The sequence below is a fragment of the Glaesserella sp. genome, from assembly GCF_041814905.1.
GTDB lineage: Bacteria > Pseudomonadota > Gammaproteobacteria > Enterobacterales > Pasteurellaceae > Glaesserella.
Window position 1 is genome coordinate 1 of sequence record NZ_JBGXYA010000010.1, and the last position, 45,231, is coordinate 45,231.

Below are 45,231 nucleotides of genomic sequence, written 5' to 3' on the forward strand. Positions count from 1 at the left end.
ACCACCACCGTTTTCGTAAGTCACATAAGGGAAACGCCAAATATTTCCCAAACCGACCGCCGAACCGATAGAGGCAATAATAAATGCACGACGACCGGAGAACGTTTCTCTTTTCGACGCAGAAGATTGAACATTAGACACGGTAAATATCCTCAAAAAAAACAACTCTCTTTTTGCATCCAACACAAAGTGTTGGGCAGGTTGGCGAATATGCCTAATAATCAGGGAAAAGTAAAGAACTTAAAACGGAGATAATTTGAGACTTTGACCGATTTAATAAATAAAAATGCTAGAAAAATACCAAAAAATCAGCATAATAATCTAGCATTTATTAAAAATCAGTATTTTATATAATTTCAATTTTATTAAAACAGCACAACAAGTTGTTTAAAAATTTTAACAATTATTCATATTGCTTCAAGCTATACAATATGATGCTCCGACTAGTCGCGCCAAATCACCTCACAATCAACACGAATGCCTTCAGTTTCTACCTGCTTACCTTGTAGTTTTTGGCGAATTAATAAAAAAATCTGCTTCGCAATTTGTTCATGATCCTGCTTAATCGAATGAATATGGAAAGGCAATGCATTTAATAAATCATGATCATCGAACGTTGATAAATGAAGCTCACGATTTAGGAGTTTATCCATTTGCTTATGTTTGGTTAAATAACGAAGGACACCTTCTAAAATCGTATAAGAAGCGGTAAAAACCGATTCCGGCAAACGCCCCAAACGATCAACTAATTCTTTCATCATTAAATATCCGGAATAAGATTGATAATCTCGGTGCATGATCCAACCTTTTTGCTCCGTCAAATTCGCTTGTCTTAGCCCTTGGCGAAAACCGTTTAAACGTGATTCGCTCGGAGAAAGGGAAAGTAATCCGCCAAAATAGTAATATTCTTTCAATTGATAAGTTCTGACCACTCGCTCAACCAATTCAGCAATCTTGGCTGAATCTTGGCTCACGACATAAGGAAGATCCAATTCCGGAACTCGACGGTCGAGTTGCAATAATGGGGTTTGTCTAAATACACCTCTATAATATTTAGGATCTTGATGCGTCGGCGCCGTAATCAAAAGATCGATTTGACGATCTAACAAACGCTCAACCGCGAGTTTTTCTTGTTGTGGATTATCATCCGAACAAGCAATAACTAACTGTAAACCGTTTTCACGGCAAAGCATCTCCAATGTTTTTGCTGTAGACGCAAAACCATAGTTAGTCAGATCCGGGATAACAAGCCCAATCACATTAGTACGTCGTAATTTTAACGCTTTAGCATGAGCATTAGCTCTATATCCGTATTGCTTCGCAATATCTTCTACTTTTTGGCGGGTTTCCGGTTTAATACGAAACAAATCTGCTTGTCCGTTCAGTACCATACTTGCAGTAGTTTTTGAAACACCACTGATTTCAGCAATATCATTTAGCGTAACCCGCTTTCTTTCTTGTTTGACGTTCATCATTGTCGTCACTCCTTTTAATATTTATTGTTATTCTTAAATAATTATCACGCTCCAACAGTAAAGCGCAAAAGTGGCTTATCATACATCCAATATCATGCGTGAGATGACAAGCGGTAAGTTCCTCTAAAAATCTTCCAAACCTCCTTATTCATAAGCGGCTGATTAGGTCATTGACAAACCAGCCTCTTATTTTGTCCTTATTCGTACGTAATCTCATTCATTTCTGCAACTTGAATATCAAGTGCGCGGGATGTTTCAATCACATTTTCACGATCTGCAATAAAGAAACGTGATGTGAGAACTTTTTCCCCATGATTTAAGAAAATCTCAACAACAGAACGATCAAAGAAAATATCAATATGCTCTAAACGCTCAACCTCACAATGGCGCTGCAAATCGAATTTTTTCATCTCTTTTGTCTGTTCCGAAGCAGAACGATCTAACGTCAACAAACCGTTTTCATAACGCAAGACAAGATGTTGTCCTTTTACATTATTAAAAAACTTCACAACAAGCGGTTGGTTTTGGACATTAATTTGTAAATATGATGTCTCTAAATTAGCAATTTCTTGTTTGCCATTTATACGAATCGTTTGCTTATTAGCAAGTTTAGCACATATTTCATTGACAGGAAACTGATAAAGTTTACTATTTTTTACATTCATTTGACGAGGCATCGTTAGCATAGAATGCCATTTATATTTATCGGTCGGATAAGTCAGGTCCGGCAAGCCAATCCAACCAAATAAAATACCTTTGGCACTTTGAATCGTTTGTGGTGCGTAAAAATCAAATCCATAGTCTAATTCTTCGATATGCTCGGCATTTAAAATATTCCCACTTAGCTGACCAAGCGCATAAGTTGCGTGATAATTATTTTGGAAAGAGCGGGCTTCACGTGATTTACCTTGTGGAGACCATACAAAAATGTCTTTACCATCCAAATGAAATAAATCCGGACATTCCCACATAAATACATGGCTATTATCAAAATCAGCAATCGCCAATTCAGACAATAAACGTGGCGTATCCTCCAAATTATCCATTTCATACAATAGCGCCGTACCACTTAAATTTTCACGTTGAGCGCCCAATACAAAGCGGATTTTGCCTTCCGCGGTAACAAAAGGTTTCGGGTCACGTACATGCTCGGTATAACCTGCCGGAGCTTGATCAATAATGCAACGCTTCTCAAGTAACTTTCCGGCTTTATCAAAGATTGCAATATTTTGGTGAGGAACACGTTGATTATCGCTTGCTCGGCGCGTATTTCCTGTATAGAACGCAACAATCTTATTGTCCCATAAAATAGCACCACCGGAATAACAACCGTGAGATTCAAACATCTCATCCGGAATCAGCGGATCGGCTTCTGAAAAATGCTGAAAATCCTTTGTAATATAATGTTTCCAATGCTTCATTCCGTGAATTGCATCATACGGAAACCATTGATAAAAAATATGATATTTTTCACCGTCAAAAATCAAGCCATTAGGATCATTGAGTAATCCTGTCGGAGGAACCAAATGATAAGTCGGACGAAAATCGTGATCTTGTTCTACGATTTTTCGAATTTCCGCCAATTCGCCTTCTTGTTGGGCATGAAGGCTTTTATATTTACCTTGATTAAAAATATGCATTGCTTTCCCCTCGTATTGAAATGAATTATCTCTTACTAAAAAGGACGCATTTTCATGCGTCCTTGTCGATTAACTTGCTAAAAATTCTTCCAGTTGAATTTTATTCGGCAATGCCGACATTGCTCCTTTTGCCGTTGTTGCCAACGCGCCGGATGCATTCGCTTTACGAATCACATCAATTAATACAGACTCCTGCTTCCAATTTTCCGCTTGAGATAAACCGGCTAATAAACCACTTACAAAAGCATCGCCCGCACCAGTTGTATCTACCGGTTTTAAAGCCTTACCGGCAACGATTTTACTTTCACCGTTTAAATGATATATCGCGCCGTCTTTTCCTAAAGTAATAATAATAAGTTTATTCGGGTACTGCGTTGTAATTGCTTTGGTTGCATCATCTAATGTTGTGGTATTTGTCAGTAAAGTTAATTCTTCTTCTGAAAATTTTAATACATCCGCCATGGCTACTACGCTATTAACAACCTGTTTCATCTCATCTAAGGATGCCCAAAGTGATTCACGTAAATTTGGATCAAAAGAGAAAAAGCCACCAGCCTCTTTAATACGGCGAATAGCTTCAATCGTGGTAGAACGAGAGGGATCATTAATTAATGCAATGGAACAACAGTGAAGCCATTCACCGGTGTGAAATGTCGGTAAATCCGATACTTCAAGAAATTGATCAGCACTTGGGTTAACCATAAAAGTGAAACTGCGTTCACCATCATCAAGCCCGACAATAACAGTTGAGGTCCGCTGCTTAGGATCGAGGATCATATGTTCTGTTGACACATTTTCTGCACGTAATGTTTGTTGCATGAATTTACCTAACGGATCATTTCCCACTCTTCCGATAAATCCGGACTCCACGCCTAAACGAGAAACACCAACCGCCACATTGGCCGGTGCACCACCGGCACAACGTAGATAGTGGCTTTCTCCATCAGGAATTAAATCGACAACAGCATCACCAAGTACCCAAATTTTACTCATACATTCCCCTCGTGATTAGTTAAATAATATGTGAAATAGTAGCTAAAACGGTTTAGTTTTGCAATTTAAGATCCCGCAGTTGACTAAAATTTACCCTAAAAAAATGCCAACCCGAAGGTTGGCATTTTAATTTTTTATTCTAAAGGTTTATTTCGTTTCTGTTGCAGCTTTCGCTTCTTCCGCCTTTTGCTCTACAGCTTCCGCCGCTTTCTCAGAACCGGCCTTTAAATCGGATGCGGCTTCTTGCATTGCTTTCCCAAAACTATCCATTTTATCTGCAATTGCACCTTGAGCTTCCTTCATTGTATTATCCAAACTGCTTTTCACGTCATCAAACGTTTCCGAGAGCTTACTTTTTTTCTCTTCAACTGCAGGTTGATCTAATTTTGCTTCCAGCGTCTTTTTCATCTCTTCCCATTTTTCTTCCGAGATTTTTTTCGCTTCTGCAATTTGATTAGCAACTGAATTTTGGATTTCAGCCACTTTTGCATCCGCTAATTTTTGTGTTTCTGCAATTTTATCATCTGCCTGTTTTTGAATCTCAGCAATTTTAATCTCTGCGGCTTTTTGAGCTTCTGCCACTCTTTCATCTGCAGATTTTTGTACTGCCGCAACTTTCTCATCCGACGCTTTTTGAACCTCAACCAATTTAGCCTCTAAGGCCTTTAAATCGGCTTCTAATTTTGCCTTACCGTTATCACAACCGCTTAAAGAAATAGTTGCACCTAAAACAAGAACCGCTAATAGTGATTTTTTCATTTAAAGTCCCTCTTAGATAAAATAATTACCGCTTTTTAGAAACCAATCCTAAAGGATATTTCCCCTAGGGCTAATACAATACCGCTAACTATTCGTTGAAGCAACCCGCGGAGCCGAATAAACATGACTAACTGCACTCGTATGCCCGCCAAACCCTTTACCGTAGAAATAATACTTAGAATGTTGCCATTCTGTGATCACTACAGGTTCCGCTTGTACTATCGGTGCTGCAGCGATGGCGGTATCAGACTGAGTATGTACTACGCGAGAGAAGGTACCTAATTTGCCCTCAAACTGATAGTTGCTTTGATAAACGGGCACCGCATCAACTACCGTTTTCGGTTCTATCACATCTTTGCTTTCCACTATATGCGACTCAGTTGCTTGAATATCCGCTTTGACGGATTTACGACGCGCTTGATTTTCTTTCACTAAATCACGTTCTGTAGCTTGTGCAACAACCATTCCAAAAGGTTGGCTCGACTTCACTGCCGGTTTTTCGGTTTTTATAACATTGTCTTCCGAAACTCCGCGACGTTCATGATTTTCTTTCACTAGATCACGATTTGTACTTTGTGCAACAAAATTACCAAACGGTACGGTAGATTCTTTTTCAGCTTCTACGGTTATTTTTTCATCCTGATCCTGCTGTTGCAATATTTCATCTACGGATAAGAAATGCGGTTTTTCTTCCGAAACAACTTTTGCCGATTCGTAAAATTTCACCCAAATCTTACCGCTTGCAAGTTCCGGCGAAGCCACTGCCGCCGTTAATGGCATAGCTGCAGGCATTACGTCTTCACGACGTTCGCGACGACGTTGGTTACCGACACGTAAATGGCGAGGTAAACGACGTTGACGAGAGCCTTCGCGGACTTCGCTACGTTCTTCGGTATTTAGATTATTTTCTACTGAGACTTCCGTTTCGAGCAGCGTTGATGCCATCACATTACTTGGTTTTGGTTGTTGCTCTTGTTTAATGACAACAGGAGTTTCAATCGGTTTTGGCTGAAGATTTTCTTCAACAATTTCATTACTTGTAATATCTACGACCGCATCTACACGCACTTTTTTACGCAATTCACGACGCTGACGACGCTCAGCCACTTTACTTTCACGTTGTGGTTGACGTTCGGCTTGCTTTGCCGGTGATCCAACGACTTCTTCAACCACTTCGCGACGTTTTTTCGACTCGCTTTGAATATTGTCTTTAACTACAGCAACTTCAGCTTGTGACTGCGAGATCTTTTTGTCTTGTTGACGTTCGTTACGGTTTGGTCGCTCACGTCGTTGTTGACGGCGTTCTCGCTGATTACGGGCTTTGCCTTTAATTGCTTGTTTTGCCTCCGGCTCTTTTTCTTCCGGTGCAAAGAAACTTTTTATTTTTGCAATTAAACGGCTAAGGAATGACGGTTTTACTTCCTCTCTTTTTACCGGTGTCGGAGCCGGTTGTAAATTAAGTTCTGAACTTTGCAATACCGATTCGACAGTAATGACCGGTTCGTTACGTGTCACTAAAGCTTCTTCATAGGAGGCTGAAGGAACTGCGGCTTCTTCCTCACGTTCTTGATAACGTTTTGCTAAATCATAACTTAAAGTCGGTACCACTTCATTTTCACGTAAACGATAGACACTAAAATGTGGTGTCTCCATATTTTCTGTCGGCACCACAATGACTTGAACTTCATGGCGTTTTTCGATATCACTGATCGCTTTACGCTTTTCGTTCAATAAATAAGTTGCAATTTGAACCGGTACAATCGTATGAACTTGTGCCGAATTTTCTTTAATCGCTTCTTCTTCCAGTAGACGTAAAATGGATAAAGCAATCGACTCGTTATCACGGATTTTGCCTGTGCCTTGACAGCGTGGGCAAACGTGTGATGACGCTTCACTTAACGATGGACTTAAACGCTGACGGCTCATTTCGAGCAAGCCGAAACGAGAAATACGTCCAAACTGGATTCTTGCACGGTCTTGGCGTGTTGCTTCACGGATACGGTTTTCCACTTCACGCTGATGACGAACTGGGGTCATATCAATAAAGTCGATCACGATTAAACCGCCCAAGTCACGCAAACGTAACTGACGAGCAATTTCGTCTGCCGCTTCCAAGTTGGTATTTAATGCGGTTTCTTCAATATCGCCACCACGAGTTGCGCGGGACGAGTTGATGTCGATAGCCGTCAGAGCTTCGGTCACATCAATCACAATAGAACCGCCTGATGGCAAACGCACTTCACGTTGGAATGCCGATTCAATTTGCGACTCGATTTGATAATGGCTGAACAACGGTACTTCGCCTTCATACAGACGCACACGGTTGATAAAATCAGGACGGACTAAACGAATGTGATTTTTCGCTTTTTCAAACACCTTTTTGTTATCGATCAGAATCTCACCGATATCACGACGGAGATAATCACGAATTGCACGCACGATTACGTCGCTTTCTTGGTGGATAAGGAATGGCGCAGGACGAGATCCTGCTGCTTTTTTAATTGCATCCCAATGGTGTAATAAGACTTTTAAGTCCCACTGTAACTCTTCGGGTGATTTACCGACACCGGCAGTACGTACGATTAAACCGACTTCATCCGGCACTTCTAAACTGTCTAACGCATCTTTAAGCTCTAAACGCTCATCACCTTCGATACGACGGGAAATACCGCCGGCACGAGGATTATTCGGCATTAACACGAGGTAACTGCCGGCAAGCGAAATAAATGTGGTTAACGCCGCACCTTTGTTACCGCGTTCTTCTTTGCTGACTTGAACGATGACTTCCGTCCCTTCTTGAATAATATCCTTAATATTCGGGCGACCTTGGAACACATAGCCTTCAGGGAAGTACTCACGAGAAATTTCTTTTAACGGAAGGAAACCGTGACGTTCAGCACCGTAATCGACAAATGCCGCTTCCAGACTCGGTTCGACACGGGTAATTTTACCTTTGTAGATATTCGCTTTCTTTTGTTCGTGTCCCGGACTTTCAATGTCCAAGTCGAACAGTCGTTGCCCGTCAACAAGGGCAACTCGCAACTCTTCTTTTTGAGTTGCATTGATTAACATTCTTTTCATTGTGTTTTCTCATTTTATTTTTCATATTGTTCTGCTCATACGGCTTGGGTTCGTGTTTTTGCTTGTGCGTCAATCTCCCGACTGTCTGAGGACAAACTGACTGAAGCCGTATGTTCTAATGTGATCTGTCTTATGTCTTACACTCAAATCTTGACTGCATAATCAATCACTTAGCTTGTATAACAAGCGGTGCGTTTTCTGCTATTTTTTGCAAAACCGCCGTGCGGTTATCATAGACGGAAAAAGCGAATCATTATGGCATTTTAAGAGAGAAATAGAAAGGCAAAAGTAGGGGAATTTAGGATAAAAAAATCAAGCGGTTAATTCGAATAGATTTGCAAAAAACGACTCGAATCAGACCGCTTGTAATGGTGCTTAAGATTTAGATAACGTCAATGACGTTTGAGGAGGTAAATGTAAATCCAATTGATTATATGGAATGGAAATACCTGCTTTATCAAAGCCAACTTTCACTTTCTCTAAAATCGCAAATTGTGTATCTGAATAATTTGCGGTTTGCACCCAAGGACGCACAAAAAGCTGCACGCTGCTCGCGGCTAAATTCCCCACCGCAATTGTCGGTTCAGGATAATTGAGTACATTTTCATCATCAAACAGGATTTGGTGGACAATTTCTTTCGCTTTCTCAATATCCGATTCATAACTAATATCAAAAATAAAATCGATTCGGCGCGTTTCATTACGAGAGTAATTAGTGATGCTGTCCGCAAAGACTTTTCCGTTCGGAACCAATACCGTCTTATTGTCTCCGGTACGTAGTTCTAACATTAAAATCCCCATCTGCTCAACTTTACCTGCACTACCACCCGCTTCAATAAAGTCACCTTTTTTGAACGGTTTGAAAATCAGCAACATCACACCCGCTGCAAAATTTTGTAACGAATTTTGTAATGCCAAACCAATGGCTAAGCCCGCCGCACCGATTAAGGCAACTAGTGAACTGGTATTAATCCCCAGTTGTGAAAGTGCCGCGATGATCGTAATTAATAAAAACAGGAAATAGGCGATAGAGCTGACAAAACTCTGTAACATTTCGTCTTTACTTGAGGCCAGTACGGCTCTGCCGATTAAATTACTAAATATGCGAGCGAGATAACGTCCGGCAATAAAAATCGCAATGGCAATTAATAATTTTGTACCGTAAGGAATAATCCAGTCTTGTAAAAGCTGTTGAAATTCAAGGTTTTTTACATCACTAAGAATTTCTTTTGCTTCAGGAGGGATAGTGATATCCGTAGCTTCTTTTGCTGTTTCAGCAGGGGCTGTCATTGTTTTCTCCGATTAATTAATAAAACCGGCGTATTCTAGCATGAGCGAACCCATTTTTAAGGGAATTTATGCTAGAATTCACTGAATTTTTCCTATTTTTTGAAATGAGAATGTCAACAGAAAAAATAATCAGTGCCGGCGTCCAATTTTTTACCATCAGTGATGATGAAGCCGGGCAACGTTTGGATAACTTCTTACTTGCCAAGCTTAAGGGTGTGCCGAAAAGCCTGATTTACCGCATTGTTCGTAAAGGCGAAGTGCGAGTGAACAAAGGGCGGATCAAACCCGAATATAAGTTGCAAACGGACGATATTGTGCGAGTACCGCCTGTGCGTGTGGCAGAAAAAAATGAAGCACCGATTTCGACCAAACTCAACAAAGTCGCAGAACTTGAACAACAAATTCTCTATGAAGATGATGTGATGTTAGTGATTAACAAACCGTCAGGCATTGCCGTTCACGGCGGTAGCGGTTTGAGTTTCGGCGTGATTGAAGCCTTGCGAGCATTACGCCCTGAAGCCCGTTTTTTAGAGCTAGTTCATCGTATTGACCGAGATACTTCGGGTTTACTGCTCGTGGCTAAAAAACGTTCCGCATTGCGTAGTTTGCACGAACAGTTGCGAGAAAAAGTGGTACAAAAAGATTACCTTGCACTCGTGCGTGGGCAGTGGCAATCGCACGTTAAAGTGATTAAAGCACCGCTATTGAAAAACGAATTAGCCAGCGGCGAACGCATTGTGCGAGTGAGCGAAGAAGGCAAACCGTCTGAAACCCGTTTTAGTATTGAAGAGCGTTATGCCACAGCAACTTTAGTCAAAGCTTCGCCCGTTACGGGCAGAACTCACCAAATCCGTGTGCACACTCAATACGCAGGGCATCCGATTGCACTTGATGACAAATACGGCGACCGTGAATTTGACCAAAAAATGCAACAAGCGGGTTTAAACCGCCTGTTTTTACACGCCTATTCAATTCGCTTTGAACATCCGAAAACCGGAGAGGAAATGGTAGTTACCGCGCCGTTGGATAAGTCGTTAAAATCGGTGTTATCCACGTTGAGAATGGAAAAATAAATCATGAAAATTTTTTACAAAAATCAGCTCGGTTCTGACCGCTTGTTAGATCTCTCATCCCCTAAAATTATGGGTATTCTCAACTTTACACCGGATTCTTTTTCCGATTCGGGTAAATTTTTTTCTCTTGATAAAGCCTTATTCCAAGTAGAAAAAATGCTCAATGAAGGGGCGGATATTATCGATATCGGCGGTGAATCAACCCGCCCGAATGCCGAAATTGTTACACTAGAACAAGAGCTTAAGCGAGTCGTTCCGTTAGTCGAAGCGGTACATAAACGTTTCGATTGCTTTATTTCGGTCGATAGTTCCAAGGCGGAGGTATTTAAACAAGCTGCTAAGGTCGGTATGGATATCATGAATGATGTCCGAGCATTAACCGAACCTAACGCCTTGGAGACGGCAGCCAGATTACAGCTCCCTGTGTGTATTATGCATATGCAAGGCACCCCACAAAATATGCAAGAAAATCCGATCTATGAAGATGTGGTAGAAGATGTCGCAGATTTTTTAAATCAACGAATTTTTGAATGTATTACTGCCGGAATTGCCAAAGAGCATCTCATTCTCGATCCGGGTTTCGGGTTTGGTAAAACCGTACAGCATAACTACCAACTACTCAGATATTTAAAAGTTTTCGCCGATTCCGGCTATCCGATACTTGCCGGACTCTCACGCAAATCGATGATCGGAGCCGTATTAAATAAACCGGTCGATCAACGTGTTGCAGGTTCTGTTGCCGGCGCATTACTTGCCGTACAAAACGGTGCCAAAATCGTACGTGTTCATGATGTTGCCGAAACGGCAGATGCGTTGAAAATTTATCAAGCAATGCTGGAATGTGAGTAATTCCTTTATTAATCAAAAAGGCGTATGAATTTACATTCATACGCCTTTTTGCTTAGTGTTTCGCATTAAAACGAATATTCATCGTGACTTGCCGGATCCCAACTGATTTTTGTGCGATCCCATTTTATTTCCGGTTCTTGAGATTGCTCCTGTTGTTGAGCCGCTTCTTGACGCGCTAATTCAGCACCTTGTTTATACGCTTCTTCACGAATTTTCTGCTCTTTTTTAGTCTGCTGCTTTTTCACCTCAAGTTCTTTGGCTTCTTGTTCGGACTGTTGTTTTTTAATTGTCGCTTTAGTCTGTTGAATGGCTTGTTTATATTCTGCTTTCAAGTTATCACACCAGGCTTTTTCAAATTGCACGCTTTTAGTATGATTGAACTGTTGGAGCTTTTTTGCCAAATATTGCTGAGAGGCGGGGTCGAGCATAATAATGTCATAATCACGCGTCCCAATCACATTGTTTAGCGTATGTTGATAAACCGCCATTTGATATAAAAAGAGCTGACCGTCAGACAGTGTTCCACGATTAGAACGAATATCTTTCGGATATAAACACTGTTCAGTTTTATTGCGCTCCACAATCCATTTTTTCACATCTTCATCAGCAATTTTATATCTCGGTCCATCAGTATGAGTATGGAAACCAAGTCCGGAAAAACTGCTACAAGCTGTTAAAAATGTAGTTAACGTGAATGTAATGAGTTTAAAAAACTGTTTTTTCATCTATAACGCTCTCGTTGAAATAATCGAGAAAATTGTACAGGAAAATACTTTCTCCCGTTAAAAGAATTTTCACTAAAAATCCATTAATCACACAAGTTTAAAATTATTGACAATCTAAGCGATTACTAAAACTGTTCAATCCTATTTGTCTTTAAAATTACCTAAGACAGGCTTGTTTAATCCATTAAAAAACACTAGAGTAACCCAGCTTTAATTCAGAAAAGGATAAAAAATGACCACTTTAGTTTATGGCATTAAAAACTGTGATACCGTGAAAAAAGCGATCAAATGGCTTGCGGATAACAACCTAAACCCACAACTGCACGACTATCGAGTCGATGGCTTAAATTCTGCATGGCTGGCTGAAATGGCAGAGAAATTTGGCTGGGAAAACTTAGTCAATAAACGTAGCACCACTTGGCGTGGGCTGGATGATGAGATTAAAAATAATCTCAATAAAGAACTGGCATTAAAGGTGTTAAACGAACAACCAACCTTAATCAAACGCCCGATTGTGATTGCTGATAATGTGGCGTTGATTGGGTTTGATGAGAAAGAGTACCAAAAGGCTTTTGGTAAATAGCTGTAGGGTGGGTCTTGACCCACCGTTTAAATATCTATTCGTGAGTGGTGGGTCAAGACCCACCCTACAATTTTGTAATAATAAACATATATGAAAAATCAAATTATTTCACTCGCCCAAGCCCTTATCCAACGTAAATCTATCAGCCCGAATGATGAAGGTTGCCAACAACTGATTGCCGAACGGCTACAAGCGGTCGGATTTAAGTTGGAATGGTTGCCTTTTGGCGATACCTTAAATCTATGGGCAACCCATGGAGAAGGCGAACCTTGCCTTGCCTTTGCAGGACATACTGACGTTGTCCCTGAAGGCGATGAAAGCCAATGGACTTATCCGCCGTTTTCCGCTGACATTGTCGATGATATGCTTTACGGGCGTGGAGCGGCGGATATGAAAGGTTCTTTAGCGGCAATGGTGATCGCTTGCGAAACCTTTGTGAAAAACAACCCAAATCATCAAGGCAAAATTGCTTTACTCATTACCTCTGACGAAGAAGCTGCGGCCAAAGACGGCACGGTGAAAGTGGTGGAAACCCTAATGCAACGCCAAGAGCCGATCCACTATTGCGTAGTGGGCGAGCCGTCCAGCACTAAACAGCTAGGCGATGTGGTGAAAAACGGTCGCCGTGGCTCGATTACTGCCAATCTTTATATTGAAGGCATTCAAGGACACGTTGCCTATCCCCATTTAGCCGAAAACCCCGTTCATACAGCTTTACCATTTTTGAGCGAACTGACCTCTTACCAATGGGATAACGGCAACGAATTTTTCCCACCAACCAGTTTGCAAATTGCCAACATCAAAGCCGGTACAGGCAGTAATAATGTGATCCCGGGCGAGCTTTATGTGCAGTTCAATTTACGTCATTGCACCGAAGTAAATGATGAAATCATCAAAGCTAAAGTTGCCGAAATGTTGCAAAAACACGGTTTAAAACATCGAATTGAATGGAGTTTGTCGGGAAAACCGTTTTTAGCAGGCAATGGAAAACTGGTTCAAGCCACGATACAAGCGGTCGAAAACGTGACACAAATTACGCCTAAACTAGACACTGGCGGTGGTACATCAGACGGGCGTTTTATCGCATTAATGGGCGCGGAAGTGGTTGAGTTCGGTCCAATCAACCAAACCATTCATAAAGTGAACGAATGTGTGAACGTGAATGATTTGGGCAAATGTGGCGAAGTGTATTACCAAATTGCTGAAAAATTACTATTACAAGCGGTCTGATTTATGCCAAATTTTGCAAATTTACCTGAAATCCTCACGGGCAAAAGCCGTGAACATTTAGTGCCATTGCCGAATGTCTTATCGGATAAACACGCATTACAAGCAGAAGTTGTAGAGGCTTTTTTGCAGCTACAACAAGCGGCAAAACAAGCAGGCTTTAACTTGCAGCCCGCCAGTACTTATCGTGATTTTGAACGGCAAAAATTGATTTGGAATGCGAAGTTTAACGGTGAACGCAAGGTTCACGATGATCACGGCTGTGCGTTAGATTTAAGCTGCGCGGATGATTGGCAAAAATGCCAAGCGATTTTACGCTGGTCTGCCGTACCGGGGGCAAGCCGCCATCATTGGGGAACCGAAATCGATATTTTCGATCCCGACTTACTGCCCGAAGGACAAAAGCTAATGTTAGAACCGTGGGAATATCTGACAGGCGGCTATTTCCAACGTTTAACCAATTGGCTTTTAGTGAATGCGGAACAATTCGGTTTCTACTTTCCGTTTATGCAAGATCACGGTAAACAAATCGGCATGGAGCCTTGGCATATCAGCTACTTCCCGATCGCCGAACACTACGAGCGGTCACTTTCGCCTGATATTTTGCAAACGGCGTGGGAAAATGAAGATGTGGCGGGAGTGAATTGTTTAAGTGAACACATCGTTGAATTGTTCAAACATTACATTTTATAACTATAGGGGCAAATGACATTTGCCCCATCAAAATGAAATGATAAATTGAAAATACTGGGGCGAATGTAATTCGCCCCTACACACAAATTTAATAACAATGAATATCCAATTAATTAACGAAAGCGATGTTGCCGATACATTCCAAATCCTCTGCGAAAAATGGCAGCTGCGTCATCAGCCCGATGCCGCATTAGCCTTAGTCCAAACCAACGAACGCTTGGAGTTGCGTAAACTCGACGAACCGAAATTAGGGGCGATTGCCGTGGACTTTGTCGACGGCACCATGGCTCATCGGCGTAAATTCGGCGGCGGGCGCGGTGAAGCGGTAGCCAAAGCCGTCGGTATTAAAGGTGACTATTTGCCGACCGTCATTGATGCCACGGCAGGGTTGGGACGTGATGCCTTTGTCTTGGCTTGTGTCGGTTGCAAGGTCAACTTGGTTGAGCGCAATCCGGTGGTCAGCGCATTATTGGAAGACGGTTTAAATCGCGCTTACCAAGATGCGGAAATCGGCAAATTTATGCAAGAACGCATGGTGTTGTTATCCGTACATTCCATTGCCGAACTCGATCCGATAAAAGATGCTGCCGATGTCGTTTATCTCGATCCGATGTATCCGCACAAGCAGAAAAGCGCCTTAGTCAAAAAAGAAATGCGGGTATTCCAACAATTGGTCGGTGCAGATTCAGACTCGGATGATTTTTTCTTTCCCGCCACACAATTGGCGCGTAAACGTGTTGTGGTAAAACGCCCCGATTACGCCCCGTTCCTTGCCGAACAAAAACCCGACTTCAGCCAAGAAACCAAAAATCACCGTTTTGATGTGTATTTATCACATAAATAATATAAAAAAACCGCCGGATATGATCCGACGGTTTCTCTCTCACTAAAGCACTTCAATCGCCTTATACTGCGCTTGCAATTTCTCAAGTCCGTCTTGGTACTCTTGCATTTTTTCACGCTCTTTGGCAATAACTGCTTCCGGGGCTTTTGCAACAAAGGCTTCGTTGCTGAGTTTGCCTTCGATACGTTTCACTTCGCCGTTCAATTTTTCGATCTCTTTGCTCAAACGAGCAAGCTCGGCATCTTTGTTGATAAAGCCAGCCATTGGCACTAGCACTTCTGCGTTACCGACTAGTTTCGCCACAGAAAGTGGAGCCTCTTCGCCTTGGGCAAGTACTTGTACGCTGTCTAACTTCGCCATTGCTTTTAACAAGCGGTCGTTTTCCGCTAACATTTTGCAATGTTCGTCAGACAGGTTACGCACTAAGAAATCCAAGCCTTTGCTTGGGGCGATGTTGCACTCTGCACGAATATTACGCACCGCAACAATCAACTCTTTCAACCAGTTGATTTGCATTTCCGCTGCCTCGTCAATTTGGCTTTCTTCCACTTTCGGGAAAGGTTGTAACATAATGGTGTCGCCTTCTACCCCTGCAAAGCCTTTCACTTTCTGCCAGATTTCTTCAGTAATGAATGGAATAATCGGGTGAGCTAAACGCAATAATTTTTCCAACACACGCACGAGGGTTTGGCTTGCACCACGTTTTTGAGCGTCTGTGCCGTTGGCAAACACAGGTTTGGTAAGCTCTAAATACCAGTCACAGAATTGGTTCCAAGTGAACTCGTAAATGGTATTTGCCGCTAAGTCGAAACGGTATTGGCTTAAGGCATCACGGAACTCGCCCACGGTGCGGTTGAATGTGGATTGGATCCAACGATCCGCCAAGCTGTATTCCACGTCACCTGCCGATAAATCTAATTTATCGTTGGTCAATACGAAGCGGCTCGCATTCCATAATTTGTTACAGAAATTGCGGTAGCCTTCCAAACGTTTCATATCCCAGTTGATGTCACGTCCGTTGCTTGCTAATGCCGCCAAGGTGAAACGCAGTGCGTCCGTACCGTGTGGGGCGATACCGTTCTCGAACTCCTTACGGGTCGCTTTGGCAATTTTTTCCGCCAACTGCGGTTGCATCATATTGCCCGTACGTTTTTCAAGCAGATCTTCAAGGCTGATACCGTCAATCATATCAATCGGGTCTAACACGTTCCCTTTTGATTTTGACATTTTTTGCCCTTGTTCATCACGGATCAAACCTGTTACATACACAGTTTTAAATGGCACTTGTGGTTTACCGTTTTCATCTTTGATGAAGTGCATCGTAAACATAATCATACGAGCCACCCAGAAGAAGATGATGTCAAAGCCTGTGATTAACACATCGGTCGGGTGATACATTTTGAGTTCTTTCGTTTGCTCCGGCCAACCTAACGTTGAGAATGTCCATAAGCCTGACGAGAACCAAGTATCCAACACGTCTTCATCTTGTTTTAAGGCTAAATCTGCCGGTAAGTTGTATTTTGTACGCACTTCCGCTTCATCGCGTGCCACATAAACGTTACCTTCCGCATCGTACCACGCAGGAATACGGTGTCCCCACCATAATTGGCGAGAAATACACCAGTCTTGAATATCACGCATCCAAGAGAAGTACAGGTTTTCATACTGTTTCGGCACGAATTGAATTTCACCGTCTTCCACCGCTTTGGTAGCTACCTCTGCTAATGGTTTTACCGACACATACCATTGGTCGGTCAGCATCGGCTCAATCGGCACGCCACCACGGTCGCCATAAGGCACTTTTAAGTCGTGCGGTTTGATTTCCTCTAACAAGCCAAGGGCTTCAAAGTCTGCTACGATTTTCTTACGCGCCGCAAAACGCTCTAAACCTTGATAATCCGCCGGAATAAGTGCGGTGTAATTTTCTAAAGGTTTACCGTCTGAGCCGATAATTTCCGCTTCATCACGAATATCCGCATTTAAGGTCATCACGTTCACCATTGGCAACTGATGGCGTTTGCCTACTTCGTAGTCGTTGAAGTCGTGAGCTGGGGTAATTTTCACCACGCCTGTACCGAACTCACGATCTACATAATCGTCCGCAATAATCGGGATTTCACGGTTTGCAAGCGGTAGGATCACGGTCTTACCGATCAAAGACTGGTAACGTTCATCTTCAGGGTGAACCGCTACCGCTGTATCGCCTAACATCGTTTCAGGACGAGTAGTAGCCACCACCAAATAATCTTTACCGTCCGCCGTTTTCGCTCCGTTGGCTAACGGATAACGGAAATGCCACAGCGAGCCTTTGCTCTCTTTGTTTTCCACTTCAAGATCAGAAATCGCCGTGTGTAATTTCGGATCCCAGTTTACCAAGCGTTTGCCACGATAAATCAAGCCTTCTTCGTGTAAACGTACGAACACTTCTTTTACCGCATTGGACAAACCTTCGTCCATCGTAAAACGCTCACGATCCCAGTCGATCGAGTTACCTAAACGACGCATTTGCTGTCCGATCGTGCCACCTGAATAGGCTTTCCAATCCCAGATTTTATTGATGAACGCTTCACGCCCGTAATCGTGGCGGGTTTTACCTTCTTCCGCCGCAATTTTGCGTTCCACCACCATTTGGGTTGCAATCCCTGCGTGGTCAGTCCCCGCTTGCCATAGGGTGTTATTGCCTTCCATACGGTTAAAACGGATTAAGGTATCCATTAAGGTTTGCTGGAAAGCGTGCCCCATATGCAAACTCCCCGTCACATTTGGCGGTGGAATTGCGATACAGTAACTTGGAACATTCGGGTTTTCATTCGGCTTAAAATAGCCTTGTTCTTCCCAGTGTTTATAAAGTGCTTGTTCGACTGCCGATGAGTCGAAACGATCTTCCATTTCGAATTTTTGGGTCATTTTGTTTCTCTTAAATTTAGCTACCTTTTAAATTTGTTTTTTAATGAAATCCACATATCTTTAATTCTGATTTTTATTCCAGTCCATAAAAAATTTATAACTAATAATGTGATAGATATTGTAGTTACCTTAATTGCCAACTCTTCTTGAATATTAATTCCAAAAAATTCTATCGGTGAAATAGTACTGTAAAAAGAAACAAATACACAACATAAACATAAAAATATGATTAATATCATCATAAATAGAAATTGATTCGAAACTATTATTTTTCGGCTAGCTAGCTCATATTGATCATTACTAATTTCTGTAATAACTGTTTTTATAGTTTTTGTGTTTTTATAAGAAATTTTAGCTGTACCATCTTTCTCTCCATCTTTGAGTGCTTTTGCTATAGTACTTATTATTGTTGTTTTATTACTTTCATTATCACCTAGTTTAGATAAGACATTTTCTAACGATATATAAAATTCCTGTTCATCTTTATGTTTGATATAAAGAACAATAGCAACAATTGCCAAAATTATCATTATCAATAGTAAATATGACATAAATCTTTCCATTATATATCCTTAAAATAAAATTAACTTGATAGTATTTACAGTATAATTTATCGTAATCGCTTATTTGCAAGATTTTACTAAAACCCAATTGCTTGCAATCCACATACAGCAAGCCGTACGTGGTTACGATCAGCCTTCGGCTGAATGAGCCACGCTGTGGCTCTTTTTCCAATCCCTAGCCCCAACGGGGCTGAATTATGCGTAACCTAGTACGGCTTTGCCGTGCTAGGGATAAAGCAAATTTTACTCACCGACTTCGTTTTTACCGCTGCCAAATCTCCCCTAACCCCTCTTTGCTAAAGAGGGGAACTGGCTCAAACGAAAATATAAAATCGAAGTACTTCAAAAAGAGGCTCAATTTTTTAGATGAGCGATTATTTTCTTCGATCTGATCCCCCTCTTTAGTAAAGAGGGGTTAGGGGAGATTTGTCAAACACAATAACTAAGTAAAAAAATCTCAATATTATTGCGCATATTCAATCACTCGAATAAAACCATTTGGATGATGCTCAATCAAATCCCCGTTTTCACGTCGATAAGTCACGACTTCACGCTTCTTCTTATCATCCATCCACGCTTTAAATTGAATCTGCAACTGGCGTTGTTGTTCTCTAATTTGTTCGATTTTGGTCATTTTATTTCTCCAAAATTCTCAAATACCGATCTAACTCTTGAATTTCATAATCCGCAATTAATTCCGTTAAAGTCACCGTACTTTGCTGATTCTTATGAAAATCATCAAAACATTGATAATATTTTGCTCGGTTCGTAAATTTAATATCAATCGGTAAATAACCTTGTTTAAGCAATTCAAAATTAATCAGCAATCGCCCAGTTCGTCCGTTACCATCAATAAAAGGATGAATACTCTCAAACGCCAAATGTAACCAGCTAATGGCTTCAATCGGGTGAAGTCCGGTCAATTTCTGCTGATATTTTTCAATTAAGCGTTGCATTTCTTCCGCAATTAAATAAGGTGCAGTCGGTTCGTTTTCAGCCCCTAAAATACGCACAGGAATTTTACGATAAACACCGCGATTTTCCGCACTCCCCATTAATACCAAAGAATGAATATCTTTAATCGTGCGTTCGGTTAATGGCTCATTATTTACCACTAATTCATAAATATAATTAAACGCGTCTTTAAAACCGATAATATCCAAATGTTCACGAATCGGTTTTTCCGCAATGGTGATACCTTCTTTTAAAATCAGCACGGTTTCTCGCAATGTGATTGTATTTCCTTCAATCGCATTAGAGTTATAACTACTCTCAATAATAAATTCTTCTCGCAAGCGTTGCACTTCCGCAGTGGAAAGCGGGCGATATTGAGTCAGCTGATTTTTTAAGTATTCAATTTGGTTTAGTTTATGATTGTGCATTTATCTACTTATTAAGGTTTATATAAATTATTTTTAACATATTGATAAATCTTCAAAGCGGCATTTTCAATTTTTTCTGCTTGCCTATTTAATTCTTCATTAGTAATTTCATCCGGCTGTTCAACTAAAGTAGAATAATACTTAATTAAATCTAATTCAGGTTGAATATCTTTTGGTAATTGCTGTATTCCTGCAAGTTCAATACCATACATATACGTTACGCACCAATCCTCAGAAATAAAAAATTCACCATCACCCAAATCACGAATTTCAAATTGAGCATAGTAAATACCTTTACCTCGATTTAAACGATCAATCAGCTCATTGTAATATCGAAAAATAAGATCTAAATAGCGTTCTAAAGCCTTCTTATTTTTCCATTGGGGTTCTTGATAACCCCATAATCTTGGCAGCCATTGGCTTGGTTGAATTAAGGTTGGTGAGGAAAGAATAGCAGTCAGGAAACCGTCTAACTCTACGAGAGAATAAATTCCCCTATCATCTTCTTCACTTGCGTACTCTAGAATAAGTTGATCTAATTCCTCTAATTCGTCTTCAGATAGCGGTTTAAAATCCATCATTTTCATCATATTACTCACGCTTTACCATATCCAAATGCGGTATCCCATCTTCCAAATAAACCTCGGAAATCGGTTTAAACCCAAGCGATTGGTAAAAATCTTGCAAAGATATTTGCAAATTTCCGCCTAAATCCTACCGCTCGTAGCAATCATACGCCACGGCATTTTTGACATATTCCTCATAACGATAATAGCTATTTTCTAGTTCTTGATAATTGACCCGTTTACATTTGGCTAACGCCGGATCGTTTTCCTCCAACACTTTAATCGTGACTTTATATGTTCTTTCAGCACGACCGTGGCTGGAAAACCCAAAAGGTCCGAAACTCGGAATGACGTGGTCCACCGGCACAAGTCCCCGTATGTAAAACGATACGCCTTTTAAATCTGTCGGGGAAAAATTACCGTCATGTGTCACACGACAGCCGGCATGTTCTATGGTGTATCCGTGCTCTTCCCCTTCTTTTAAAATAAGCAGGGCAGAGCAATTATACATATGATATTCGCTTGGATACCAATAATACGGCTTGCCTTTCACAGCGACGTAAGGCTCCGGTGGCGGATATGTCGCTGTTGAACACGCGTTGAGCACGCTCAATAATAGTGCCAAACAGATTATTTTCACAATACATTTCATAAAATGTCTCCTGCACGGGTGTTATCTGTGTCGGTTTGTTTGAATTTGCAAAATTTTGCCCGTTTTCGACCGCTTGTAACCACTTCGTAGTTTTCTAAATAGTCAACACCATATCCAAATGCGGTATCCCGTCTTCCAAATAAACCTCGGAAATCGGTTTAAACCCAAGTGATTGGTAAAAATTTTGCAAATAGGCTTGAGCTTGTACATATACCTTTTCACCTTGCCATTGTTGCTGACAAACAGTGAGAGCCTGCACCATCAATTTTTTCGCTAAACCTGTTCCCCTTGCTTCTTTGGTTACCAACACTCTGCCGATATGCACACCATCTTGTTCGGGAATAATCCGACAGTAAGCAGTCAGTTTTGCTGAATTTTTTGCAAAAAGGTGTAAGGCTTTCAGGTCTTTTTCATCGACTTCTTGATACGCACAATTTTGCTCTACCACAAAAACAGCAACACGCGCTTGGTAAATCTCAAACAATTCTTGAACTGAAAGTTCGCTAAATGCTTTTAGTTTCCACATACGCCTTGTTTCAATCCTTAAACTTGCTCTGTACTTAACTGTTCCCAACTGACGATACTATTTATAACGTTCCCTCGTTTGGGCTTTTTCGGTTTCATCCACAGTAAAAATGGCTAAATTATTTTGCATATTCAATGATTTCTTCATGTCCGTCAGGATAATGGCGAACAATATTCCCATTCGGCGTTGGAAGATTAGCACCTCGCGTTTTCTCTTATCGTCCATCCACGCTTTAAACTGAATTTGCAGTTGGCGCTGTTGTTCTTTAATCTGTTCGATTTTGGTTATTTTATCCTCCGACGGCGCAAGCGTTTACGCTTGTGCCAACTCATCTTTTTTCAGCACAAGTGTAAACGCTTCCGCTATCAATCTTTTTTTACAAGCGGTCTGTTTTTCGTGATTTTTGCAAAATTTTGCTTAAATCTGACCGCTTGTTGCCGGTTCTGCCGGTAACTTGAGTTTCAGCAAATTGCGATTTTGCTCCGCTTCATAGATTTGTTGATAGAACTGGTAGAAATCCAGAATCTGTTTGCTCAAGTCCATGCAGTTGATCACTTGCGCCGGCATATTATCGCGCTGTTTGCGGTTTACTTTTATATAGCAGACGGCGCTGATGGTATAAAAATCGACTTCTACGTTGAGTTTCAAGTCCTCGTGAGCGATACCTAATGCGTAAAAGTGATCTTGAACGTACAGCCGTAAATGTTCGCTTAAGCGATCATTTAATCGGGTAAAAAACTCAGTTGCTTGTACATAATCGTACAGATCGATATCCAAAATATTGTTACATCTGAATCGAAAATAAAGGGATTCTTTCTCCCGATAAGTCGTAACGGTTAAAAAAATCAATATTGATATACAAATCAAAATGATCAGGTAAGCCAAATTTTCCATATTGTAAAAAAAGAATAAGCATTGTAATTATCAAGCTTGCTCTGTCGTTAATTGCCAACCAAGCTGGCGGTATTGCTTATAACGTTCCCGAGCAAGCGTTTTTTCTGCTTCATCCTGTGGCACAAAATCAATAATCCGGTTAAAGCTGTTAATGAAATCAGGCAGTTGGGTTTGAAGCGAAATCAAAATATCTCGACGTTGTGCATTGCGTTTCCCTTTCCAACTGATTTCAATCGGCGTGGCATAAGTCGTCATTTCACCGGAAAGATTATGCGGGACGAATTCGTCCGGATCCCGCGCCCAGAGCGCGTCATCAATAGAGAACGCCTGTTCTTCCGTTTCACATGCGATTAAAACGCGTTTTCCTAAACGCCATGCCTTCGCTGCTAAATCACAAGCGAGTGCTTCTTCTGCTTTTAAATTACCGAGGGTCGGCTGACTTAACACATAAAATTGCACTTGCTTCACACTTTATCCTTAAATTTCGTTGAGAATTATAGAAAGGAGAGATTTTAGCTTAATATCCGTTAAATGAAAAATTTAAGCGCTGTTTTTGACAAAATTCTCCGAAACTGTTCGCTTGATGTACTTTTAAGAACTGTTTATGATCACATCGGCTGCGGAACTTATCAATAACCAGCCAATCTAACCCTCAGATTGAAGCAATGCTTCTGTCTTACATACACAAATTTTAATTTTAAGAGGACTTTTAATTATGGGTTTATTTGATTTTGCAGCGGATATCGGCAAAAAATTATTCAGTAAAGAAGATGAAGCATCAAAAGCGGTAACCAATCATATCGCTGAAGATAATCCCGGCGTAGAAAATTTAAATGTTACCGTTGAAAACGGTACGGCGAAAATTACCGGTATTGCGTCAACAGCAATTGCGATCGAAAAAGCGGTGTTAATGGCAGGAAATGTGGCCGGTATTAATAATGTAAACATTGATGATGTTGTGATCAAAAGCGGTTCTGTTGCCGGTGACGATGAGTTCTATGTAATCCAAAAAGGTGACAGCCTATGGAAAATCGCTGAAAAAGTGTACGGCAACGGGGCTAAATATAAAGCGATTGTGGAAGCCAATAAAGAAGTGATTAAACATGAAGATAAAATCTTCCCGGGTCAAAAAATCCGTATTCCGAAAAGTTTATAATTTCTCTTAAACAACGAAAAGCGCATGGCAGACTTAATCCTCATGCGCTTTTATTTTTTGTTTATATTTTATTCGCTTGGCACGTTCCATTGCTTTCTATCCGCTGTCCGCTACGGAAATAAATAGACAACCCTTTGACATGAGGTTACAATTTTTGTCTATTTTTTTATCTGTATTTTATACACCGAATCCCTTTCAATTTATTGAGGTTTAAGAATGTCATTTTCTATTGAAACACTTGAAGGCTTACAACGCCGTGTAACCATCACCGTAGCTACGGACAAAATCGAAGCTGCATACAAAGAACAATTAAAAGGCTATGCGAAAAATGCACGCGTAGACGGCTTCCGTAAAGGTAAAGTGCCACACTCAATTATCGAACAACGTTTCGGTTTCAACGCTCGCCAAGATGCACTATCAGAAGAAATGCAACGCGCATTTTTTGATGTAGTGATTGCAGAGAAAATTAATCTTGCAGGTCGCCCGACTTTCACGCCGAACAACTATCAACCGGGTCAAGAATTCTCTTTCGCTGTAGCGTTTGAAGTCTTCCCTGAAGTGAAATTACAAGGCTTAGAAAATATCGAAGTTGAAAAACCTGTTGTAGAAATCACCGATGCTGATTTAGACAAAATGGTTGATGTATTGCGCAAACAACAAGCAACTTGGACTGAATCACAAGATGCGGCAAAAGCGGATGATCGCGTAACTATCGACTTCGTAGGTTCTGTCGACGGCGAAGAATTTGAAGGCGGTAAAGCGTCCGATTTCGTATTAGCAATGGGTCAAGGTCGTATGATCCCCGGTTTTGAAGACGGTATCGTCGGTCATAAAGCCGGTGAACAATTCGACATTAATGTTACGTTCCCCGAAGAGTACCACGCAGAAAATTTAAAAGGTAAAGCGGCAAAATTCGCTATTACGCTTAAGAAAGTAGAAAACATGGTTCTGCCTGAATTAACGGAAGAATTCGTGAAAAAATTCGGCTCGGCAAAAACCGTTGAAGAATTACGTGCCGAAATCAAGAAAAATATGCAACGCGAATTAAAAAATGCAGTAACTGCGCGCATTAAAAATCAAGTAATCAACGGCTTATTAGCAAACAACAATATCGATGTTCCGACAGCAGCCGTTGCGGAAGAAGTTGAAGTTTTACGCCAACAAGCGGTTCAACGTTTCGGCGGTAAACCTGAAATGGCAGCACAATTACCGGCAGAATTATTTGAAGCGGACGCAAAACGTCGCGTTCAAATCGGCTTATTACTCTCAAGCATTATCAGCAACAACGAGTTAAAAGTTGATGAAGCACGCGTGAAAGAAACTATCGCAGAATTAGCCTCAGCTTACGAACAACCTACTGAAGTCATTGAATACTACGCGAAAAACCCACGTTTAACCGACAACATCCGTAATGTGGTGTTAGAAGAACAAGCGGTTGAAGCTGTATTAGCACAAGCGAAAGTGTCAGAAAAAGCATCATCTTTTGATGAAATGATGGCGCAGCAGCAACAAGCGTAATTTTTCTTTAAGTTTCTTTCGGGAACGCAGATCAAGCGGTGTTTTTTAGCCAAAATTTTGCAAAATACCGCTTTTTATTTCCACCTACTTTAGAGAAAAACAATGGAACAACTCACCTTTGCACAGCAATTACAGCAATTTGTCGCAAACCATACTATTATGGTTTTTGCGTGGGTTGCGTTACTGATTGCCGTGTTGCTGAATTTATACAAAAGCGCAACCAGCAAATTCAAAGTGATTGATAATGCTCAAGCGACTCGACTGATCAATAACCAAGATGCCGTCATTATTGATGTTCGTTCTGATGAGGATTTCAGACGCGGACATATCATCGAAAGCTTACATTTGATCCCAAGCGATATCAAAGCCAATAAAACCCAATCTATTGAGAAGTATAAAGATCGTGCGATTATCGTAGTTGATGCTAACGGATTCACCGCTCAAGGTTTGGCAGGCTCTTTGGCAAAACAAGGTTTTAACCATGTTTATGCATTAAAAGAAGGGATTGTAGGTTGGCGTACGGCCAACTTACCGCTAGTGAAAAAACATAAATAATTAATCACCGAATAAGGATTTATTATGGCAGAAGAAAATCAAGTTGCAGCACAAGAAGAGGCAAAAACGCCTTTTGAAATGCAGATCCAACGTATTTATATCAAAGATGTTTCATTTGAGGCTCCAAATCTTCCGCAGATTTTCCAACAAGATTGGAAACCGCAATTAGGTTTCGAATTAGATACCGAAACAACACAAATCAGCGAAGATACTTATGAAGTTGCATTACATATCAATGTCCAAACAACTTTAGAAGAAAGTAACGACGTGGCGTTTATTTGTGAAGTGAAACAAGCGGGCGTATTCACCATCAAAGGTTTGGAAGGGATTCAATTAGCGCACTGCTTAGCGGCAAAATGCCCTGAAGTGCTTTATCCTTATGCACGTGAATTAATTTCAAGCTTAGTTAACCGAGGTACATTCCCTGCATTAAACCTTTCTCCGGTAAACTTTGATGCACTCTTTATGGATTATTTACAGCGTCAGCAACAAGCGGAAAACGCAGAAACACCGGCAGTGAATTAATTCACTAAAACGGATAAAATAGGTATGCAGCGGCATACCTATTTTTTTAAGCGAAAGTTATGCTGGGATGATGTAAAGGACAATGTATGAATAGCATCTATACCGCTCCGGTTACGGTAATTGGCGCAGGCTCTTACGGCACAGCCTTAGCGATTGCACTTTCCCGTAACGGACATAAAACGTATTTATGGGGACATCAACCTCAAAAAATGGCTCTTTTAGCCAAAGAGCGAATGAACCAAGAATTTTTGCCGAATATTGCGTTTCCGGAAGCCTTATATGTTGAAAGTGATTTAGCGCAAGCCCTTGCGAAAGCTAAAGATTTATTAATCGTGGTGCCTAGCCACGTATTTTCGGAAGTATTAAGCCAAATAAAACCTTTTCTTACTCCACAACATCGTATTATGTGGGCAACAAAAGGGTTAGAGCGCGATACAGGTAGATTGCTACAAGATGTCGCTTTGCAAATTTTAGGCGAAAACCACCCGCTTGCAGTGTTGTCTGGTCCAACTTTTGCCAAAGAACTGGCGCAAGGGCTGCCAACAGCAATTACGCTGGCCTCGAACGATCCGCTGTTCGCCGATCAAATGCAACAGCGAATTCATTGTTCAAAAGCATTCCGCGTCTATTTGAATAATGACATGATTGGCGTACAACTTGGCGGAGCGATCAAAAACGTGATTGCCATCGGCGCTGGTATATCCGATGGCATGGGGTTCGGTGCGAATGCCCGCACCGCATTAATCACGCGCGGTTTGGCGGAAATCAGCCGTTTAGGTGCGTCTCTCGGTGCCCACCCGACGACTTTTATGGGGATGGCAGGATTAGGTGATTTAGTGCTAACCTGTACTGACAACCAATCTCGTAACCGTCGTTTCGGTTTAATGTTGGGACAAGGTAAAAATGCCCAAGAAGCCATGGCAGAAATCGGACAAGTGGTAGAAGGGTTCTACAACACCAAAGAAGCTTTTTTACTTGCACAGCGCCAAGGCGTTGAAATGCCGATTGTCGAACAAATCTACCAAATGTTATTTTGCGGAAAACACGCAAATGATGTTGCAATGACCTTGCTGGGCAGAGAGCGCAAGGGAGAATAAGATGACCGAACAAAAACTCAATCAAATTTGGCTGAATATCCGTACGGAAGCACAAGAGTTTGCCGATTGTGAACCGATGCTTGGCAGCTTTTTTCATGCAACCATTTTAAAACACCATAATTTAGGTGGTGCACTCAGCTACATTCTTGCCAATAAACTATCAAATGCGATCATGCCGGCAATTGCATTGAAAGAAATTATCGAAGAAGCCTATGCGGCGGATCCGCAAATTATCGCCAGTGCCGCCTGTGACATCGACGCAGTACGAACGCGCGATCCTGCCGTGGATAAATGGAGCACGCCGTTACTCTATCTCAAAGGCTATCACGCGCTACAAAGCTATCGCGTTACCCATTATTTATGGAAACAAGGCAGAAAAGCGCTTGCTATCTATTTGCAGAACGAAATTTCCGTTGCCTTTGATGTAGATATTCATCCGGCAGCCCGCGTTGGCTGTGGAATTATGCTTGATCATGCAACCGGCATTGTCGTCGGTGAAACCGCAGTGATTGAAAACGATGTGTCCATTTTGCAGGGCGTTACATTGGGAGGTACCGGCAAAGAACACGGCGATCGCCATCCGAAAATCCGCGAAGGCGTGATGGTCGGCGCCGGTGCAAAAATTCTCGGCAATATTGAAATCGGGCGTTATTCCAAAATCGGCGCGAACTCCGTGGTATTACAAGAAGTACCGGAATATGCCACCGCAGCCGGCGTGCCGGCGCGTATTATCGGGCAGTCGCACGATCAAAAACCGGCCTTTGATATGAACCAATATTTTGATTATTCAAGAGACGGAGAAGGCATAGACGGAGACGGAATCTAAGCTTAAAATTTGCAAAAAAACCGCTGAAAGTGACCGCTTGTCGTTTCCTCCCTTCCCGCAATCCGGGAAGGGAATGTCGGATTCTCTATCCTAAAACAACTTCCGCCAATTCTTTGCGCATCTGATCAATCACTGCTTTATAATCGGTTTGATCGAAAATTGCCGAGCCTGCAACAAACATATCGGCACCGGCTTCTGCAATTTCTGCGATATTGTTAACTTTCACACCGCCATCCACTTCTAAACGGATATTATAACCGCTCGCATCGATTCTGCTGCGAACTTGGCGCAATTTATCCAATGTTGCAGGGATAAATGCCTGCCCGCCGAATCCCGGGTTAACCGACATCAATAAAATCACATCGACTTTATCCATCACATAATCCAAATAACTAAGCGGTGTCGCAGGATTAAATACCAAACCGGACTTACACCCGTGATCACGAATCAACTGTAGTGATCGATCGATATGCTCCGTCGCTTCCGGGTGAAAAGTAATAATGTTCGCCCCGGCTTTGGCAAAATCAGGAATTAAACGATCCACCGGTTTCGTCATCAAATGCACATCAATCGGGCAATCAATTCCGTAATCTCGCAATGCCTTACAAATTGCCGGTCCGAAAGTTAAATTCGGCACATAATGGTTATCCATGACATCAAAATGGATTAAATCCGCTCCTGCTTTCAATACATCGGCAACATCCTCACCTAAACGAGCCAAATCCGCTGATAAAATTGAAGGTGCAATTAAATAAGGTAGTTTCGCCATAAAAAATTCCTCACACTATGTTAAACGTATTGATTAGACTACCATATTTAACTGCCCGAAACTTCGATCCAATTCGCAAATTTATCAACTCACTTGAGCTTATTGAACAATATTTGCTCAAAAACCATAAAAAAATTATAGAAATAAAATCAATTCTCAGGCAAAATAAATCCACTTTTTTATTATGGCTATTTATTGAGGACTGATGATGATTCAGCCCTCGTCAATTTATCCTTCGGAGGAAATATGAAAAAAGGGATTCACCCTGAAAATTATCGTGAAGTTCTGTTTTACGACGGCAGCGTGCAACAAGGTTGGATTATCCGCTCTTGTGCCAAAACAACAAAAACTATGGTTTGGGAGGATGGGAAAGAATATCCGCTTTATCCGTTAGATACCTCTTCGGCTTCTCATCCTGTTTATACAGGCAAACGCCGCGAAGCCAATAACGAAGGTCGTGCGAGTAAATTTAACGAACGTTTCAAAGGCATTTCTGGCTTAACCAAGAAAAAATAAGGTGTTGTTATGAAAATTTTAAATTCATTAAAGTCTGCAAAATCACGTCACCAAGATTGCCAAGTCGTACGACGCAAAGGCAAACTTTACGTAATTTGTAAGACAAATCCGCGTTTCAAAGCTCGTCAACGTTAATCCCTAAAATGGCAAAATCATTATAAAATCAATTATATAGCGATAAAAAAAAGCTCAAAAAGGCGCTTTTTATCGCTATTTATTTGATTGTAATCAAACCGTTTGCGGTTAATTCTCTCTAACAATTTTCCTACATTTTTGTAATGTTATAATTAACTTACGAATAACCTACTATTTGACTAGACTATTTTTGGCCCAATTCATTGATAAAAATCTCCCACGGCGTAGTTTTTTACGCGGTCACTTTTTGAACGCATTAAAAAGTGAACAGGTGAAGCGGCAAGGCTATCATGCAATACGTCCGCCTTGGGCGGATTTAGCAAATTTTTCGGAGAAATGTACCGCTTGTCAAAAGTGTATTACTCAGTGTGAAACCAAAATTTTAGTCTCTGATGCGAATGGTTATCCTGAAGTGAATTTTTCCGCAGGACGTGGCGAATGCACTTTTTGTCAGGCTTGTGTGAATAGCTGCGAAGCGGGAGTGTTCCGCCCTATAACGGAACCTGCGTGGCAACATAAAATTGAGATTGGCGATAATTGTTTAACCCAAAGTCATATCGAGTGTAGGAGCTGTGAGGATAGCTGTGAAAGCAGAGCCATAAAATTTCGGAGAGCCGTCGGCGGTATTGCATTACCGATTTTAGAGTTAGATCGTTGTAACGGGTGTGGTGCATGTCTTTCCGTTTGTCCGACACAAGCTATAGGTATTATCAATGATGAAAGCATCTGCAACAAATCAAACGACGGATAACTGGTATGTCGCCAGTCTTGTCGTACAAGCGAAACCAGAAAAACTGGATGAAGTGAAAAGCGCCTTACTAGCCAAAACCGGTACAGAGATATTCGGTGAAAAGGTTGAGGAAGGCAAACTCGTTGTGGTCATGGAAGCAGACTATCAACCGGATTTAGTGGAGAAAATGGAAGCCGTAAAAGAGATTAAAGGTGTTGTTTCGGTATCTTTAGTCTACAACTATCAAGATGAACAATAGATCGTTTTAATTTGTTCATTATTTGAGGGAATATTCCCTCTTCGCTGTCACACAACAGACTGTTATATTTTTTTATTTTTACTTATTTGATTACCTATTAATTTGGTGGGGAATATTATGAAACTCAATCGTCGCGATTTTATGAAGGCGAATGCGGCTCTTGCAGCAGCAACGGCAGCCGGTATCGCTATTCCGGTGAAAAATGTCTATGCCGACGATACCGGCATTAAGTGGGATAAGGCAGCCTGCCGTTATTGCGGTACGGGCTGTAGCGTATTGGTCGGCACGAAAGATGGCAAAGTCGTTGCCACTCAAGGTGATCCGGATGCTGAAGTCAACCGCGGTTTAAACTGTATCAAAGGTTACTTCCTGTCTAAAATTATGTATGCGGCAGACCGCGTCACCGCACCGATGTTACGAATGAAAGATGGGAAATACGACAAAAACGGGGAATTTACGCCGATTTCTTGGGATCAAGCTTTTACTATCATGTCCGATAAAATCAAAGCGATTATTAAAAATAAAGGACCAAATGCAGTAGGCATGTTCTCATCCGGTCAATCCACCATTTACGAAGGCTATGCGAAAGTAAAATTGTGGAAGGGAGGTTTTCGTTCCAACACCATCGACCCGAATGCCCGTCATTGTATGGCATCTGCTGCCGTTGCTTTTATGCGAACCTTCGGTATGGACGAACCAATGGGTTGTTACAATGATATCGAAAAAACTGATGCGTTCGTGCTTTGGGGATCCAATATGGCAGAGATGCACCCGATCTTATGGTCGCGAATCTCTGATCGCACATTGTCTAACAAAAATGTCAAAGTCGTGGTGCTGTCAACCTACGAACACCGTTCGTTTGAACTTGCCGATATTCCGATTATCTTCACTCCGCATTCGGACCTCGCCATTCTTAACTATATCGCCAATTACATTATCCAAAACGATAAAGTAAACTGGGATTTCGTTAATAAACACACCAAATTCAAACGTGGTGAAACTGATATCGGTTACGGCTTACGTCCTGAGCATCCGTTACAACAAGCGGCAAAAAATGTGAAAACAGCCGGCAAAATGTACGACAGTGATTTTGAAGAATTCAAAAAAATCGTTGCACCGTACACATTAGACGAGGCACATCGTATTTCAGGCGTACCGAAAGATCAGCTTGAAGCACTTGCCAAAATGTATGCAGACCCGAATCAAAAATTAGTTTCTTACTGGACAATGGGCTTCAACCAACACACACGCGGTGTTTGGGTGAACCATATGATGTATAACGTCCACTTATTAACCGGTAAAATTGCCCAACCGGGTTGCGGACCGTTCTCTCTTACCGGTCAACCATCTGCTTGCGGTACGGCACGTGAAGTCGGTACGTTCATTCACCGTCTACCGGCGGATATGGTGGTCACCAATCCGAAACACCGCGAAACCGTTGAAAAAGCGTGGAAACTTCCTGCCGGAACCATTTCTTCAGAAATCGGTTATCACGCCATCGCTCAAGACCGTGCGTTAAAAGACAGAAAACTTAATTTCCTATGGACAATGTGTACCAACAATATCCAAGCAGGTCCGAATATCAATGAAGAACGCTTACCGGGTTGGCGCGATCCTGAAAACTTTATTGTGGTTTCAGATCCATACCCAACAGCCTCTGCGCTGTCTGCCGACTTAATTCTCCCAACTTCAATGTGGGTCGAAAAAGAAGGCGCTTACGGTAATGCGGAACGCCGTACTCAAGTGTGGCGTCAACAGGTAAAAGGACCGGGTGAATCCCGTTCCGACTTATGGCAGCTAGTTGAGCTGTCTAAATACTTTACCGTTGAAGATGTATGGAGCGAAGAACTCATCAGCCAAATGCCGGAATATCGTGGTAAAACCCTTTATGAGGTGCTTTATACCAATGGTGAGGTCAATAAATTCCAAGTGCCGACAAATGTTCCTGGCTATATCAACGATGAAGCGGAACATTTCGGTTACTACTTACAAAAAGGTCTATTTGAAGAATATGCTCAATTCGGTCGCGGTCACGGACATGATTTAGCTGACTTTGATACCTATCATCAAGTTCGCGGCTTACGCTGGCCAGTGGTTGAAGGTAAAGAGACGTTATGGCGTTACCGTGAAGGCTATGATCCGTATGTCAAAGCCGGTGAAGAGGTGAACTTCTACGGTCAACCGGACGGTCGCGCGGTGATTTTAGGTGTTCCTTACGAGCCACCTGCAGAAGCGCCGGATGCCGAATACGATTTATGGCTCACGACAGGACGTGTGCTGGAACATTGGCATACCGGTTCCATGACACGACGCGTACCTGAACTGCACCGTTCATTCCCGAATAATTTAGTATGGATGCACCCGACAGACGCTCAAAAACGCGGCTTACGTCACGGTGATAAAGTGAAAGTGATTTCCCGTCGTGGCGAAATGGTTTCTCATTTAGATACCCGCGGACGTAATAAATGCCCGGAAGGTTTAATCTATTCGACCTTCTTCGATGCCGGTCAATTAGTCAATAAAACAACCTTAGATGCAACAGACCCTATTTCTTTTGAAACAGATTTCAAGAAATGTGCGGTTAAAGTCGTGAAAGCTTAAAGTATCTTTGTTCACCTCGAACCATGTGCGAGGTGAACAAAATGATATAAACAAGCGGTCACTTTTCTGAAGAATTTTGCAAAAAGGTACAAAATATGAAACTTGACCCATCTCGTCGCCAATTTATCAAAAACGCTACCCGCACCGCAGCCGGTGTATGTGGCGTGGGTGTCGTGTTGGCGTTACAGCAAAATCAAAGCCTTGCAAGAGAAGGGGTGGCATTACGCCCACCCGGGGCGTTAAATGAAAAAGAGTTCGTTGCTGCTTGTACCCGTTGCGGACAATGTGTTCAAGCCTGTCCGTACGATATGCTGCATTTAGCATCACTGCTTTCTCCGATGGAAGCCGGAACGCCTTATTTTATCGCTCGCGATAAGCCTTGCGAAATGTGTGTTGATATTCCGTGTATGAATGCTTGTCCGTCAGGTGCGTTAAGCGGATTGGAAACGATTGACGATGCCCGTATGGGATTGGCAGTTTTGCTTGATCACGAAACCTGCCTAAACTGGCAAGGTTTGCGTTGCGATGTGTGTTATCGGGTTTGCCCGTTAATCGACAAAGCAATTACTCTTGAACGGATTCATAACGAACGAACGGTTATTCACGCCAAGTTGATTCCGACAGTGCATTCCGATGCCTGTACCGGCTGTGGAAAATGTGAACAAGCCTGTGTATTGGAAGAGGCGGCTATTAAAGTATTACCGATGGATTTAGCCAAAGGGATGCTTGGCAGACATTACCGCTTAGGTTGGAAAGAAAAACAAAACGCCGGTAAATCGCTGATTGAAGATCAACATCCGGAAGGCTTTAAAACCTTTGACGCGAGAATGCCTGAAGGTATGAATGAACCGACATATCAACATATGCAGGTTCAACCGGAAGTCAAAGTTGCTACGCCAAACCGTGCGACTTATGACTATGTACCAAGTCGTACAACGGTGGCAGAGCCGATTTTAAGCCCGATGGATTTAGATTCAACGGTACCGAGCGACTTAAACAAAGGAGGGAAATAATGGCAGGTGCAAATTCCCCGAAAGATGCCGGCTTAGAAGCCCGTCAAAAATTGGGTTGGTGGCATGCATATCGATTTCTGATCCTCCGCCGTTTAAGCCAGTTAGCGATTATTTTCATGTTCCTGAGCGGACCTTATTGGAACCTCTGGATTTTAAAAGGTAATTACAGCGGCAGTTTGTTGTTGGAAACGATCCCAATGAGCGATCCGTTAATTACCGCAGAAAGTTTGGCAACCGGTTATTTACCGAATCGGGATACCTTACTCGGCGCGCTGCTTATCATCGCCTTTTACGCATTGATAGCAAGTAAAGCTTTTTGTAGTTGGGTTTGCCCGATGAACATCGTAACCGATTGTGCCGCATGGTTACGTCGTAAGCTCGGCATTCGCTATTCCGCGAAACTCTCGCGCAATGTACGTTACGGCATTTTAGCGATGATCTTAATCGGTAGTGCAATCAGCGGCACATTGATTTGGGAATGGATTAATCCGGTCGCCGCTCTTGGTCGCACCTTTGTCTTCGGACTCGGCGCTACCCTTTGGCTTGTACTGATTGTCTTTTTATTTGATTTATTAATTGTGGATCACGGCTGGTGCGGACATCTCTGTCCGATTGGTGCCACTTACGGTCTGATCGGTGCGAAAGGCATTGTTCGGGTAAAAGTGGTAGACAGAGCGCGTTGCGATCAATGTATGGATTGCTACAACGTCTGCCCCGAGCCGCAAGTACTACGCAAACCGCTCCACGGCGATGTCACGGACAGTACCATTATACTTTCCAAAGATTGCATTAGCTGCGGACGCTGTATTGATGTTTGTGCTGAAAATGTATTTGCTTTCGGAACCCGATTCCAAGGCAGTATTGATATAAAAAATATTTAAACGGAGTGAACCCGATGAAAAAATATCTTGCGCTATTTCTTACCGTTATTGCGGCTTTTGCCGTAGCAGAAACCCCGACGACTCAAATCGGCTCAAGTCTTGAAGACGCAGCTGAAAATGTCGCCCCTGAGTTTACTAACCCGTTAAAAGATTCGGACAGTATTCCGATCACTTTTGTTTATCAGCCACCGCTTGTGCCGCATAGCATTCGCGGTTTGCAGGTTACTAAAAACGTTAACCAATGCTTAAATTGTCACGGTATTGAAATTTCCAAAGTTACCGGCGCACCGCGCGCACCGAAAAGCCATTTCATGACACAAGACGGAAAAATGTTGGAAAACGAATCGCCGCGTCGTTATTTCTGCTTACAATGCCATGTACAGCAAGCGGATGTAAATCCAATTATTCAAAATAAATTTGACACCATTCGTCAATCACAGGGTAACTAAGGAGAAAATTATGTTTGACCTAATTAAGAAATTTTGGAAATGGTTTCGCACCCCGAGTAAGATTGGCATTGGCTTTTTAGTTTTAGTTTCGGCCCTTGGCGGTATTATCTTCTGGGGCGGTTTTAACACAGCGTTAGAATATACGAATACAGAAGAGTTTTGTTCGAGCTGCCATATGAATGATGTTGTACCGGAATATCGCGCATCCTCTCATTACTCTAATCGCAGCGGGGTGAAAGCGATCTGTTCGGACTGCCACGTTCCTCACGAGTTTATCCCAAAATGGACTCGTAAAATTGAAGCGGCAAAAGAAGTTTACGCGCATTACACCGGAAAAGTGGACACCAAAGAAAAATTTGAAACACACCGGTTAGCAATGGCGGAACGTGAATGGGCGCGAATGAAAGCCAATAATTCACAAGAATGCCGTAATTGCCATAACTTTAGCGATATGGACTTCACAGAGCAAAAACGTGTTGCAGTACAAATGCACCAAATGGCGGAACAAGAAGGTAAAACCTGTATCGACTGCCACAAAGGAATTGCACACCAATTACCGAATATGCATGGGGTAAAATCCGGTTTCAGCTCGACGACTGAAGAGAAAAAATAATACTCACCGCAACACTAAAAATAATCTGCCCGAAAATTTAGCCCCTTTTTGAGGGCAGATTATCTCCGACTCCACTTTCCGACAACGCCGTTTTACATTTATACTTAGCGCAATTTTTATGTCATTAAATGGATATTCTATGAAAAAATCACTGACCGTTTTCTCTATTGTAGTACTTAGCGCCTGTAGCCAGCAACCACAATACCAAAGTACCTTAACCGAAGGCGTAGATGTCGGTATCGCTCCGCAACAGGATTTTTATCGATATGTAAACGGTAAATGGTTGGAAACCGCACAGATTCCGGCAGACAGAACCTCATGGGGAACCCTTGCAGAACTTAACGAATTGAATGAAAAGCGCTCTGCGGAACTGTTACAAGCGGTCATTTCTGACCCAAAATTTGCAAATAATCCCCATGCCCAAAGGCTAAAAGCGTTGTATCAAACCTATACGGCTCTCAATACCCGTGAACAATTAGGGTTAAGCCCGATTCAGGCGGATTTGGCTAACATCGACCAAATCGCAACCATTGCCGATCTGAAAAACTATCTCATCGCGGAAACGAAAAAAGGGAATGAAATGCTATTCGGCTGGTCGGTATTTGCTCATCTGAAGAATTCCCGTCAAAATGCGGTATACATTAGCAACGACAGTTTAGGTTTAAGTAACGACTACTACCAAAAAGATACTCCGGAAAACCGCAAAACGCTGGCGCTTTATCAGAATTATGTGGCACAAATGCTGACTTATGCCAACGTGCCGAATCCTAAACAAAAAGCCAAAGCCATTGTGAATTATGAAAAAGCGATTGCCAAAACCTTATTTACTAACGAGCAAAGTCGTGATGTTCAAAAACGCTATAACCCAATGTCAATGACCGAGTTGGCACAAGTCTCTCACCATATCAACCTTGCCGAATTTCTCACGGCAGTTGGCGTCAATACCGATGAAGTGATTATTTGGGAACCGAATTATCTGAAAAACATTGATAAGTTGATTAATCCGCAGCACCTCGCCGTGATTAAAGACTACCTTCGTTTTAAAACCGTTTCCAACGCATCGCCTTACCTTAACAAAGCATTAGATGAGGCGAATTTTGAGTTTTACGGGCGTCAGTTGGTAGGTCAAAAAGAGCAGCGGCCATTGGATAAACGAGCATTACGTTTAGTGAATAACCAAATCGGACAAGAATTTGCCCGCTTTTATGTAGGACAATTTTTTCCGGAAACAGCCAAAAAAGATTTGTTGGAAATGGCTGGCTATTTAATTCAAGCTTACCATTCTCGAATCGACAATTTAAGTTGGATGTCGGCGGAAACCAAAGTAAAAGCCAAAGCGAAATTGGACAAATTTATCGTTGAAGTCGGCTATCCGAACAAATGGAAAGATTACCGAGATCTCCGTTTAAAAACCGTGGAGCAAGGCGGTTCTCTTTATACAAACTTGCAAGCCGTTGCTGCATGGAATTATCAAGATGCACTGAAAAAGGTTGGTCAACCGGTCGATATTCACGAATGGGGAATGCTACCGCAAGTCGTCAATGCGTCTTATAGTCCGCTAATGAACCGTATCGTCTTCCCGGCAGGGATTTTACAAGCGCCGCTTTATGATATTGATGCAGACCCGGCGGTTAACTTCGGGGCAATCGGGGCAATCATCGGGCATGAAATTACTCACGGTTTTGATGACAGTGGCTCCAAATTTGACGGCGATGGCAACCTGACCGATTGGTGGACGGCGGACGACCGTAAAAAATTCGACATGTTAACGGATAAATTAGTCGCCCAATTCGATAAATATCAAGTAGCACCGAATGTTTATGTCAACGGGCGTTTCACTTTAGGAGAAAATATTGCGGATTTAGGCGGTTTAAGTATCGCTTACGACGCATTAAAATTGTATGAAAAAGAACATGGTACAGCGCCGTTGATCGAAAATCTCAACTCGGATCAACGCTTCTTTATGAGTTGGACACGTTCTTGGCGTACCAAAGCGACGGTACAGGCTTTAACCCATCAAGTAAAAAGTGCACCTCATGCACCGGGTGAGTTCCGCGCTTTTGCTCCGTTACTGAACATTAACGGTTTCCACAACGCATTTAACACCAAACAAGGCGACGGAATGTTTAAACCGATTAATGAGCGTATCCGGATTTGGTAATCGTAATAACAAGCAGTCGGAATTTGCAAAAAATTTGCGAATTCCGACCGCTTGTTGATCTGCCCCCAACGTCAGATATCCGTTTGTGGCGCAGATTGCATTTCAATCACTATTCAACGCGTTCTCCGTGTACCGAAATATCCAAGCCTTCACGTTCTTCATCGCGTTCAACACGTAAACCTTTACAAATTTTTTCTACCACTTTGAGGATAAGGAAGCTTACCGCACCACTATAAACAACGGTAATTAACGCATCTTTTAATTGAATCAAGACTTGGCTGCCAACCGTTGCTTCTCCGCCAAAAATCGTGTTATTGAACACAAGACCGGTCAGTAGTGCGCCGACAATACCGCCTAAGCCGTGAATGCCGAAAGCATCGAGTGAGTCATCATAACCAAATTTGTGTTTTAGTTTTGCAACCGAAAAGTAACACGCAGCCGCCGTGACAATACCGATAACGAAAGCGCCTTGCGGGTCAACAAAACCGGCTGCCGGAGTAATGCCCACCAAACCGGCTACCGCACCGGAGGCCAAACCAAGTGAAGACGGACGATGTCCTGCAATTTTTTCACAAACCAACCAAGTTAACGCACCGACTGCGGCAGAAACTTGGGTCACCGCCATCGCCATACCGGCTGATGCATTGGCAGCAACCGCAGAACCGGCATTGAAACCAAACCAACCGACCCAAAGCATTGCCGCGCCTATCAGTGTAAGCACCATGTTGTGCGGAGGCATTGCTTCTTTACCGTGTCCGACACGTTTACCAACCATAATTGCAGCGACTAAACCGGCAATCCCTGCGTTGATATGCACGACCGTTCCGCCTGCATAGTCAAATACGCCGCCTTCACTCATAAAGCCGCCACCCCAAACCCAGTGGCAGGTTGGAACATAAACCAACAAGAACCATAAACCGGAAAACCACATCATAGCGGAATATTTCATACGTTCAGCAAAAGCACCGGAAATAATGGCTACGGAAATCACGGCAAAGGTCATTTGGAAAAACATAAAGACTGTTTCCGGTACCGTTGACGCATTCGGTGCTATAGTGGTGAGTTCGTTCTCTAAGTCCAAACCTAAACCGGATAAAAAGACTCGATCTAATCCACCGATGAATGAGTTGCCCGGTGTAAAAGCGAGAGAATAGCCAACGATAACCCAAAGCACACTGATTAATGCAGCTACAGAAAAACTGTGCATCATTGTTCCCAGTACGTTTTTTTTACGTGCCATTCCACCATAAAACAACGCTAATCCCGGTATCGTCATAAATAATACGAGAATAGCTGAAATCATTACCCAAGCAGTATCGCCTTGGCTGATATCAGACAATGGTTTCCACCAGTCCAGCGATGCCGCCATCGTTAATGGTGACGCAAGTAATGTGCTACCCAAAATCATACTTTTTTTCATGATAATCTCCTTAATTTTAAACTGCGTCATCATCTGTTTCACCGGTACGGATTCGAATAACCCGTTCAATTGGACTGACGAAGATCTTTCCGTCGCCAACTTTACCTGAATTTGCCGTTTGTAGAATGGTATCGACAACCGAATCGACCATCTCATCTGAGATAACGATTTCCAGCTTTATTTTAGGGAGAAAATCAATCGCGTATTCTGCACCGCGATAGCTTTCGGTATGGCCTTTTTGGCGACCGAATCCTTTGACTTCAGTCACTGTCATGCCTTGAATGTCTAAATCAGAAAGCGCTTCACGCACATCATCTAATTTAAACGGTTTTATCATTGCTGTTATTTTCTTCATTGTTATGCTCCTGTATATTTTGAACTCCAATTGGAGTCGAAATAAACTTACAAGAGATTTATTTTATAAACAATAGAAAACAATCATTTTCTATTAAAATAGAATAATCATTAGATTTTTTATAAAAATTCAATCAATTTGCTATAAAAAATCTAATAATATTAGTAAATAGGTGAGTTTTATACTATTATAGTTTTTGTTTGATAAGATGAACAAGCAATTGGATATGAGCGGAACTCGCATTTAACGCCGGAATATAACGGTAACTTTCCCCCCCCGCATGCATAAAAACTTCTCGGTTTTCTTCACCGATTTCTTCGATGGTTTCCAAACAATCCGCCGAAAAACCAGGACAAATCACCGCCACTTTTTTAATCCCTTTTTTGGGGAAATCGGCGAGAGTTTCATCGGTATAAGGTTTCAGCCATTCTTCTTTACCAAAGCGTGATTGGAAAGCTAGATGCCACTGTTTTGCTGTTAGTTCTAACGTTTCAGCAACTAAATGTGCGGTGTGATGACAATGGGTAGCATAAAAATCACCTTCTAGTTCATAGCGTTTTGGAATTCCGTGAAAAGAAAACAGCAGATGTTCCCCTTCTTCTAGCTGAATACTGTCTGTTAACGCCTTAATATAGAGCGGTTCATTATAATAGTGGTGAATGAACTCAAACGGCACCATTTTTTTATGAGCGGTTAGGCTGCGAGCAAAAGCATCAAATACCGAAGCCGTTGTAGTTGAACTATATTGAGGATAAAGAGGAAGAACGATGATTTTCTCTACATTCTGAGCTAATAATTGCGCAACGGCATGATCCATACTTGGATTACCGTAACTCATGGCTAACTCTACAATAGTATTTTTTCCCTGAGCGTTAAAATCCGCTTGTATAGCTTTTTGCTGTTGGCGGGAAATAGATAAAAGCGGAGAACCATCCTTTGTCCAAATAGATTGGTATGCTTTTGCCACTCTAGGCGCGCGTTTAGGTAATACCATAAAATTTAAAATGAACTGCCACTTCCATTTTGGTAGATCAATTACACGGGGATCACTTAAAAACTGTTTTAAATAGCGTTTAACTGCCGCTGTAGTTGGTTCGTCCGGTGTACCAAGATTAACTAATAACACTCCGATCTTTGGCTGGTTCATATGGTTTCCTTAATTATCATTATGTTGACTCTATTATAGAGAATTCGACGTAATCACGCTATTTATCAAATCAACAGGCAAACTAAATCGGCTTGACATTGCTTGCTTAACGCTCTAGAATTTGCCGTCCTTTCGTCTGTGAAAGGCTTTTTTATTGTTTTAATTTTAACTGGAGCTTTATTAATGGCAACTATCAACCAGCTAGTACGCAAACCGCGTGTGAAAAAGGTTGTAAAAAGCAACGTTCCTGCATTAGAGGCTTGCCCGCAGAAACGTGGTGTGTGTACTCGTGTATACACTACAACTCCTAAAAAACCAAACTCAGCGTTACGTAAAGTATGTCGTATCCGCTTAACAAATGGTTTTGAGGTAACTTCTTATATCGGTGGTGAAGGTCACAACCTTCAAGAACACAGTGTTGTATTAATCCGTGGTGGTCGTGTTAAAGACTTACCGGGTGTGCGTTATCACACTGTACGTGGTGCACTCGACTGTGCAGGCGTTAAAGACCGTAAACAAGGTCGTTCTAAATACGGCGTTAAACGTCCTAAGTCTTAATGGACCTCCGTTAAGTAAGGCCAAACGTCTAAATTAATATTTAAACCATAAACTCCAGTCAAAGGCGCTTAGTCGCAAAAGATGAGTTTTGGATATCCTGAAGATTTATAATACGGAGAAATTGCAATGCCACGTCGTCGTAGTATTGAACCACGCAAAATTCTTCCAGATCCGAAGTTCGGTTCAGAATTACTTGCAAAATTCATCAACGTTTTAATGGTTGATGGTAAAAAATCTATCGCAGAGTCAATCGTTTACGGTGCGTTAGAAACATTAGCTCAACGCTCTGGCAAAGATGCGTTAGAAGCATTCGAAATCGCACTTGAAAACGTGCGTCCAACCGTTGAGGTTAAATCCCGTCGTGTTGGTGGTTCTACTTACCAAGTTCCGGTAGAAGTTCGTCCAACCCGTCGTAACGCATTAGCAATGCGTTGGATCATTGAAGCAGCACGTAAACGTGGTGACAAATCAATGGCAATGCGTTTAGCTAACGAACTTTCAGATGCAGCAGATAACAAAGGCTCAGCAGTGAAAAAACGTGAAGATGTTCACCGTATGGCTGAAGCCAACAAAGCGTTTGCTCACTATCGTTGGTAATAAGCTTTTGATTTTTGTAGGCTTCATCTCAAAATTTGCGATGAAGCCTATTACGTATAATTCATATTAGATTCCAAATAAGGTAATAATAATGGCTCGTGTAACTCCCATTGAGCGCTACCGCAATATCGGTATCAGTGCTCACATCGACGCAGGTAAAACAACTACCTCAGAGCGTATCCTTTTCTATACAGGTGTAAGTCACAAATTAGGTGAAGTACACGATGGTGCAGCGACGATGGACTGGATGGAACAAGAACAAGAGCGTGGTATCACAATCACCTCAGCTGCAACCACAGCATTCTGGTCCGGTATGTCTAAGCAATACCCACAACACCGTATCAACGTTATCGATACTCCGGGACACGTTGACTTTACTATCGAAGTAGAACGTTCAATGCGTGTTCTTGACGGTGCGGTAATGGTTTACTGTGCAGTTGGTGGTGTTCAACCACAATCTGAAACGGTATGGCGTCAAGCTAACAAATATCAAGTACCACGTATTGCGTTCGTAAACAAAATGGACCGTACAGGTGCAAACTTCCTACGTGTTGTTGATCAAATCAAAACCCGTTTAGGCGGTAACTCAGTTGCATTACAACTTCCAATTGGTGCTGAAGATAGCTTCAAAGGTGTTGTTGATTTAATCAAAATGAAAGCGATCAACTGGAACGAAGCTGACCAAGGCATGACTTTCACTTATGAAGATGTGCCAGCAGATATGTTGGACGCTTGCCAAGAACGTCGTGAAATGTTAGTTGAAGCAGCAGCTGAAGCATCAGAAGAGTTAATGGAAAAATTCTTCTCAGGTGAAGAATTAACTGAAGAAGAAATTAAATCGGCATTACGTCAACGTGTATTAGCAGGTGAAGTAATTCCTGTTTGCTGTGGTTCTGCATTCAAAAATAAAGGTGTTCAAGCAATGCTTGATGCAGTAATCGACTACTTACCGGCACCAACAGATATTCCAGCGATCAAAGGTATCAACGAAGATGAAACTGAAGGCGAACGTCACCCAAGCGATGATGAACCATTCTCTTCATTAGCATTCAAAATTGCAACTGACCCGTTCGTCGGTAACTTAACCTTCTTCCGTGTGTACTCAGGTGTAGTTAATTCAGGTGATACTGTTTACAACTCTGTAAAACAAAAACGTGAGCGTTTAGGTCGTATCGTTCAGATGCACGCTAACAAACGTGACGAAATCAAAGAAGTTCGTGCAGGTGACATCGCAGCGGCAATCGGCTTAAAAGATGTTGGTACAGGTGATACACTATGTGCCCAAGATGCACCAATTATCCTTGAGCGTATGGAATTCCCAGAGCCAGTAATCTCTGTTGCAGTAGAGCCAAAAACGAAAGCTGACCAAGAGAAAATGGGTATCGCATTAGGTCGTTTAGCACAAGAAGACCCTTCATTCCGTGTTCATACCGATGAAGAGTCAGGCGAAACCATCATTTCAGGTATGGGTGAGTTACACTTAGACATCATCGTTGACCGTATGAAACGTGAGTTCAAAGTGGAAGCAAACATCGGTAAACCACAAGTATCTTACCGTGAAACTATCCGTACTCGTGTTAATGATGTTGAAGGTAAACACGCAAAACAATCAGGTGGTCGTGGTCAATACGGTCACGTTGTGATCGACTTATATCCATTAGATCCAGAAGGTCCCGGATATGAGTTCGTAAACGAGATCAAAGGTGGTGTAATCCCTGGTGAATATATCCCTGCAGTTGATAAAGGTATCCAAGAGCAACTTAAATCTGGTCCATTAGCGGGTTACCCAGTAGTTGATTTAGGTGTACGTTTACACTTCGGTTCATACCACGATGTTGACTCATCAGAATTAGCGTTCAAATTAGCAGCGTCATTAGCATTTAAAGCCGCATTCGCTAAAGCAAACCCGGTTCTTCTTGAGCCAATCATGAAGGTTGAAGTTGAAACTCCACCAGATTACGTGGGTGACGTTATCGGTGACTTAAGCCGTCGTCGTGCAATGGTAAACGGTCAAGAAGCGAACGAGTTCGTTGTTAAGATCAATGCGGAAGTTCCACTTTCAGAAATGTTTGGTTATGCAACAGACTTACGTTCACAAACTCAAGGTCGTGCGTCATACTCTATGGAACCATTAAAATATGCTGAAGCACCGGCAAGTGTTGCTGCAGCAGTAATTGAAGCGCGTAAAAAATAATTTTTAACTTTTAAAACTCCATAGCACATTGTGTGCTATGGGATTTCATCAACAAAGGAAACTTTACAATGGCTAAAGAACAATTTAATCGTGGCGATAAAGTCCACGTAAACGTAGGTACTATCGGTCACGTTGACCACGGTAAAACAACCTTAACAGCAGCAATCACAACCGTTCTTGCGAAAAAATTCGGTGGTGCTGCACGTGCGTTCGATCAAATCGACAACGCACCGGAAGAGAAAGCACGTGGTATCACCATCAATACTTCACACGTTGAATACAACACCGCATCACGTCACTATGCACACGTTGACTGCCCGGGACACGCGGACTATGTTAAAAACATGATTACCGGTGCGGCACAAATGGACGGCGCAATCTTAGTCGTTGCTGCAACAGACGGTCCAATGCCACAAACCCGTGAGCACATCTTA

General features: G+C 42.1%; 48 protein-coding genes and 1 pseudogene. 26 read left to right on the forward strand and 23 right to left on the reverse strand.

Annotation, left to right across the window (positions count from 1 at the left end; translation table 11 throughout):
• From ACEYJ7_RS01435 to ACEYJ7_RS01465, 7 genes are all read right to left on the reverse strand, one after another.
• A partial coding sequence (locus tag ACEYJ7_RS01435) for a hypothetical protein (RefSeq protein ID WP_373777288.1) occupies positions 1-141 on the reverse strand: 141 nt, incomplete at its 3' end.
• 302 nt (positions 142-443) lie between these two features.
• Positions 444-1,472 carry a substrate-binding domain-containing protein gene (locus tag ACEYJ7_RS01440; RefSeq protein ID WP_373777289.1) on the reverse strand — a complete coding sequence of 343 codons (1,029 nt, stop codon included), beginning with the start codon at positions 1,470-1,472 and terminating at the stop codon, positions 444-446.
• A gap of 200 nt (positions 1,473-1,672) precedes the next feature.
• Positions 1,673-3,115, reverse strand: a complete 1,443-nt coding sequence (locus ACEYJ7_RS01445) for a glycoside hydrolase family 32 protein (RefSeq protein ID WP_373777249.1) — start codon at positions 3,113-3,115, stop codon at positions 1,673-1,675.
• 69 nt (positions 3,116-3,184) lie between these two features.
• Positions 3,185-4,108, reverse strand: a complete 924-nt coding sequence (locus tag ACEYJ7_RS01450; RefSeq protein WP_373777250.1) for an aminoimidazole riboside kinase — start codon at positions 4,106-4,108, stop codon at positions 3,185-3,187.
• 147 nt (positions 4,109-4,255) lie between these two features.
• Positions 4,256-4,867 (reverse strand): hypothetical protein, encoded by a 612-nt coding sequence (locus ACEYJ7_RS01455; RefSeq protein WP_373777251.1) that lies wholly within the window; start codon positions 4,865-4,867, stop codon positions 4,256-4,258.
• A gap of 84 nt (positions 4,868-4,951) precedes the next feature.
• A complete protein-coding gene (gene rne, locus ACEYJ7_RS01460) occupies positions 4,952-7,948 on the reverse strand; it encodes a ribonuclease E (protein WP_373777252.1) in 2,997 nt (998 codons plus the stop codon).
• A gap of 375 nt (positions 7,949-8,323) precedes the next feature.
• Positions 8,324-9,238: a mechanosensitive ion channel family protein gene (locus tag ACEYJ7_RS01465; protein ID WP_373777253.1), complete on the reverse strand. Its 915-nt coding sequence runs from the start codon at positions 9,236-9,238 to the stop codon at positions 8,324-8,326.
• 110 nt (positions 9,239-9,348) lie between these two features.
• Between ACEYJ7_RS01465 and rluC the strand changes: the two genes are divergently transcribed.
• Both rluC and folP read left to right on the forward strand, forming a co-directional pair.
• The gene (gene rluC / locus ACEYJ7_RS01470) at positions 9,349-10,311 is read left to right on the forward strand and encodes a 23S rRNA pseudouridine(955/2504/2580) synthase RluC (RefSeq protein ID WP_373777254.1); all 963 of its coding nucleotides are present in this window, start codon (positions 9,349-9,351) and stop codon (positions 10,309-10,311) included.
• A 3-nt stretch (positions 10,312-10,314) separates the two neighbouring features.
• Positions 10,315-11,160, forward strand: a complete 846-nt coding sequence (folP, locus tag ACEYJ7_RS01475; RefSeq protein ID WP_373777255.1) for a dihydropteroate synthase — start codon at positions 10,315-10,317, stop codon at positions 11,158-11,160.
• Between the two features lie 65 nt (positions 11,161-11,225).
• Here folP and ACEYJ7_RS01480 read toward each other — a convergent pair whose 3' ends face one another.
• Positions 11,226-11,885, reverse strand: coding sequence for a DUF5358 family protein (locus ACEYJ7_RS01480; protein WP_373777256.1), 660 nt, complete (start codon positions 11,883-11,885; stop codon positions 11,226-11,228).
• Between the two features lie 232 nt (positions 11,886-12,117).
• Here ACEYJ7_RS01480 and ACEYJ7_RS01485 point away from each other — a divergent pair, with 232 nt between their 5' ends.
• The 4 genes from ACEYJ7_RS01485 (at position 12,118) to ACEYJ7_RS01500 (ending at position 15,232) form a co-directional block, all read left to right on the forward strand.
• Positions 12,118-12,468: an ArsC family reductase gene (locus tag ACEYJ7_RS01485; protein WP_373777257.1), complete on the forward strand. Its 351-nt coding sequence runs from the start codon at positions 12,118-12,120 to the stop codon at positions 12,466-12,468.
• Between the two features lie 90 nt (positions 12,469-12,558).
• Positions 12,559-13,698: a succinyl-diaminopimelate desuccinylase gene (gene dapE, locus ACEYJ7_RS01490; protein WP_373777258.1), complete on the forward strand. Its 1,140-nt coding sequence runs from the start codon at positions 12,559-12,561 to the stop codon at positions 13,696-13,698.
• A gap of 3 nt (positions 13,699-13,701) precedes the next feature.
• Positions 13,702-14,388, forward strand: coding sequence for a M15 family metallopeptidase (locus ACEYJ7_RS01495; protein WP_373777259.1), 687 nt, complete (start codon positions 13,702-13,704; stop codon positions 14,386-14,388).
• Positions 14,389-14,485: 97 nt separating this feature from the next.
• Positions 14,486-15,232, forward strand: coding sequence for a class I SAM-dependent methyltransferase (locus tag ACEYJ7_RS01500; protein ID WP_373777260.1), 747 nt, complete (start codon positions 14,486-14,488; stop codon positions 15,230-15,232).
• A 42-nt stretch (positions 15,233-15,274) separates the two neighbouring features.
• On the opposite strand, the gene ACEYJ7_RS01505 is transcribed toward ACEYJ7_RS01500, so the two are convergent.
• From ACEYJ7_RS01505 to ACEYJ7_RS01555, 11 genes and pseudogenes are all read right to left on the reverse strand, one after another.
• Positions 15,275-18,139, reverse strand: coding sequence for a valine--tRNA ligase (locus ACEYJ7_RS01505; RefSeq protein ID WP_373777261.1), 2,865 nt, complete (start codon positions 18,137-18,139; stop codon positions 15,275-15,277).
• Positions 18,140-18,159: 20 nt separating this feature from the next.
• The gene (locus tag ACEYJ7_RS01510) at positions 18,160-18,702 is read right to left on the reverse strand and encodes a hypothetical protein (protein ID WP_373766785.1); all 543 of its coding nucleotides are present in this window, start codon (positions 18,700-18,702) and stop codon (positions 18,160-18,162) included.
• Positions 18,703-19,165: 463 nt separating this feature from the next.
• On the reverse strand, positions 19,166-19,336 hold the full coding sequence (locus tag ACEYJ7_RS01515; RefSeq protein ID WP_373766784.1) for a hypothetical protein: 171 nt from the start codon (positions 19,334-19,336) through the stop codon (positions 19,166-19,168).
• A gap of 1 nt (position 19,337) precedes the next feature.
• Positions 19,338-20,084, reverse strand: a complete 747-nt coding sequence (locus ACEYJ7_RS01520) for a Fic family protein (protein WP_373766783.1) — start codon at positions 20,082-20,084, stop codon at positions 19,338-19,340.
• Positions 20,085-20,095: 11 nt separating this feature from the next.
• Positions 20,096-20,674 (reverse strand): UPF0149 family protein, encoded by a 579-nt coding sequence (locus ACEYJ7_RS01525; protein ID WP_373766782.1) that lies wholly within the window; start codon positions 20,672-20,674, stop codon positions 20,096-20,098.
• 1 nt (position 20,675) lies between these two features.
• Positions 20,676-20,780, reverse strand: a pseudogene (locus tag ACEYJ7_RS01530) (GNAT family N-acetyltransferase); the annotation flags it as partial.
• 18 nt (positions 20,781-20,798) lie between these two features.
• Positions 20,799-21,302 (reverse strand): hypothetical protein, encoded by a 504-nt coding sequence (locus tag ACEYJ7_RS01535; RefSeq protein ID WP_373777262.1) that lies wholly within the window; start codon positions 21,300-21,302, stop codon positions 20,799-20,801.
• 94 nt (positions 21,303-21,396) lie between these two features.
• Positions 21,397-21,828 (reverse strand): GNAT family N-acetyltransferase, encoded by a 432-nt coding sequence (locus tag ACEYJ7_RS01540; RefSeq protein WP_373777263.1) that lies wholly within the window; start codon positions 21,826-21,828, stop codon positions 21,397-21,399.
• Between the two features lie 57 nt (positions 21,829-21,885).
• A complete protein-coding gene (locus ACEYJ7_RS01545) occupies positions 21,886-22,053 on the reverse strand; it encodes a hypothetical protein (RefSeq protein ID WP_373777290.1) in 168 nt (55 codons plus the stop codon).
• Positions 22,054-22,245: 192 nt separating this feature from the next.
• Positions 22,246-22,605: a hypothetical protein gene (locus ACEYJ7_RS01550; RefSeq protein WP_373777264.1), complete on the reverse strand. Its 360-nt coding sequence runs from the start codon at positions 22,603-22,605 to the stop codon at positions 22,246-22,248.
• A 147-nt stretch (positions 22,606-22,752) separates the two neighbouring features.
• Positions 22,753-23,190 carry a DNA polymerase III subunit chi gene (locus tag ACEYJ7_RS01555; protein ID WP_373777265.1) on the reverse strand — a complete coding sequence of 146 codons (438 nt, stop codon included), beginning with the start codon at positions 23,188-23,190 and terminating at the stop codon, positions 22,753-22,755.
• 247 nt (positions 23,191-23,437) lie between these two features.
• Here ACEYJ7_RS01555 and lysM point away from each other — a divergent pair, with 247 nt between their 5' ends.
• From lysM to cysE, 6 genes are all read left to right on the forward strand, one after another.
• Positions 23,438-23,878: a peptidoglycan-binding protein LysM gene (lysM, locus tag ACEYJ7_RS01560; protein ID WP_373777266.1), complete on the forward strand. Its 441-nt coding sequence runs from the start codon at positions 23,438-23,440 to the stop codon at positions 23,876-23,878.
• Between the two features lie 216 nt (positions 23,879-24,094).
• Positions 24,095-25,396 (forward strand): trigger factor, encoded by a 1,302-nt coding sequence (tig, locus tag ACEYJ7_RS01565; RefSeq protein WP_373777267.1) that lies wholly within the window; start codon positions 24,095-24,097, stop codon positions 25,394-25,396.
• A 102-nt stretch (positions 25,397-25,498) separates the two neighbouring features.
• Entirely contained in the window at positions 25,499-25,951 is a 453-nt protein-coding gene (locus ACEYJ7_RS01570; RefSeq protein ID WP_373777268.1) for a rhodanese-like domain-containing protein, read from the forward strand.
• Positions 25,952-25,975: 24 nt separating this feature from the next.
• Entirely contained in the window at positions 25,976-26,476 is a 501-nt protein-coding gene (secB, locus tag ACEYJ7_RS01575) for a protein-export chaperone SecB (RefSeq protein ID WP_373777269.1), read from the forward strand.
• Between the two features lie 86 nt (positions 26,477-26,562).
• Positions 26,563-27,573, forward strand: coding sequence for an NAD(P)H-dependent glycerol-3-phosphate dehydrogenase (gene gpsA / locus ACEYJ7_RS01580; protein WP_373777270.1), 1,011 nt, complete (start codon positions 26,563-26,565; stop codon positions 27,571-27,573).
• 1 nt (position 27,574) lies between these two features.
• Positions 27,575-28,399, forward strand: coding sequence for a serine O-acetyltransferase (gene cysE / locus ACEYJ7_RS01585; RefSeq protein ID WP_373777271.1), 825 nt, complete (start codon positions 27,575-27,577; stop codon positions 28,397-28,399).
• An 85-nt stretch (positions 28,400-28,484) separates the two neighbouring features.
• Here cysE and rpe read toward each other — a convergent pair whose 3' ends face one another.
• A complete protein-coding gene (gene rpe / locus ACEYJ7_RS01590) occupies positions 28,485-29,168 on the reverse strand; it encodes a ribulose-phosphate 3-epimerase (protein ID WP_373777272.1) in 684 nt (227 codons plus the stop codon).
• 246 nt (positions 29,169-29,414) lie between these two features.
• On the opposite strand from rpe, the gene ACEYJ7_RS01595 reads away from it, so the two are divergent.
• The 10 genes from ACEYJ7_RS01595 (at position 29,415) to ACEYJ7_RS01640 (ending at position 38,526) form a co-directional block, all read left to right on the forward strand.
• Positions 29,415-29,684 (forward strand): type B 50S ribosomal protein L31, encoded by a 270-nt coding sequence (locus ACEYJ7_RS01595; RefSeq protein ID WP_373777273.1) that lies wholly within the window; start codon positions 29,415-29,417, stop codon positions 29,682-29,684.
• A gap of 9 nt (positions 29,685-29,693) precedes the next feature.
• On the forward strand, positions 29,694-29,819 hold the full coding sequence (gene ykgO / locus ACEYJ7_RS01600) for a type B 50S ribosomal protein L36 (protein ID WP_135676234.1): 126 nt from the start codon (positions 29,694-29,696) through the stop codon (positions 29,817-29,819).
• Between the two features lie 190 nt (positions 29,820-30,009).
• Positions 30,010-30,570 (forward strand): ferredoxin-type protein NapF, encoded by a 561-nt coding sequence (gene napF / locus ACEYJ7_RS01605; protein WP_373777274.1) that lies wholly within the window; start codon positions 30,010-30,012, stop codon positions 30,568-30,570.
• Complete coding sequence (locus ACEYJ7_RS01610) at positions 30,533-30,808, forward strand: chaperone NapD (RefSeq protein WP_373777275.1); 276 nt, start codon at positions 30,533-30,535, stop codon at positions 30,806-30,808. Before napF ends, ACEYJ7_RS01610 begins: the two co-directional genes overlap by 38 nt.
• Positions 30,809-30,925: 117 nt before the next feature.
• A complete protein-coding gene (gene napA / locus ACEYJ7_RS01615) occupies positions 30,926-33,409 on the forward strand; it encodes a nitrate reductase catalytic subunit NapA (protein WP_373777276.1) in 2,484 nt (827 codons plus the stop codon).
• A 95-nt stretch (positions 33,410-33,504) separates the two neighbouring features.
• Entirely contained in the window at positions 33,505-34,422 is a 918-nt protein-coding gene (gene napG / locus ACEYJ7_RS01620) for a ferredoxin-type protein NapG (RefSeq protein ID WP_373777277.1), read from the forward strand.
• A complete protein-coding gene (gene napH, locus ACEYJ7_RS01625; protein WP_373777278.1) occupies positions 34,422-35,303 on the forward strand; it encodes a quinol dehydrogenase ferredoxin subunit NapH in 882 nt (293 codons plus the stop codon). Before napG ends, napH begins: the two co-directional genes overlap by 1 nt.
• Positions 35,304-35,317: 14 nt before the next feature.
• On the forward strand, positions 35,318-35,752 hold the full coding sequence (locus ACEYJ7_RS01630; protein ID WP_373777279.1) for a nitrate reductase cytochrome c-type subunit: 435 nt from the start codon (positions 35,318-35,320) through the stop codon (positions 35,750-35,752).
• A 10-nt stretch (positions 35,753-35,762) separates the two neighbouring features.
• Positions 35,763-36,365 (forward strand): cytochrome c3 family protein, encoded by a 603-nt coding sequence (locus ACEYJ7_RS01635; protein ID WP_373777280.1) that lies wholly within the window; start codon positions 35,763-35,765, stop codon positions 36,363-36,365.
• A gap of 139 nt (positions 36,366-36,504) precedes the next feature.
• Positions 36,505-38,526 (forward strand): M13 family metallopeptidase, encoded by a 2,022-nt coding sequence (locus tag ACEYJ7_RS01640; RefSeq protein WP_373777281.1) that lies wholly within the window; start codon positions 36,505-36,507, stop codon positions 38,524-38,526.
• A gap of 109 nt (positions 38,527-38,635) precedes the next feature.
• Here ACEYJ7_RS01640 and ACEYJ7_RS01645 read toward each other — a convergent pair whose 3' ends face one another.
• From ACEYJ7_RS01645 to hemH, 3 genes are all read right to left on the reverse strand, one after another.
• The gene (locus ACEYJ7_RS01645) at positions 38,636-39,946 is read right to left on the reverse strand and encodes an ammonium transporter (RefSeq protein WP_373777282.1); all 1,311 of its coding nucleotides are present in this window, start codon (positions 39,944-39,946) and stop codon (positions 38,636-38,638) included.
• Between the two features lie 16 nt (positions 39,947-39,962).
• Positions 39,963-40,301, reverse strand: a complete 339-nt coding sequence (locus ACEYJ7_RS01650; RefSeq protein ID WP_373777283.1) for a P-II family nitrogen regulator — start codon at positions 40,299-40,301, stop codon at positions 39,963-39,965.
• Between the two features lie 187 nt (positions 40,302-40,488).
• A complete protein-coding gene (hemH, locus tag ACEYJ7_RS01655) occupies positions 40,489-41,448 on the reverse strand; it encodes a ferrochelatase (RefSeq protein WP_373777284.1) in 960 nt (319 codons plus the stop codon).
• Positions 41,449-41,631: 183 nt separating this feature from the next.
• On the opposite strand from hemH, the gene rpsL reads away from it, so the two are divergent.
• From rpsL to ACEYJ7_RS01675, 4 genes are all read left to right on the forward strand, one after another.
• Positions 41,632-42,006 (forward strand): 30S ribosomal protein S12, encoded by a 375-nt coding sequence (gene rpsL, locus ACEYJ7_RS01660; protein WP_005708967.1) that lies wholly within the window; start codon positions 41,632-41,634, stop codon positions 42,004-42,006.
• A 126-nt stretch (positions 42,007-42,132) separates the two neighbouring features.
• Positions 42,133-42,603, forward strand: a complete 471-nt coding sequence (gene rpsG / locus ACEYJ7_RS01665; RefSeq protein WP_373777285.1) for a 30S ribosomal protein S7 — start codon at positions 42,133-42,135, stop codon at positions 42,601-42,603.
• A gap of 91 nt (positions 42,604-42,694) precedes the next feature.
• Complete coding sequence (gene fusA, locus ACEYJ7_RS01670; RefSeq protein WP_373777286.1) at positions 42,695-44,797, forward strand: elongation factor G; 2,103 nt, start codon at positions 42,695-42,697, stop codon at positions 44,795-44,797.
• Positions 44,798-44,865: 68 nt separating this feature from the next.
• On the forward strand, positions 44,866-45,231 hold a 366-nt coding region (locus ACEYJ7_RS01675; RefSeq protein ID WP_373777287.1), incomplete at its 3' end, for a GTP-binding protein.

Excerpts from the sequence above, each read along its gene's own strand:
- ACEYJ7_RS01465 (WP_373777253.1), bottom strand. The coding sequence starts at position 9,238 with ATGACAGCCCCTGCTGAAACAGCAAAAGAAGCTACGGATATCACTATC.
- napG (WP_373777277.1), top strand. The coding sequence starts at position 33,505 with ATGAAACTTGACCCATCTCGTCGCCAATTTATCAAAAACGCTACCCGC.
- ykgO (WP_135676234.1), top strand. The coding sequence starts at position 29,694 with ATGAAAATTTTAAATTCATTAAAGTCTGCAAAATCACGTCACCAAGAT.
- ACEYJ7_RS01480 (WP_373777256.1), bottom strand. The coding sequence starts at position 11,885 with ATGAAAAAACAGTTTTTTAAACTCATTACATTCACGTTAACTACATTT.
- rpe (WP_373777272.1), bottom strand. The coding sequence starts at position 29,168 with ATGGCGAAACTACCTTATTTAATTGCACCTTCAATTTTATCAGCGGAT.
- ACEYJ7_RS01495 (WP_373777259.1), top strand. The coding sequence starts at position 13,702 with ATGCCAAATTTTGCAAATTTACCTGAAATCCTCACGGGCAAAAGCCGT.
- folP (WP_373777255.1), top strand. The coding sequence starts at position 10,315 with ATGAAAATTTTTTACAAAAATCAGCTCGGTTCTGACCGCTTGTTAGAT.
- gpsA (WP_373777270.1), top strand. The coding sequence starts at position 26,563 with ATGAATAGCATCTATACCGCTCCGGTTACGGTAATTGGCGCAGGCTCT.
- ACEYJ7_RS01525 (WP_373766782.1), bottom strand. The coding sequence starts at position 20,674 with ATGATGAAAATGATGGATTTTAAACCGCTATCTGAAGACGAATTAGAG.
- ACEYJ7_RS01505 (WP_373777261.1), bottom strand. The coding sequence starts at position 18,139 with ATGACCCAAAAATTCGAAATGGAAGATCGTTTCGACTCATCGGCAGTC.
- ACEYJ7_RS01510 (WP_373766785.1), bottom strand. The coding sequence starts at position 18,702 with ATGGAAAGATTTATGTCATATTTACTATTGATAATGATAATTTTGGCA.
- ACEYJ7_RS01595 (WP_373777273.1), top strand. The coding sequence starts at position 29,415 with ATGAAAAAAGGGATTCACCCTGAAAATTATCGTGAAGTTCTGTTTTAC.
- ACEYJ7_RS01540 (WP_373777263.1), bottom strand. The coding sequence starts at position 21,828 with ATGTGGAAACTAAAAGCATTTAGCGAACTTTCAGTTCAAGAATTGTTT.
- ACEYJ7_RS01545 (WP_373777290.1), bottom strand. The coding sequence starts at position 22,053 with ATGGACGATAAGAGAAAACGCGAGGTGCTAATCTTCCAACGCCGAATG.
- cysE (WP_373777271.1), top strand. The coding sequence starts at position 27,575 with ATGACCGAACAAAAACTCAATCAAATTTGGCTGAATATCCGTACGGAA.
- ACEYJ7_RS01645 (WP_373777282.1), bottom strand. The coding sequence starts at position 39,946 with ATGAAAAAAAGTATGATTTTGGGTAGCACATTACTTGCGTCACCATTA.
- rpsG (WP_373777285.1), top strand. The coding sequence starts at position 42,133 with ATGCCACGTCGTCGTAGTATTGAACCACGCAAAATTCTTCCAGATCCG.
- ACEYJ7_RS01650 (WP_373777283.1), bottom strand. The coding sequence starts at position 40,301 with ATGAAGAAAATAACAGCAATGATAAAACCGTTTAAATTAGATGATGTG.
- secB (WP_373777269.1), top strand. The coding sequence starts at position 25,976 with ATGGCAGAAGAAAATCAAGTTGCAGCACAAGAAGAGGCAAAAACGCCT.
- hemH (WP_373777284.1), bottom strand. The coding sequence starts at position 41,448 with ATGAACCAGCCAAAGATCGGAGTGTTATTAGTTAATCTTGGTACACCG.
- ACEYJ7_RS01440 (WP_373777289.1), bottom strand. The coding sequence starts at position 1,472 with ATGAACGTCAAACAAGAAAGAAAGCGGGTTACGCTAAATGATATTGCT.
- ACEYJ7_RS01635 (WP_373777280.1), top strand. The coding sequence starts at position 35,763 with ATGTTTGACCTAATTAAGAAATTTTGGAAATGGTTTCGCACCCCGAGT.
- ACEYJ7_RS01640 (WP_373777281.1), top strand. The coding sequence starts at position 36,505 with ATGAAAAAATCACTGACCGTTTTCTCTATTGTAGTACTTAGCGCCTGT.
- ACEYJ7_RS01455 (WP_373777251.1), bottom strand. The coding sequence starts at position 4,867 with ATGAAAAAATCACTATTAGCGGTTCTTGTTTTAGGTGCAACTATTTCT.
- ACEYJ7_RS01570 (WP_373777268.1), top strand. The coding sequence starts at position 25,499 with ATGGAACAACTCACCTTTGCACAGCAATTACAGCAATTTGTCGCAAAC.
- napH (WP_373777278.1), top strand. The coding sequence starts at position 34,422 with ATGGCAGGTGCAAATTCCCCGAAAGATGCCGGCTTAGAAGCCCGTCAA.
- ACEYJ7_RS01535 (WP_373777262.1), bottom strand. The coding sequence starts at position 21,302 with ATGAAATGTATTGTGAAAATAATCTGTTTGGCACTATTATTGAGCGTG.
- fusA (WP_373777286.1), top strand. The coding sequence starts at position 42,695 with ATGGCTCGTGTAACTCCCATTGAGCGCTACCGCAATATCGGTATCAGT.
- rluC (WP_373777254.1), top strand. The coding sequence starts at position 9,349 with ATGTCAACAGAAAAAATAATCAGTGCCGGCGTCCAATTTTTTACCATC.
- lysM (WP_373777266.1), top strand. The coding sequence starts at position 23,438 with ATGGGTTTATTTGATTTTGCAGCGGATATCGGCAAAAAATTATTCAGT.
- ACEYJ7_RS01445 (WP_373777249.1), bottom strand. The coding sequence starts at position 3,115 with ATGCATATTTTTAATCAAGGTAAATATAAAAGCCTTCATGCCCAACAA.
- rpsL (WP_005708967.1), top strand. The coding sequence starts at position 41,632 with ATGGCAACTATCAACCAGCTAGTACGCAAACCGCGTGTGAAAAAGGTT.
- ACEYJ7_RS01450 (WP_373777250.1), bottom strand. The coding sequence starts at position 4,108 with ATGAGTAAAATTTGGGTACTTGGTGATGCTGTTGTCGATTTAATTCCT.
- dapE (WP_373777258.1), top strand. The coding sequence starts at position 12,559 with ATGAAAAATCAAATTATTTCACTCGCCCAAGCCCTTATCCAACGTAAA.
- rne (WP_373777252.1), bottom strand. The coding sequence starts at position 7,948 with ATGAAAAGAATGTTAATCAATGCAACTCAAAAAGAAGAGTTGCGAGTT.
- ACEYJ7_RS01485 (WP_373777257.1), top strand. The coding sequence starts at position 12,118 with ATGACCACTTTAGTTTATGGCATTAAAAACTGTGATACCGTGAAAAAA.
- ACEYJ7_RS01520 (WP_373766783.1), bottom strand. The coding sequence starts at position 20,084 with ATGCACAATCATAAACTAAACCAAATTGAATACTTAAAAAATCAGCTG.
- napA (WP_373777276.1), top strand. The coding sequence starts at position 30,926 with ATGAAACTCAATCGTCGCGATTTTATGAAGGCGAATGCGGCTCTTGCA.
- ACEYJ7_RS01515 (WP_373766784.1), bottom strand. The coding sequence starts at position 19,336 with ATGACCAAAATCGAACAAATTAGAGAACAACAACGCCAGTTGCAGATT.
- tig (WP_373777267.1), top strand. The coding sequence starts at position 24,095 with ATGTCATTTTCTATTGAAACACTTGAAGGCTTACAACGCCGTGTAACC.
- ACEYJ7_RS01630 (WP_373777279.1), top strand. The coding sequence starts at position 35,318 with ATGAAAAAATATCTTGCGCTATTTCTTACCGTTATTGCGGCTTTTGCC.
- ACEYJ7_RS01610 (WP_373777275.1), top strand. The coding sequence starts at position 30,533 with ATGATGAAAGCATCTGCAACAAATCAAACGACGGATAACTGGTATGTC.
- ACEYJ7_RS01500 (WP_373777260.1), top strand. The coding sequence starts at position 14,486 with ATGAATATCCAATTAATTAACGAAAGCGATGTTGCCGATACATTCCAA.